At 62.9% G+C, this 57671-nt stretch carries 51 protein-coding genes; 20 read left to right on the top strand and 31 right to left on the bottom strand.

Annotated features, from left to right (window positions below; all coding sequences use genetic code 11):
- Positions 1-87: 87 nt before the first annotated feature.
- The 7 genes from ACSBQT_RS11395 to ACSBQT_RS11365 all read right to left on the bottom strand — a co-directional run bounded on the left by ACSBQT_RS11395 (position 88) and on the right by ACSBQT_RS11365 (position 9346).
- Entirely contained in the window at positions 88-1470 is a 1383-nt protein-coding gene (locus ACSBQT_RS11395) for an MFS transporter (RefSeq protein WP_410710410.1), read from the bottom strand.
- A gap of 302 nt (positions 1471-1772) precedes the next feature.
- Positions 1773-2618: a transporter substrate-binding domain-containing protein gene (locus ACSBQT_RS11390; protein WP_410710409.1), complete on the bottom strand. Its 846-nt coding sequence runs from the start codon at positions 2616-2618 to the stop codon at positions 1773-1775.
- A gap of 352 nt (positions 2619-2970) precedes the next feature.
- Positions 2971-4428 (bottom strand): amino acid permease, encoded by a 1458-nt coding sequence (locus ACSBQT_RS11385; RefSeq protein ID WP_410710408.1) that lies wholly within the window; start codon positions 4426-4428, stop codon positions 2971-2973.
- A 162-nt stretch (positions 4429-4590) separates the two neighbouring features.
- The gene (locus tag ACSBQT_RS11380) at positions 4591-5316 is read right to left on the bottom strand and encodes a DeoR/GlpR family DNA-binding transcription regulator (RefSeq protein ID WP_410710407.1); all 726 of its coding nucleotides are present in this window, start codon (positions 5314-5316) and stop codon (positions 4591-4593) included.
- 66 nt (positions 5317-5382) lie between these two features.
- Positions 5383-6429 carry a 4-hydroxythreonine-4-phosphate dehydrogenase PdxA gene (gene pdxA / locus ACSBQT_RS11375; RefSeq protein WP_410710406.1) on the bottom strand — a complete coding sequence of 349 codons (1047 nt, stop codon included), beginning with the start codon at positions 6427-6429 and terminating at the stop codon, positions 5383-5385.
- A 65-nt stretch (positions 6430-6494) separates the two neighbouring features.
- A complete protein-coding gene (locus ACSBQT_RS11370; protein ID WP_410710405.1) occupies positions 6495-7904 on the bottom strand; it encodes a four-carbon acid sugar kinase family protein in 1410 nt (469 codons plus the stop codon).
- On the bottom strand, positions 7901-9346 hold the full coding sequence (locus ACSBQT_RS11365; RefSeq protein WP_410710404.1) for a GntP family permease: 1446 nt from the start codon (positions 9344-9346) through the stop codon (positions 7901-7903). The genes ACSBQT_RS11370 and ACSBQT_RS11365 overlap by 4 nt, the downstream gene beginning before the upstream one ends.
- Positions 9347-9679: 333 nt before the next feature.
- Between ACSBQT_RS11365 and ACSBQT_RS11360 the strand changes: the two genes are divergently transcribed.
- Together ACSBQT_RS11360 and ACSBQT_RS11355 are read left to right on the top strand one after the other, a co-directional pair.
- A complete protein-coding gene (locus ACSBQT_RS11360; protein ID WP_410710403.1) occupies positions 9680-10474 on the top strand; it encodes a MerR family transcriptional regulator in 795 nt (264 codons plus the stop codon).
- A gap of 77 nt (positions 10475-10551) precedes the next feature.
- Positions 10552-11265, top strand: a complete 714-nt coding sequence (locus ACSBQT_RS11355; protein WP_410710402.1) for a CPBP family intramembrane glutamic endopeptidase — start codon at positions 10552-10554, stop codon at positions 11263-11265.
- 30 nt (positions 11266-11295) lie between these two features.
- Here the strand turns inward: ACSBQT_RS11355 and ACSBQT_RS11350 are convergent, their stop codons facing one another.
- Positions 11296-12357, bottom strand: a complete 1062-nt coding sequence (locus tag ACSBQT_RS11350) for a 2,3-butanediol dehydrogenase (protein WP_410710401.1) — start codon at positions 12355-12357, stop codon at positions 11296-11298.
- 214 nt (positions 12358-12571) lie between these two features.
- Between ACSBQT_RS11350 and ACSBQT_RS11345 the strand changes: the two genes are divergently transcribed.
- Positions 12572-14716: a heavy metal translocating P-type ATPase gene (locus ACSBQT_RS11345; RefSeq protein ID WP_410710400.1), complete on the top strand. Its 2145-nt coding sequence runs from the start codon at positions 12572-12574 to the stop codon at positions 14714-14716.
- Positions 14717-14808: 92 nt separating this feature from the next.
- Here ACSBQT_RS11345 and ACSBQT_RS11340 read toward each other — a convergent pair whose 3' ends face one another.
- Positions 14809-15768 carry a VOC family protein gene (locus ACSBQT_RS11340; RefSeq protein ID WP_410710399.1) on the bottom strand — a complete coding sequence of 320 codons (960 nt, stop codon included), beginning with the start codon at positions 15766-15768 and terminating at the stop codon, positions 14809-14811.
- A 184-nt stretch (positions 15769-15952) separates the two neighbouring features.
- On the opposite strand from ACSBQT_RS11340, the gene ACSBQT_RS11335 reads away from it, so the two are divergent.
- Entirely contained in the window at positions 15953-16468 is a 516-nt protein-coding gene (locus tag ACSBQT_RS11335) for a hypothetical protein (RefSeq protein ID WP_410710398.1), read from the top strand.
- Here ACSBQT_RS11335 and rraA read toward each other — a convergent pair.
- The 5 genes from rraA to ACSBQT_RS11310 form a co-directional block, all read right to left on the bottom strand.
- Entirely contained in the window at positions 16459-16947 is a 489-nt protein-coding gene (gene rraA, locus ACSBQT_RS11330; RefSeq protein WP_410710397.1) for a ribonuclease E activity regulator RraA, read from the bottom strand. The genes ACSBQT_RS11335 and rraA overlap by 10 nt on opposite strands.
- A 38-nt stretch (positions 16948-16985) precedes the next feature.
- On the bottom strand, positions 16986-18008 hold the full coding sequence (locus tag ACSBQT_RS11325) for a D-cysteine desulfhydrase (RefSeq protein ID WP_410710396.1): 1023 nt from the start codon (positions 18006-18008) through the stop codon (positions 16986-16988).
- Between the two features lie 83 nt (positions 18009-18091).
- Positions 18092-18532, bottom strand: a complete 441-nt coding sequence (locus ACSBQT_RS11320) for a hypothetical protein (RefSeq protein ID WP_410710395.1) — start codon at positions 18530-18532, stop codon at positions 18092-18094.
- Positions 18533-18743: 211 nt separating this feature from the next.
- Positions 18744-20051, bottom strand: coding sequence for a dicarboxylate/amino acid:cation symporter (locus ACSBQT_RS11315; protein WP_410710394.1), 1308 nt, complete (start codon positions 20049-20051; stop codon positions 18744-18746).
- A gap of 168 nt (positions 20052-20219) precedes the next feature.
- Positions 20220-20447, bottom strand: a complete 228-nt coding sequence (locus tag ACSBQT_RS11310; protein ID WP_096641259.1) for a hypothetical protein — start codon at positions 20445-20447, stop codon at positions 20220-20222.
- Positions 20448-20651: 204 nt separating this feature from the next.
- On the opposite strand from ACSBQT_RS11310, the gene ACSBQT_RS11305 reads away from it, so the two are divergent.
- Complete coding sequence (locus tag ACSBQT_RS11305; protein WP_410710393.1) at positions 20652-22478, top strand: acyl-CoA dehydrogenase; 1827 nt, start codon at positions 20652-20654, stop codon at positions 22476-22478.
- Positions 22479-22484: 6 nt separating this feature from the next.
- Here ACSBQT_RS11305 and ACSBQT_RS11300 read toward each other — a convergent pair whose 3' ends face one another.
- A complete protein-coding gene (locus ACSBQT_RS11300; protein WP_410710392.1) occupies positions 22485-23219 on the bottom strand; it encodes a phosphatase PAP2 family protein in 735 nt (244 codons plus the stop codon).
- Between the two features lie 592 nt (positions 23220-23811).
- Here ACSBQT_RS11300 and ACSBQT_RS11295 point away from each other — a divergent pair.
- On the top strand, positions 23812-24888 hold the full coding sequence (locus ACSBQT_RS11295; protein ID WP_435001787.1) for an acyl-CoA dehydrogenase family protein: 1077 nt from the start codon (positions 23812-23814) through the stop codon (positions 24886-24888).
- Positions 24889-25087: 199 nt separating this feature from the next.
- On the opposite strand, the gene ACSBQT_RS11290 is transcribed toward ACSBQT_RS11295, so the two are convergent.
- Positions 25088-26404, bottom strand: a complete 1317-nt coding sequence (locus ACSBQT_RS11290) for an MFS transporter (protein ID WP_370036210.1) — start codon at positions 26402-26404, stop codon at positions 25088-25090.
- A gap of 310 nt (positions 26405-26714) precedes the next feature.
- Between ACSBQT_RS11290 and ACSBQT_RS11285 the strand changes: the two genes are divergently transcribed.
- From ACSBQT_RS11285 to ACSBQT_RS11270, 4 genes are all read left to right on the top strand, one after another.
- Positions 26715-27566, top strand: coding sequence for a methylenetetrahydrofolate reductase (locus ACSBQT_RS11285; RefSeq protein WP_098730744.1), 852 nt, complete (start codon positions 26715-26717; stop codon positions 27564-27566).
- Positions 27567-27578: 12 nt separating this feature from the next.
- Entirely contained in the window at positions 27579-28454 is an 876-nt protein-coding gene (purU, locus tag ACSBQT_RS11280) for a formyltetrahydrofolate deformylase (protein ID WP_098730745.1), read from the top strand.
- Between the two features lie 124 nt (positions 28455-28578).
- A complete protein-coding gene (ligM, locus tag ACSBQT_RS11275; protein ID WP_039207262.1) occupies positions 28579-29982 on the top strand; it encodes a vanillate/3-O-methylgallate O-demethylase in 1404 nt (467 codons plus the stop codon).
- Between the two features lie 78 nt (positions 29983-30060).
- The gene (locus ACSBQT_RS11270) at positions 30061-30642 is read left to right on the top strand and encodes a PadR family transcriptional regulator (RefSeq protein WP_098730746.1); all 582 of its coding nucleotides are present in this window, start codon (positions 30061-30063) and stop codon (positions 30640-30642) included.
- Positions 30643-30702: 60 nt separating this feature from the next.
- Here ACSBQT_RS11270 and ACSBQT_RS11265 read toward each other — a convergent pair whose 3' ends face one another.
- Genes ACSBQT_RS11265 through ACSBQT_RS11240 form a run of 6 tightly spaced genes read right to left on the bottom strand, consistent with a single transcriptional unit; the run spans position 30703 to position 38432 of the window.
- On the bottom strand, positions 30703-31587 hold the full coding sequence (locus ACSBQT_RS11265; protein ID WP_410710389.1) for an amidohydrolase family protein: 885 nt from the start codon (positions 31585-31587) through the stop codon (positions 30703-30705).
- A 42-nt stretch (positions 31588-31629) separates the two neighbouring features.
- Positions 31630-32589 (bottom strand): 3-hydroxyacyl-CoA dehydrogenase NAD-binding domain-containing protein, encoded by a 960-nt coding sequence (locus ACSBQT_RS11260; RefSeq protein ID WP_410710388.1) that lies wholly within the window; start codon positions 32587-32589, stop codon positions 31630-31632.
- A gap of 5 nt (positions 32590-32594) precedes the next feature.
- On the bottom strand, positions 32595-34661 hold the full coding sequence (locus tag ACSBQT_RS11255; RefSeq protein ID WP_435001786.1) for an acetoacetate--CoA ligase: 2067 nt from the start codon (positions 34659-34661) through the stop codon (positions 32595-32597).
- Between the two features lie 2 nt (positions 34662-34663).
- Positions 34664-35488 carry a crotonase/enoyl-CoA hydratase family protein gene (locus tag ACSBQT_RS11250; RefSeq protein ID WP_410710386.1) on the bottom strand — a complete coding sequence of 275 codons (825 nt, stop codon included), beginning with the start codon at positions 35486-35488 and terminating at the stop codon, positions 34664-34666.
- Positions 35485-37062, bottom strand: coding sequence for an acyl-CoA synthetase (locus tag ACSBQT_RS11245; protein WP_410710385.1), 1578 nt, complete (start codon positions 37060-37062; stop codon positions 35485-35487). Before ACSBQT_RS11245 ends, ACSBQT_RS11250 begins: the two co-directional genes overlap by 4 nt.
- Positions 37059-38432 carry an MFS transporter gene (locus ACSBQT_RS11240; RefSeq protein ID WP_410710384.1) on the bottom strand — a complete coding sequence of 458 codons (1374 nt, stop codon included), beginning with the start codon at positions 38430-38432 and terminating at the stop codon, positions 37059-37061. The genes ACSBQT_RS11245 and ACSBQT_RS11240 overlap by 4 nt, the downstream gene beginning before the upstream one ends.
- Before the next feature lie 149 nt (positions 38433-38581).
- Here ACSBQT_RS11240 and ACSBQT_RS11235 point away from each other — a divergent pair, with 149 nt between their 5' ends.
- A complete protein-coding gene (locus ACSBQT_RS11235) occupies positions 38582-39379 on the top strand; it encodes a PaaX family transcriptional regulator (protein WP_410710383.1) in 798 nt (265 codons plus the stop codon).
- A gap of 221 nt (positions 39380-39600) precedes the next feature.
- Here the strand turns inward: ACSBQT_RS11235 and ACSBQT_RS11230 are convergent, their stop codons facing one another.
- A complete protein-coding gene (locus ACSBQT_RS11230; RefSeq protein ID WP_410710382.1) occupies positions 39601-40266 on the bottom strand; it encodes a response regulator in 666 nt (221 codons plus the stop codon).
- 68 nt (positions 40267-40334) lie between these two features.
- Entirely contained in the window at positions 40335-41756 is a 1422-nt protein-coding gene (locus ACSBQT_RS11225; RefSeq protein ID WP_410710381.1) for a sensor histidine kinase, read from the bottom strand.
- Positions 41757-41915: 159 nt separating this feature from the next.
- On the opposite strand from ACSBQT_RS11225, the gene ACSBQT_RS11220 reads away from it, so the two are divergent.
- Positions 41916-42731: a DUF4352 domain-containing protein gene (locus ACSBQT_RS11220; RefSeq protein WP_410710380.1), complete on the top strand. Its 816-nt coding sequence runs from the start codon at positions 41916-41918 to the stop codon at positions 42729-42731.
- 2 nt (positions 42732-42733) lie between these two features.
- Here ACSBQT_RS11220 and ACSBQT_RS11215 read toward each other — a convergent pair whose 3' ends face one another.
- From ACSBQT_RS11215 to ACSBQT_RS11205, 3 genes are read right to left on the bottom strand one after another with little or no spacing between them, the layout of a single operon-like run.
- The gene (locus ACSBQT_RS11215) at positions 42734-42880 is read right to left on the bottom strand and encodes a hypothetical protein (RefSeq protein ID WP_435001785.1); all 147 of its coding nucleotides are present in this window, start codon (positions 42878-42880) and stop codon (positions 42734-42736) included.
- A 15-nt stretch (positions 42881-42895) separates the two neighbouring features.
- Positions 42896-43522 (bottom strand): fructosamine kinase family protein, encoded by a 627-nt coding sequence (locus tag ACSBQT_RS11210; protein WP_435001784.1) that lies wholly within the window; start codon positions 43520-43522, stop codon positions 42896-42898.
- A 44-nt stretch (positions 43523-43566) separates the two neighbouring features.
- Positions 43567-44310 carry a 3-keto-5-aminohexanoate cleavage protein gene (locus tag ACSBQT_RS11205; protein ID WP_410710378.1) on the bottom strand — a complete coding sequence of 248 codons (744 nt, stop codon included), beginning with the start codon at positions 44308-44310 and terminating at the stop codon, positions 43567-43569.
- A gap of 181 nt (positions 44311-44491) precedes the next feature.
- Here ACSBQT_RS11205 and ACSBQT_RS11200 point away from each other — a divergent pair, with 181 nt between their 5' ends.
- Both ACSBQT_RS11200 and ACSBQT_RS11195 read left to right on the top strand, forming a co-directional pair.
- On the top strand, positions 44492-45526 hold the full coding sequence (locus tag ACSBQT_RS11200; RefSeq protein ID WP_410710377.1) for a formylglycine-generating enzyme family protein: 1035 nt from the start codon (positions 44492-44494) through the stop codon (positions 45524-45526).
- A gap of 78 nt (positions 45527-45604) precedes the next feature.
- Entirely contained in the window at positions 45605-47110 is a 1506-nt protein-coding gene (locus tag ACSBQT_RS11195; protein WP_410710376.1) for an acetyl-CoA hydrolase/transferase family protein, read from the top strand.
- A gap of 30 nt (positions 47111-47140) precedes the next feature.
- On the opposite strand, the gene ACSBQT_RS11190 is transcribed toward ACSBQT_RS11195, so the two are convergent.
- Entirely contained in the window at positions 47141-48406 is a 1266-nt protein-coding gene (locus ACSBQT_RS11190) for an SLC13 family permease (protein ID WP_410710375.1), read from the bottom strand.
- Positions 48407-48717: 311 nt separating this feature from the next.
- Between ACSBQT_RS11190 and ACSBQT_RS11185 the strand changes: the two genes are divergently transcribed.
- The 5 genes from ACSBQT_RS11185 to ACSBQT_RS11165 all read left to right on the top strand — a co-directional run bounded on the left by ACSBQT_RS11185 (position 48718) and on the right by ACSBQT_RS11165 (position 53919).
- Positions 48718-49197, top strand: a complete 480-nt coding sequence (locus ACSBQT_RS11185; protein WP_410710374.1) for a YybH family protein — start codon at positions 48718-48720, stop codon at positions 49195-49197.
- Positions 49194-50567 (top strand): purine-cytosine permease family protein, encoded by a 1374-nt coding sequence (locus tag ACSBQT_RS11180; protein WP_435001783.1) that lies wholly within the window; start codon positions 49194-49196, stop codon positions 50565-50567. Before ACSBQT_RS11185 ends, ACSBQT_RS11180 begins: the two co-directional genes overlap by 4 nt.
- Before the next feature lie 144 nt (positions 50568-50711).
- Complete coding sequence (locus ACSBQT_RS11175; protein WP_410710372.1) at positions 50712-51992, top strand: sensor histidine kinase; 1281 nt, start codon at positions 50712-50714, stop codon at positions 51990-51992.
- Positions 51989-52639 carry a response regulator transcription factor gene (locus ACSBQT_RS11170; RefSeq protein WP_410710371.1) on the top strand — a complete coding sequence of 217 codons (651 nt, stop codon included), beginning with the start codon at positions 51989-51991 and terminating at the stop codon, positions 52637-52639. Before ACSBQT_RS11175 ends, ACSBQT_RS11170 begins: the two co-directional genes overlap by 4 nt.
- Positions 52640-52761: 122 nt before the next feature.
- Complete coding sequence (locus ACSBQT_RS11165; RefSeq protein ID WP_410710370.1) at positions 52762-53919, top strand: fatty acid desaturase family protein; 1158 nt, start codon at positions 52762-52764, stop codon at positions 53917-53919.
- An 84-nt stretch (positions 53920-54003) separates the two neighbouring features.
- On the opposite strand, the gene ACSBQT_RS11160 is transcribed toward ACSBQT_RS11165, so the two are convergent.
- Both ACSBQT_RS11160 and ACSBQT_RS11155 read right to left on the bottom strand, forming a co-directional pair.
- Entirely contained in the window at positions 54004-54831 is an 828-nt protein-coding gene (locus tag ACSBQT_RS11160; protein WP_410710369.1) for a hydrolase, read from the bottom strand.
- A 105-nt stretch (positions 54832-54936) separates the two neighbouring features.
- A complete protein-coding gene (locus tag ACSBQT_RS11155) occupies positions 54937-56121 on the bottom strand; it encodes an ABC transporter permease (protein ID WP_410710368.1) in 1185 nt (394 codons plus the stop codon).
- Positions 56122-56213: 92 nt separating this feature from the next.
- Between ACSBQT_RS11155 and ACSBQT_RS11150 the strand changes: the two genes are divergently transcribed.
- Positions 56214-56816 carry a TetR/AcrR family transcriptional regulator gene (locus tag ACSBQT_RS11150; protein WP_410710367.1) on the top strand — a complete coding sequence of 201 codons (603 nt, stop codon included), beginning with the start codon at positions 56214-56216 and terminating at the stop codon, positions 56814-56816.
- A gap of 31 nt (positions 56817-56847) precedes the next feature.
- Here ACSBQT_RS11150 and ACSBQT_RS11145 read toward each other — a convergent pair whose 3' ends face one another.
- Positions 56848-57594 (bottom strand): MgtC/SapB family protein, encoded by a 747-nt coding sequence (locus ACSBQT_RS11145; RefSeq protein ID WP_410710366.1) that lies wholly within the window; start codon positions 57592-57594, stop codon positions 56848-56850.
- Between the last annotated feature and the right edge of the window lie 77 nt (positions 57595-57671).

Raw genomic sequence — 57671 nt, 5'->3', positions numbered from 1 at the left:
TGCAACGGAAGTTCCGCTGTAGTGCCGCCGGTCTGCTCTGCCGTAGGTGACGCGTCACTCAGATGCGGTCACGAGGGGTCCGGACGGTCATTTCGCGTCGTCGACGAGCTCCGATTCGTCGAGGATGACGTCCGCGCCGGTCTCGGGGAGGCCGCAGCCGCGCAGCGAGGCACCGTTCGTCTCCTTCATGAAGATCGTGGCAATCAAACCGATCGCGCATGCAGCCATGACGAGGTAGGCGGGAATGATGGTGTTTCCCGTCGCGCCGATGAGTCCATCGCTGATCGAGGGGGCGGTGCCACCGAACAGTGCAGTGGAGACGTTGTAAGAGATAGCGAAGCCTGCGAAGCGCACAGGTCCGGGGAACATCGCCGGGAACGTCGCCGAGATGGTCGAGATCTGCGGGATGTAGAGGACACCGAGGACGGCCAGTCCGACGAGTGCCCACACGAAGCCATTGGCCATGAGCATGAACATCGGAATCGCCGCGACGAAGAGGCTGATGAGCGAGAAGTACCAGACGGGCTTGCGCCCGACCTTGTCCGAAAGCATTCCGCCGAACGGGATGAGGATCATCATGAATGCCTGGGCGAGGAACATCACGGTCAGTGAGGCGTTCGCGCTCATGCCGACTGGGTTCTGCAGGTAGGTGGGCATGTAGGACAGCAGCGTGTAGTTGACCACGTTGACCGCGACGACCATGCCGCCGAGGACGAGGAGCTGCTTCTTGTAGTTCGCGAACAGGGTCGCGAAGACCTCCTTGACGGACTTGCCTTGATCGCTGTTGTCCAGCTCTTCATAGACAGGGGATTCGTCGAGCTGTGAGCGCAGGTACAGGCCGACGACGCCGAGCACACCGGCGAAGACGAACGGAATCCGCCATGCCCAGTCCGTCATCGTCTGTTCGCCGAGTCCGAGCTGCAGAAGGAGGACGAAGAGCGAACCGGCGGCCATTCCGGCCAGAGTGCCGAATTCGAGGAAGCTGCCGAAGAATCCGCGCCGGTTGTCCGGGGCGTATTCGGCCATGAAGGTGGCGGCACCACCATACTCACCGCCTGAGGAGAAGCCTTGGATGACGCGGAGCAGAACGAGGATGATGGGTGCGGCGACGCCGATCGTGGCGTAGGACGGCAGCAGCGCGATGCAGAATGTGGAACCGGCCATGAGCAGAATCGTCAGCGCCAATACGCGTTTGCGGCCGAGGCGATCGCCCATCGGGCCCCAGATGATCCCGCCGAGTGGGCGGAAGATGAAGGACACGGCGAACGTCAGCAGCGCCATCAGCTGAGCATGCTCGCCGGGGAAGAAGTGCTGAGCGAGATAGGTCACTGAAACGGCGTAGAGACCGTAGTCGAACCACTCCGTCGCATTGCCCAGGGCGGAGGCGGCGACGGCCTTGCGGACCGTCTTGAGATCAGGTTCGGGCGGGGAAGCAGGTGATGCGGATCCTGAGGTATAGGGAATACTCATGAATTCCTCCAGTCATGTGGACCACAGTCGAAGTGATCCTTCATTCGAACCGAAGCCACGTTACGAGCCAGTGCTCAGCTTCTCAATCGAAGAATCCTGTCAAATCATCGGCGTGTCATTAGGAGAATATTCGGTTTTGGCGTATCTGACCTGGAAGGACGCTCTGCGTCGTCAATATCGGAGCGGCAAATCTTCTTCACAGGGAACAGTGAAGTTATCGTTATGGCAATCGGGTTGACAGAAAACTTAATCAATGACCGAATTTGTCTGTGCAAGCGAAAAGAGTAGTCTTCTCTTTCGAGCTATCCGAACCATTTCTTTTCGGCCCCGGCATAGGTGCCGTCATGCTGGGTGATACGCAGCCAAGTGTTGAGGTATTCAAGCATCTGGTCGTCGCCTGAACGTATTGCATAGCCCTGTTCGTTGAAGTTCAAGGGTTTGTCCGGGTTGACGGCGCAGAGTTCCGGTTCTTCATGGGCTACCCACTTGGTCTCTGGTGCGTCGGTCACCATGACATCGGCCTCGCCTTTGATGATCTGGTCGAAGATCGTATTGTTGTCGTCCCATTTGATGACCTTGGCCTCGGGAAAGTGCTCCGCGGCGAACTCTTCGTTGGTGCCACCTTTTGGCGTGATGACTTCAACATCGTCATCGTTGATCTTGTCAATCGAGTCGTACTTGTCCACCTTCCCACACTGGGTGATGGGAGTCTTACCGTCCTGCGCGGTCGGATCCGACATATACAGTTGTGCGGCCCGCTCTGTGGTGATAGAGAGCCCTCCCATGCCTATGTCGCACGCGCCTTTTCGAATCTTAGATGGGAATTCGTCCCAGCCGATTTTGACGAATTCTGGTTTCGCGTCGAGGTCGTCGGCGAAAGTGCGACCCATGTCGACGTCAATGCCCGACCATTCCTTCGCCTTCGGGTCGAAATAGGTGAAAGGACGGTAGTCCCCGGTAGTACAGATCTTCACGACTCCCGACGATTCGATTCGGTTCAATGTCGGAAAAGACCCCTGCGACTCTGCCGGCGTCGAATCTTCGGCTGCGTTCTGATCGGATGCGCCAGTTGATGTACACCCGGCAAGAGCAAGTGCGACCGCACAGAATCCAGCGATGGTGGGAGCGAACTTACTTGTGAAATGCATGACTTCGATGTCCTAGATGTGGCTGGCATGCCGGTTCGGCGGTTCATGTCTGAGTAAAGTCTAGCCCGATGCATCGGGGAGACGGGTTAGTCTATCTGCGGTCAGGAAGGCGACCGATCTCATCCGCATGGCAGTTCCCACCTCCGCCGATGCCGGTGCCCATAGCCGACGGCCGACGGCACCTGCGCCGGCTCATCCGGTGGACGATACCCTCATTTTTGCGCCGAGCGCCGTAGATCGGATCGAAAACGTCGAGATCAGATGAATGAGTGGAGGGAACGCGCATATGCACGGTCCCTTCACTCAATCGACTCAGGCCGAATGGCTCAGATGTCCGAACTGCGGTGCTGGATCAGGAGGCCGCAGATTCCTCTACCGCGGCTGCTGCACGCTGATCCATCGCCGGAGACGTATCGATCCCGCGAGCGTTGAGGCGACGCTTGACGAGCGGCCACACGGCGAAGAGCACCGCAGTGGCGACTAGGCTCGTCCACACCTGTGCCCGGCCGTCCTCGCTGAGGAGCATGATGATGACGACGCCGATGACGACGATGATGAGGAAGATGTTGAGGATCGGCGTCAGCCACGATTTCAAGGTCAGAGCTTCTCGCTCGGCCGGGCTGAGTTTGAGTCGCATGCGCCACTGGGCGAGGGCAATGAAGACATAGACGAAGAGGGCTACGAGACCGCCGGAGTTCATGATGAAGTCGAAGATCCCCGACGCCGGGACGGTGAAGTTGGCGACAACGGCCGCCAGCGCACCGAGGCTCGAAGCGATGAGAGCTGCCACCGGGACGTTCGTCTTCGAGCGCTTGCGGATGAGCGCCGGCGCATACCCTTTGTCGGCCAGGGAGGCGAACATGCGGGAGGCCGAATAGAGGCCGGAGTTGAGCACCGAGATGACAGCGGTGAACAGGACGATTGTCATGATCGCCGAGGCACCTGGCAGACCGAAGAGACCGTAGACATGAGCGAACGGAGCGATCGTATCGGGATCGGGCAGCTCATCCCAGGGAACCGCGGTGACGATGATGAGCACGCCGCCGACGAAGAACAGCATGATCCGCCAGATGACGGTCCGGGTGGCCTGGTTGATGCCGCGAGCCGGATCGACTGACTCGGCCGATGCCATGACGGCGATCTCGGTGCCGAAGTAGCTGAAGATGACGGTGGCCACGCCGATCATCACGGCGCTGAAGCCCATGGGCATGAAACCGCCGTGGTCCCACAGGTTGGATACGGAGTTCGTCGCGTTGGGCCAGGCGCCGAGCACGAAGAGTGCACCGACGATGAGGAAGACGACGATCGTGATGACCTTGATGCTCGCGAGCCAGAACTCGACCTCACCGAAGACGCGGACCGAGAGGACGTTCGTGCCGATGAAGACGATGACGAGGAGGAGGGACCAGAGCCAGGTGGGAATCGCGGGGAACCAGCCTGACATGATTCCGCCGCCGACGACCGCTTCGTAAGCGATGACGCCGACCCAGAAGTACCAATACAGCCAGCCGACGAGGTAGGCGGCCCATCCGCCCAAGGACTCGTTCGCGTACTCCATGAAGGAGCCGACGGCAGGTCGTCGTGCCGACATCTCACCGAGCATCCGCATGGCGAGGAAGACGAGAAGTCCGCCGATGAGATAGGAGAGGATGGCAGCCGGTCCCGTCGAGCGGATGACGTTTCCGGATCCGACGAAGAGGCTTGCACCGATGATGCCGCCGAGCGTGATCATGGTGATGTGCCGGTTGCGCAGCTTGCCGCCCCCAGCGGCGTTGTCAGTGTCAGCACCCGAGTTGTGGGGTTCGCTCATAGAGCTTTCTCCTTGTGAGACCAGGGCTCGGATTTCGCACGAATGCCGAGCCTCCAGGCAGTCACTGTTGAAACTGCCTCCGGGATTCTACACAGAAGTCGCGAGAATCAGATGTCGTCGATCACACGGTGGTCGGCGAATGGAGTCGTCAGCGCAGTATTGTCAATCGTGCCGGTGGGACGCGTGCTCGTCGATCCACGTCCAGCCGGGCGGCATCGGTGCCCAGGCGGCGACATCGCGACCGGATTTCGAACTGTCGGCGAGGACGACGACTGCTCCGGCACGCTCGGCGATGAGCTCTTTCGTCCGCGCTTCGTCGAGACTCGGTTCGCCGAGGCCCCGTGCCGGATCCACGGCATCGGCGCCGAGGAATGCGATGTCGACATGGATGCGCGACAGCGCATGATCGGACAGCGCGCCGGTGGTGCCGTGCGACAGTGTCGAGACTTCGCCGCCGACCATGATCACTGTGGGGCCGGCGGGGTGAGCCAGAGCCAGCGCGATCTCGAGTCCGCGAGTGAACACGGTGAGCTCTTTGCGGTCCCTGATCCGCTCGGCCAAACGCACGGTCGTCGAACCGGCGTCGAGGAAGACGGTGCGCACTCGGGCGTCGTCGAGTCGTTCGAGCGCTCGTGCGGCGATCATGTCCTTCGCCTCCGCCTGCTGCTCCATCCGCTCGCCCAAAGGCGGTTCGACATAGCCGGCGGCTGTGGCTCCGCCGATGGTGCGGATGATCTCGCCGTCGGCGGCCAACTCACGCAGGTCGCGGCGGATCGTCGATTCCGAGGTCTCGAGTTCCTCGGCCAGGCGAGGGATGCTCCACGAACCAGTTTTGAGCAGGCCGAGAATGGCTTCGCGGCGGCGCTGGGTCCCCGAGCGGATCGCCATCTGTTCTCCCTCTCCTTCGGCAGTGATCCGGCCGCAGCGACGCCGCGGCCGGAGATACGACTCAGCCTACTGCGGCAGGTACTCCGCGCGGATGCCGTCGACGAACGGAGCGTAGCCGATGGCCGCGCGGTAGGCCGAGCGCATGGTGCCCGCATCGGCGATTCCCTGACCGGCGATGTCGAAGGCGGTTCCGTGATCGACGGACGTGCGCAGGATCGGCAGTCCGACGGTGACCGAGATGGTGCCGTCGAAGTCGAAGGTCTTCGATGCGATGTGCCCCTGATCGTGGTACTGCGAGAGGATTCCGTCATAGCGGCCGGTCAGCCCTTGGTGGAAGACAGAATCCGCCGGGATCGGTCCGGCGACTTCGAAGGCGCCACCCGCATTGACCTTCTCCACGGCCGGGCGGAGGATCTCGATCTCCTCGTCGCCGAAGGCACCGTTCTCGCCACCGTGGGGGTTGAGCGCGGCGACGGCCAGTCTCGGCGAGGCGACGCCGTAGAGCTGGAGGGCACGGTGGGCGCGTTCGATGGAGTCGATCTGTGTGTCCACGGTCAGGGCGTCGAGAGCCTTGCGCAGGGACATGTGGCGGGTGGCGAAGAAGATCTGGAGTTTGTGGTCGGGGACCTTCGTGTTCTCCACGACGAACATCGTGTCCTGCTTCGTCACTCCGGTCAGCTCACCGAGCATTTCGGTGTGCCCGAGGTGCTGCGAACCGGACTTCCATACGGCTTCCTTGTTGATGGGGCCGGTGACGATGCCGGCGATCTGCTGATCCATGGCCGCCTTGGTGGCGAGCTCGATCGCGGCCACCGAAGCCTTGCCGGCGCGGGCATCGACGACTCCCCAGTCGGGAAGGTCATCCCCGAGAACGCCGATATCGAAGACGTCGATGACGCCTTCACCCGCCGACGGGGTCGACCAGTCGGAGATGGAGCGCAGTTCGACGTCGAGTCCGAGGACGTCGACGGCCCGTTTCATCACGGCCAGATCCGCCACAGCGATTCCGTGCTGGTCGTCTCTGCCGGCGAACTCCGCAAGCACCGTGGCGGTGATCTCCGGTCCGATTCCGACCGGGTCACCCACGGTCACGGCGAGTGCTGGTGCTGTCATTTCTGTCTCCTCAGATGGTTAGGATGGATGTCGGTGGGTGGGGTGGTGGGGTCGTCGTGCACGATTCAGTCTCGCCTGACGCGAGTAGTCGTCGACAGGAATTCGAGGCAGTCGACGGCGGTGCCGGTGTCGCCGATGAGCCCGCCTTTCGTGACGATCGGCAGTCCGTCAGCGCTTCCGCCGACGAGGCGACCGCCCACGGCCAGAGGCACGATCTCCTTGTCGATCTCCATCCCCATCGCACCGAGCTCGCGCATCACCGTGGCGGTGACGTCCCCGCCGGTGGTGTAGAGGCCGGAGACCGGGATGGCGGACATGATCGCCGAGGCGATCACTGCCAGGCGCCGTGTCGTCTCTTCGGATTCAGCATCGGTGAGGTCGCGCAGGTCGCTGGTCTCGAGGACGGTGGCGATGATGATCGCCCGCGCCGAGGCGGTCCGATCGATGAGGCCGAGTGTGGCCTCGACATCGGGCAGTCCCGCATCGTCCAAAGGTGCGCGCAGGACCGTGATCGTGGGGTCTTCGGCCACTGCTGCGAGCTGTGCACGGGTGACCTCAGTGGCCGATCCCGAAATGCCGAGCAGAATGCCGTCGGCGCGAGTCGGCAGCCGAGACCGAGCCAGGGCGAGGCTGCCCGGTCCGGGGTCGATGGTCACCCAGTCCAACCGCTCTCCGTCGGCCAGACCTGCCCGGTCACGGATGTCGGGGGAAGCCGCCTCGGCGAGTTCGTTGCTGATCTCGGCGATGACGGACCCGACGAGGTCGATGTGGTCGGTGGTCAGGGCATCGGCGATGAGCACGTCGGTCCCTTCTCCGATGGCGTCGAGTACGGCGGTGCGGATGGCGTCACGGCCGGCCAGCACCGTGGCGATATCGATGAGGCGGCTGGTGAGTTCCGTGCCGGCGGCGAGGATGTCCTCGATGACGGAGGTGCGCATGGGGGAGCGGACGTCATGGGCGAGCTCGGTGTGTTCGAGCAGTCGGCCGCCCAGCAGCTGTCGCCCCTGTACGGTGGTTCTGCCGGCGGCAGGGAACGCCGGCACGCACAGGCCGAGTACGCGATGCTGGGGACCGTCGGTCGCGGCGAGAGACCGTCTGCGCGCCGAAATGGCGGCGGCCGCTGCCGGTCCGACATTGCCGCGCAGGGTGGTGTCGATTCGGCATGCCACGAGGTCGACGGTCCCGGCGGATTCGATGAGTGCGGTGTAGAGCTCACTTGCCTGCTGTGCGGGCAGGTGCCGGGAGTCGGTGTTGACCACGACCGCGTCGAAGTCATCGAGCAAGCCGCTGAGGTCGACGCCGCCAGCCGGGCTGGTATCGGTGACGGTGATCGGCCGCAGCCCCGCCTCGGCGAACAGAGCTCCGCACGCATTTCCGCCGGTGAGGTCGTCGGCGACGATGAGGATGCGCGGGCTCGCCGGCGTCGAGGCGGCGGCTGCGGTCGTTTCGGAACCGGACATGTGGGAGGCGCTCATACGACCAAGTCGAGCACGAACAGCAGCGGAAGGGAACAGATCCACACGGCGGTGGTGATTCCCGACCAGCCCTTGATGGCGTTGATTCCGTCGAGGCCGGTGAACCGGGTGACGACCCAGAAGTAGGAGTCGTTGAAGTAGGAGAAGACCATCGAACCGGCGGTGCAGGCCATCACGGCCACGAGCGGGTCGAGCCCCAGCGGGGCGATGAGCGGAGCCGTCACCGAGGCAGCGGTGATCATCGCGACCGTGCCCGATCCCTGAGCCAGACGCACGAGCGAGGCGATGAGGAACGGGACGAGGAGGGCCGGCAGGCTGATCGAGGCGATCGCCTCGGCGAGGGCGTCACCGACGCCCGATTCGCGCAGCACCAGACCGAAGCTGCCGCCGGCGCCGGTGATGAGCAGGATGAGTCCTGCCGAGGCGGCGCCGTCGGCCAGCCAGCTCTGAACCTGATTGCGTGGGGTCACGCGGGGCAGAAGCGTGTAGACGGCGAGGACGAGGCCGATGATCAGAGCGACGACGGGGTTGCCGAGGAAGGCCAGAGGCGCGACCCAAGCGGAGGGCTCGTAGGCATCTCCGGCAAGTTCTCCCTGAGCGTTCTTGTCGATCGCCGTGCTCACGGTGTTGGCGACGATGAGCAGCAGCGGGACGATGAGGGGCAGGAAACCGAGGAAGGCGCCGGGCTTCTTACCGGTGCTCGGGGTGGAATCGGTGCCGGCGGAGTCTCCGCCTTCGGCGGTGAGGACGCTGCCGCCAGCGGATCCGGATGCTGTGTCGACGACCGCCTCGGTGTAGACATCATGCTTGACCTGGGCATTGAGGACAGGTTCGAGTTTCGGCCCGATCCAGCGGGCGTAGATGACGACCACGGGCAGAAGGATGACGGTGAAGACGATACCGGCGAGGATGACGGCGCCGATATCGGCACCGAGGATGCCGGTGGCCGCAAGTGGGCCGGGCGTCGGCGGCACCATGTGGTGCGTCAGCGTCATTCCGCAGCCGAGAGCCAGGGCGAGGGTGACATAGCCGCCCTTCTTCACGCGGGCGATCGAGCGGGCCAGCGGGTTCATGATGACGTATCCGGAGTCGCAGAAGACCGGGATGGAGACGAGGGAGCCGACGGTGCCCATCGCCCAGGGCTCCCGGCCCTTGCCGAAAGCGCGCAGGAAGGCTCGAGCCAATGAGTCGGCGGCGCCGGAGACTTCAAGGATCTTGCCGATGCCGACACCGAGACCGATGACGATGCCGATGCTGGCCAGGGTGTCACCGAAGCCCGTGGTGATGGAGTCGATGATGGAGAGCAGGTCCTGACCGGCGACGATGCCGGTGACGACGGCTGCCAGGAGCAGAGCGATGAAGGCGTCGAGCCGGGTCGCGAGCACGATGACGACGATCGTCGCGATTCCGGCGATCAGCGCCAGGATGAGTTGCAGGTCCATATGGTCCTCCGCAGTGAGGCCGGCTCAGGGAGCCAGGGTGTGTGGTTCTCAATGGCTTCGAGCTGACGTGCGATGCCCGCAAGGCAGTCGGCGATCAGCATCGAAGTTGAACAGTATGAGCAAGTATGTGTCATAGATGCGCATACATGCAATGTTGAGTGTGTGGGCGTGTTCCTCCTGGCTCGGTGAATGCACTGAGGAGCACGGTCCGGATAGGCTTCGTCACGAAGGCGCGAAGACTTCGTCGCGCGGCTCTGGCAGCGAACCGCTCGAACTCCGCGCAGTCGGATAGCCGGGAGGAGGCCGTCGCAGTTGGCATGGAGTACTCGTGAATTGGCGGATCTGGCCGGTACGACGGTCAAGACGGTGAGGCATTACCACGGTCGCGGACTGCTGGCCGAGCCGGAACGCGCGGCGAACGGCTACAAGCAGTACCGTGCCGAGCACCTTGTGCGGCTGCTGCAGATCAGGCGGCTGAGCGAACTCGGCTTCTCGCTCAACCAGATCCGTGACTTCGATCCGGCGTTGGACATCGATGGCTCCGGACCGACGGAGCGGGCCGGCGAGCAGGGCGCGGCCGTGGAACCGATGCATTCGACCCTGGTGGCGCTAGACGAGGAGTTGGCCGCAGACATCGCTCGCCGACAGCAGATGCGCGACGATATCGCCGCCATACTCGAGCACGGCATCGCCGTGGACCTTCCGAGCGGATTCGGTGCCGTCAGAGGCGCTCTCACCGAGGCGGATCGGGGGCTGCTGCTCGTCTACTCCCAAGTCCTCGACGAGAAATCGATCGCCTCGCTGAGAGCGATGCTCGCCGAAGTGAATTCGACCGAGGCATCTCGAGAATTTCAGCTCCTCCCCGCGGATGCGGACGAACAAGCGCGCAGGGAGCTGGCTCTGCGCTATGCTCCGCAGGTCAAGGCCATCGGCGAGAAGTACGGATGGGCGGATCTCCTCGACGACGTTCCGCGTCGGAAGCGCAGGCGGATGCAGCAGACGATCGGTGAGGCCATGGTCCGGCTCTGCAATCCCGCTCAGATCGACGTGCTGGTGCAGGTTGAGGAGATCAATGGGACGGCGGGCGAGGTTCGAGCACCGGCCGAGTCCGAAGAAAGTTCTGACTGAACCCTTGACCCTGCCCTTAGGGCACAGTTTCTGCTGGGGGTGTCAAGCAGTTCGGAGCACTACGGAAGGACCGAGTCATGCAACTCCAGATCGACACCTCAGTTCAATCGCCCAACCGGGCCAACCGCCCCGGCTGGTCCGAGATGATCGTCGGACTCATCGCCTATGTGTTCGCATTCGGTGTGGTCTTCCTCATCCTCAAGATGATCCCCGATGATCTCTCCGAGCTGGGCGGCGTCATTCAGCTTGCGCTGTCCGGGATCATGGGACTGGCCGCATTCGCCGCCGCCTTTGCGATCAAGCGCCGCGGACTCGCCGCCTTCGGGCTGCAGAAAGCGTCCTGGAAGTCGCTTCTCCTCGGAGCCGGACTCGGCGTGGTCTGCTGGATCCTCGGCGCGATCGTCTCGCTGATCACCTACTCGATCAACGGGGGAATCGAGAACGTGCAGGGCGACTATCAGGCTGCCGCCGCCGGTGGAGTGCTCGCGGTCATCGGCACGGTGATCATGGGGTCAATACTTACCCCACTCGGCGAAGAGCTCTTCTTCCGCGGTGTGCTCACATCGGGGCTGCTGCGGTTCGGGCCGTGGATCGGCATCGTCGTCAGCGCAGCGATCTTCGCTCTCGCTCACGGAATCAACCCCGTCCTTCCCGTTGCGTTCATCGTCGGAGTCATCAACGGAATTCTGTTCCACAGGACCGGATCGGTCTGGCCGGGAGTCGTCTCCCATGCCTTCAACAATGCCTGCGCGGCATTCGTCCCCGTGGTTCTTGCCGTTTCCCTGGGCTGACGGAGGGCTGGAGTGCTTCTCGTCGTGTGCTCAGCCACGCGGGTCGACGATGATCTTCACGTGCTGCTCGTTGTTGTTGATGAGTTCGTCGAAGCCGCCAGAGATGAGCTCATCAAGGCCGATGCGTGCGGTGATGAATGCCGAAAGATCGATGGTTCCGCTGGAGGCGAGTCTGATCGTCTCGGGATGGTCACCGGAGTAGCCGATCGTCCCCCTGAGGTCGATCTCTTTGAGGACAAGCTTCGGCATGTCGACTTCGGGCTTATGTCCCCAGATGGAGACGTTGACGATGACGCCGCCGGGTCGGACGGCGTCGATAAGCATGTCAAGCACTACGGGGACGGAGGAGCATTCGAATCCCACGTCGGCTCCTCGCCCACCCGTGCGCTCGCGGACGGTACTTGCGACGTCGGATTCACGCGGGTCGAAAACCTCGTCGGCAACTCCTGTCGACAGGGCCATTTCCTTCCGCGCCTCAGAGACTTCGGAAATGTAGACGGTCAGCCCCTTGGCTTTGAGGACGGCTGCAGTGAGGAGGCCGATCGGACCTGCGCCGCCGACAACGGCGATCTGGCCGGCTCCAGCTTCAGATCGCACAACTGCATGGTGCGCGACTGACAGCGGTTCGATCAGTGCAGCTTGATCGAGCGGAATGTCGCCGATGGGGTGCACCCAGCGACGCTGGACGACGATCTTCTCCGCCAGCCCGCCACCGCGGCCGCCGAGGCCGATGAAATTCATATCCTTTGACAGCTGATAGCTCTGGCCGGGGCCGGTGTCGACGTCGTCGGCAATGATGTAGGGCTCGACGACGACGTTCTGGCCGACCTCCAGATCGCTGACTCCGTCACCGAGTTCGGTGATCGTGCCGGAGAACTCATGTCCCATAGTCACCGGCGCGGATTCGCCGGAGATCGGGTGAGGGTGGCCCGACGGTGGGACGAAGATCGGCCCTTCGAGGTATTCGTGGAGGTCGGTTCCGCAGATCCCGCACCATGCCACGTCGATGGCGACCGTGCCCGGCAGCAGTTCGGGCTCTGGAATATCGTCGATCCGGATGTCTTTGCGTGCGTGGAACCGTGCTGCTCTCATGCTGAGTCCTTTCATGAGGCCTATATGAGCCGTTCGGCGTTCTTCGAGGCTAGAGCCCTTGCGCCATGAGAGCCAGGGTTGCATGGGATTGCACGTGAAGGGAATCACCGTTGATTTATACCCCAAGGGGGTATATGTTCGAGTTATGGACAACCAGCAGAATCATCAGCATATGCGGCCCGATGAAGCGGGGCATTCCGGGCATGTTGAGGCCATGGACCATACCGATCACGTTCAGCATGACCACGACGGACATGGCGAGCACTCCGGTCACGGGGGCCACCCGGGGCAGGGCGGCCACGGTGGCCACGAAGGCCACGAAGGCCACGGCGGGCACGAAGGGCATGCGGGTCATGGCGATCACGTCGCGCAGTTCCGCCGCCTGTTCTGGATCATGCTCGTCATCGCTGTGCCCGTCGTCGCATTCAGCCCGATGTTCGGCCACCTCGTCGGCTATGAGATTCCAGAAACCGGCATCCTCGGTGCACTCCGATGGCTCGCGCCGATCCTCGGCACCGTCATGTACGTCTGGGGCGGCAAACCCTTCCTGACCGGCGGCCTCGACGAGATCAAGGGGCGCAGCCCAGGAATGATGCTGCTCATCGCCTTGGCTATCACGGTCGCCTTCATCTCCTCCTGGGGCTCGTCGTTGGGTCTGCTCGATCCGCAGCTCGACTTCTGGTGGGAGCTGGCTCTGCTGGTCGTGATCATGCTCGCCGGTCACTGGATGGAGATGCGCTCTCTGGCACAGACCACCTCGGCGCTGGACAGCCTCGCCGCACTGCTGCCCGATGAAGCGGAGAAGATCGTCGATGGGGAGACGGTGAGCATCGCGCCGGGCGAGCTTGTCGTCGGTGACATCGTCCTCGTCCGTCCCGGCTCCTCGGTTCCCGCCGACGGTCGGATCATCGACGGTTCGGCCCATATGGACGAATCCATGGTCACCGGAGAGTCCGCCACGGTCCGACGAGGCGAAGGCGAACCCGTCGTGGCAGGCACCGTCGCCACGGATTCCGGACTCCGGGTCGAGATCACCGCGATCGGTGATGACACCACGCTGGCGGGAATCCAGAAGCTGGTCTCCGACGCTCAGAACTCTTCGTCGCGTGCTCAGCGCATCGCCGACAAGGCTTCGGCTTGGCTGTTCTGGTTCGCTCTCGGCGCTGCCGTGATCACCGCGGTCGTCTGGTCGCTCATCGGTATGCCGGACTCGGCGGTCGTGCGCACGATCACCGTGCTCGTCATCGCCTGTCCCCACGCCCTGGGCCTGGCCATTCCTCTGGTCGTGTCCATCGCCACCGAGCGCGCGGCCCGTGCCGGTGTCCTCGTCAAGGACCGGCTCGCACTCGAGACGATGCGCACGGTCGATTCCGTGCTCTTCGACAAGACCGGCACCCTGACGAAAGGTGAGCCGACGGTCACCGGCATCGAGGCTGTACCGAGCGCTGGGACCGCGCGGACCGAGGATGAATTGCTCGGTCTGGCCGCCGCGGCCGAAGCCGACAGCGAACACCCATTGGCCACCGCCATCGTCAAGGCAGCCGCTGCGCGAAGGATCGACGTGCCGACAGCGTCCGACTTCTCCTCATCACCCGCGGTCGGTGTCAGAGCCGTCATCGCTGGCGAAACGGTCGAGGTCGGTGGGCCCAGGCTCCTCGAAGCGCACAATGCCCCCGAGGCGAAGGCCGCGGGGGCCTGGAGAGCCGAAGGCGCCATCATCCTCCATGTGCTCGTCGACGGAGCCGTTGTGGGTGCACTGCGGTTGGCCGACGAAATTCGGCCGGAATCGCGCGATGCCGTCGATGCCCTCCACGCCATCGGCGCGCAGGTCGTGATGATCACCGGAGACGCCGAGGCGGTCGCGCAGTCGGTTGCCTCCGAGCTCGGCATCGACCGTGTCTACGCAGGTGTCCATCCCGCTGACAAGGCGGCGAAGGTCTCCGAGCTGCAGGGGGAGGGTCGCCGTGTGGCGATGGTCGGTGATGGCGTCAACGATGCGCCTGCTTTGGCGCAGGCCGATGTCGGCATCGCCATCGGGGCCGGAACCGATGTGGCCATCGGCTCTGCCGGAGTCATCCTCGCCTCCGACGATCCGCGTTCAGTACTCTCCATCGTCGAGCTTTCTCGCGCGACTTACCGGAAGATGAAGCAGAACCTGTGGTGGGCGGCCGGATACAACCTGCTGTCGGTGCCGTTGGCGGCAGGAATCCTCGCTCCCATCGGGTTCGTCCTGCCGATGAGCGTGGGCGCGATCCTGATGTCGATCTCGACGATCGTCGTCGCCCTCAACGCTCAGCTGCTGCGCCGACTCGACCTGCATCCGCAGGCGGCTGTCGAGCGAGTGCATTCCAAGAGCTGATCTCAGCGGAGGCAACTGAGGCGGGTGATGCCGATGAGCATCACCCGCCTCAGCGTGTTCTGACCGGTGGAGCTAATCGCACCGGCGGAGTGTCAGCGCGCCAGCGTCTCGTCGATGGAGCTGGTCCCGGTGGCCAGAGTGACCTGCGTGCCCCACGGGTCGACGACTCGCACCGAACGTCCGTCATCGGCGAAATCGAGGCTGTGCGCACGCAGACGCGCGACCAGGGCATCGAGATCCTCGCGGCCGGGAACGGTGATCGCCACGTCCCCGAGACCGAGGCTGGCCGCCCGCGGACCGGCACCGCGGCTGTTCCAGGTGTTCATGGCCACGTGGTGGTGGTATCCGCCGGCCGCAGCGAAGAGGACACCGGGCATCGACGACAGCGACGGCTCGAAGCCGAGGGCATCGACGTAGAATTCACGGGCCTGCGGAATGTTGCCGACCTGCAGGTGGACGTGGCCGACGATTCCGGGCTCGGTGGCGGTGTTCGCGAGGACGTCCTGGTTGAGGTGGCGTTCGAGGAAGCGGTTCGGATCGAGGTAGAGCGTGTCCATCTGGACCTCACCGTCGAGTGAGTGAGTCCATTCCGAACGGGCTCGGTCAATGTAGAGCTCGATGCCGTTGCCTTCGGGATCGGTGAAGTAGAAGGCCTGGCTGACCAGGTGATCGCTGGAGCCGACGAAGGTGCTGTTGGTGTTCTGCGCGGCGTGGGCGACCGTGGCTGCCAGAGCTTCCTTGGTGTCGAACAGGAACGCGGTATGGAAGAGCCCGGCCTGCTTGGGGTCGACGCCGGGCAGGTTCGGGGCAGCCACGAGTTTGACCAGGGGGGTGGTGCCGCGACCGAGCACGCGGTGGACCTCGCCGTCGCGAGAGGTCTCCTCGAGGGGCTTCATGGCGAGGGCGTTCGAGTAGTAGTTCGACATCTTCTCGAGATCGCCGACGCGCAGGGTCACGGCGTCCATTCCGGTTGCCGCGCTCAGTCGCCTCTCATCGACGGCGGGAGTCTGCAGGTCGGTGGAGGTCGGTGCCTGGGTGGGTGTGGTGGTCATGCTGTTCTCCTGAACGGATCGGCTGTTGTCTCGAGTGTAGATCAATTTAGTTTAAGATTCAACTAACAGAACGAGGAATCTGTTCCCGATCGGCGCCGAGGCGACTCGGATCCCTCTTGAGCACCGCGATCTATGCAATCGAGGCGATGCGGTACCAGCACGCGCCCGCCGATAGGCTGGTGCCATGAGGTTCGAATCGAAGTCCGCCCCTGCTCTCACCATCGCTGGGCTCCTGACCGCAGCACTCATCAGTCTCAGCGGCTGTGGCTCCGATTCCGGCTCAACATCGGATCCCGAAATGACGCCGACGGCGACACTGGATGTCGTAGAGCAGGGTTTCGATTCCCTCGACGAGCTCTCGGATTATGTGGGGCAGTCCTTGGACGGGGTCGAGGTGAGTCTCGAATCTGAGACGAACCCCGACTTCAACCAGGAGACCGAACCCGAACGCCTCCATGTCCACTTCGCCTCGACCGAGGACAAAGTCAAGGACTTGGAAGCCACGGCGTTCATCGTCCAGGCGACGTCACGGGCGGGCTTCGACTATGACATCCTCGTGGTCACCGGGGTCGTGTCGGCAGGGGAGTGGGCGTACCTCTACGACCGGTCGACTGTCGAGCAGCTCACCGCTGATGGTCAGATCGATGTTGCCGACATCTGGGACTCCGCCGAACAGAGCTTCGACACCATTCACCGCTGAGTCTCTGCCGCCTGCTTCTCGACGGCGACACCGTCGGCATCGGCGAAGATCATCGCTCCCGGGCGGATCGGCGCGCCGCCGATCTCCACGGTCACGTCGATCTCACCGGCACCGTCCTTCGCGCTCTTGCGCGGGTTGCTGGCCAGAGCCTTGATCCCGAACTCCATCTCGGCCAGTGCCTCACGGTCGCGGACGGCACCGTTGATGACGACACCGTTCCAGCCGTTTCGGACTCCCGCCTCGGCGATCATGTCACCCATGAGGGCGGTGGCGATCGATCCGTCACCGTCGATGACGAGCACGGCGCCGTCGCCGGGCTGGTTGAGTGTCTGCTTGACCAGTCCGTTGTCCTGGAAGCAGCGGATGGTGCGGGCCGGTCCGGAGAACGACGTTTTGGCACCGAAATCGCCGAAGTTCAGGGCGATCGAATAGAGCTCGTCGCCGCGTTCGTCCCACAGGTCTGCTGTCGAAACTGTCATCTGTGTGCCTTCCGTTGGTGGTGGGAGCTGAGTGGTGCTCAGGCGAACGCCTGGGCGCGGGCGTAGAGTCCGGGGACTCCGCCGGAGTGGATGAAGACGACCTTGTCCTCGGAAGAGAAACGGCCGGATCTGATGAGGTCGATGAGGCCAGCGGCTGCTTTGCCGGTATAGACCGGGTCGAGGACGATGCCCTCGGTGCGGGCGAAGAGACGCACAGCCTCGACCATCCCGCGGGTCGGCAGAGCGTATCCCGTCCCGACATAGTCGCCGAGTCCCACTGTGGCGTCGCGAGGGACTGGGGTCAGATCGAGGAAGTGCGCCGTGGAATCGACGAGGTCGACGATCTTCGGTTCCTGCTCCGCCTGTGTCCGGCTGACGTTGATGCCGATGACCGGGTCGTCGCTTCCTGCGCTGTGGAGGCCGACGATGAGTCCGGCCTGCATTCCGGCCGAACCGCTGGGCGTGACGATCGTGGGCGAATCCAGCCCCGCCTCGGCGAATTGGTCGAGGATCTCAACAGCACAGTCGACGTAGCCGAGCGCACCGATCGGATTCGACCCGCCCACCGGGATGACGTAAGGCTTCCTGCCCTCGCCGCGCAGCTTCTCGGCCAGATTCTCAGCCTCTCCGAGGAGGTCGGCCCCGTGGCCGAGCACCGTGACCGAATCCGCGCCGAGGAGGTCGAAGAGCAGGAAATTTCCCGTGTACTCCGGCGGGTTCGACCCTGCTGGGCCGAGGGTGCTGCCGTCAGGTCCGAGGTCCTCTTCGACGATGAGGTGACAGTCGAGACCTTCGACGCGTGCAGCCGACAAGGTCAGCCGACAGTGATTGGACTGCACTCCGCCGACGGTGATGAGCGTGTCCGCGCCCTGATTCAGGGCATCGGCGATGAGGAACTCGAGCTTGCGCGTCTTGTTGCCGCCCTGGGTCAGCCCCAGCTGGTCATCGCGTTTGATCCAGATCTGCGGTCCGCCGACCTCGGCGGACAGGCGCTGCAGATGTTGGAGGGGCGTCTGACCCTCGGTGTAGCTGCGGCGTGGGACTTCGTTCAGTGCGACCATGATTCCCGAGTCTACCGAGCTGGTCAGCCTTGCTGACAAGACGCCGACCAGAATTCGGGCAACGGGACGGCACCAGGTCGCCCTCAGCCGACGAACTCGACCTCTCGGACAGCGTCGCCGTCCTTGCCCGCGGCGGCCGCGTTTCTCACCGTAAGGTTCATGACGTCATATGTGTCCAGGTTCGTGTAGGACACCCAGGTGTATCCCTTGCCGGAATCGGCTGACGTGCGATGCCAGCGTTTGGCGTGACCGTCGTTGTGCTCGGCGAGGGCCGCGACGACGTTCTTCGTGGCGAGCTGATCCACGACCACGGCATCACCGATGCCGTAGGCGGTGATCAGTCTGTCCGCGTAGTTGACAGCACTCTTCGGGTGTCCCGAACTCTGGGGTGCCTGAGCGGCACTGGATTCGGGTGGGGAATCGGCGGAGGCCGATGCCGGACCGACTGCGAGACCGAGGGACACGAGGCCGGCAAATGCGGCGACGCCCCACTTTGCGGCGCGAGTGCTGATGAAGGCGGGCATGGTGACTTCTCCTCTTCCAGATCAGGAACATTGCTGGAATCGAGTATCGTCAGCCCAGGTGAGAGCCACTTGCTCGAATCTGAACAGAAGCTGAGATGCCGAGTCGCAAATGCGGAAGTTCTATTGCGTTCCTATGACATCTCCGAGACATTCGGCCAGAAGGAGCCTTGTCTGAATCTACGAGCTCGGGAGTGTGACAGATTCACTGAGCTTACGGAACCGAATCGTGATCCCTGTCGGTCTTGTCCATCCAGTCCTTGCCGTCGAGGATGCGGGCGACCATCATCGAACTCGCCTGATCGCCGACAGCATTGACCGTGGTGGCCGGAGGATCGATGACGGTTCCGATGATCTGGATGATCGGCAGCGCCGCGGCCGGGAAACCGTAGAGGGTGATGATCATGAGCTCGCCGATGAAGCCGCCGGAGGGGATTCCGGCCATGACCATTCCGGCCAGCAGCGCCACGGCGATGCCGATGAGGATGTTCTCCAGAGTGAAGAAGTCGCGCTGGAACACGGCAAAGAGGAACGCGATCTTGAGGATCGCCGACAGGCTCGATCCTTCCATGTGGATCGTGGCACCGATCGGCACGATCGTCTCCCGGATATCCCGTGGAACTCCGATCTTCTCTCCGGCGCGCAGGTTCGCCGGGATCGCCGCCACCGAGGAGGACGTGCCCAAGGAGATCGCCGTGGGTTCGAGGATATTGCCCCAGAACCGAGCGACGCCTCGGCGGCCGCCGGCGAGGAAGGAGTAGAACGTGAACGCCAGGATGAAGTAGGCGATCGCCACCGGGTAGTAGACAAGGAAAGCGCGAACATAGTCCCCGACGAGCTGGGAGCCGAGGTCGCCGATGAGAGCGGCGAAGTAGGCACCGAGGCCGATCGGGGCGTAGTACATGACGATCGAGGTGAACTTGAGGAACACCTCGGTGCCGGAGTTGAGGAACTGGGCGAACGGCTTGCCCGCGTCGCCGATCCTGCTGGTGGCGAAGCCGACGATGACGGCGAACACGATGAGTGCGAGCACGTGCTCGGCGGAGAGGATCTTCGAGAAGTCGTCGACGACAACGGTCTGGACGAGCTGGTCGCCGATGGACCCGACGTCCTCGACGTTCTTCGGCTCCTGCATCTCCACCTGGACGCCGTCCGTGGCGTTGAAGATGCGCAGTGCGGCGACCATGACGATGGAGGCGATGATGCCGGTGACGGCGAAGACTCCGAGCATGCTGCCCATGATCTTGCCCAGTCGTGCGGCCGAGGACATTCCCGCGACCGCAGAGGCGATGGAGAAGAACACGAGCGGCACGACGAGAGTGAACATCATGTTGATGAACAGCGTGCCGAACGGTTTGATGACTGTGGCACGTTCCCCGAAGACGAGGCCGATGATCGCTCCGATGACCACTCCGGTGAGGATGAAGAGCGGGAAGCGGTAATTGCGGAGGATCCGCAGGAAACCCGACGACTGCGGCTTCGAATCGGTCGCCTGGGTGGGAGAGGCAGCAGAGGAGGGCATAGGCTCTGCCTTTCATTTCAGCATCGTTGTTCCGCCGACTGGTCGGCGTGGCATCATGGCCCTGGCGATCCTACCTGGGACACAGAGAAACTCGGCACGCGGATAGCCGTGTACCGGGCTGTTGATGTTCGGTCGAGCAGACGAATCAGCTCTCAGGCTGATCGATGATCAGTCGTCGTAGCTCGAGTGGGATTCGTCGACAGCGAGATGAGAACCGTCGGGATTGCGGTAGAGCTTCACTCCCTCGTGTTCAGCCGTGGCTTGCAGCCGTTCTTCGGAGCTGTCTTCTCGGTAGCCGACCTTCTGCCCCTGGCCGATGTTGGCGCTCTTGAACGCCTTCGAGAACTTTTCGATCGTCTCGGCCAACTTCGACGATCGATGCGTTTCTGCGGTCATGATCTTTCGCCCCATTTCCACGCAGATTGTAGAGAGAATTATAGCTCTCGCGGGGGCCGCAACCCAGGGATGAGGAGCGTTTGGCGGACCTCACAAGTGGTCAATAGCCAAACCCTTGCACTGTGAGAAGGTGAATCGCTTTACTTAACGAACGTTTAGCTTTAGTTTGGTCTTGTGACTGAACAGAGCAAAGGCAATGGCGTCTTGACGACTGCGACAGAATCCATCCTCTCCGCCAAGGACATCGAGTTCCAACTCTACGACTGGCTCAAGGTCGACGAACTCTGCGAACGGCCTCGCTTCTCCGACCATTCGCGTGAGGTCTTCGACTCCGTGCTCGACGCCAGCGAGGAGCTTGCCAAGGAGCGGTTCGCGACCCATGCACGCAAGTCCGACCTCAACGAACCGACCTTCGACGGAACTGCGGTGACGCTGATTCCAGAGATCAAGTCTGCGCTTGACCAGTTCGCCGGCATCGGCCTGCTGTCGGCGACGATGGATGAGAGCGTCGGCGGAATTCAGCTGCCGCAGACGGTCGCGAAGGCCTGTTTCGCCTGGTTCCAGGCGGCCAATATCGCGACAGCCAGCTACCCGATGTTGACCATGGCCAACGCCAATCTGCTGCTCGAGTACGGTACCGAGGAGCTGATTGAGAAGTACGTTGTGCCCGAGCTCGACGGCCGCTTCTTCGGCACCATGTGCCTGTCCGAACCCGATGTCGGCTCCTCGCTGGGAGATGTCACGACGAAGGCCGTTCCGGATCCTGCCGGTGGGGGCAACGCCTTCCGCGTCCACGGCACGAAGATGTGGATCTCCGGCGGCGATCACGAACTCTCGGAGAACATCGTCCACCTCGTCCTGGCCCGTGCCGAGGGTGACCAGCCAGGGGTCAAAGGTCTGAGTCTGTTCCTCGTCCCGAAGTACCTCGTCACCGACGATGGCAGCCTCGGTGAACGCAATGATGTCGTTCTGTCCGGGCTCAATCACAAGATGGGGTGGCGCGGAACGACGAACACTCTGCTCAACTTCGGTGAGGGCACGCATACGCCGGCCGGTTCCGCTGGTGCTGTGGGCTACCTCGTGGGGGAGCGGGGCAAGGGTCTGGCCTGTATGTTCCACATGATGAACGAGGCTCGCATCGGTGTCGGAGCCGGTGCGGTTGGACTGGGGTACCACGGGTACCTCGATGCCCTCCGCTATGCCCGCGATCGCCGCCAGGGTCGTCCCGACGGTGCGAAGGGATCCGATGGTGAGCCGATCCCGATTGCGGAGCACTCCGATGTCCGGCGCATGCTGCTGTCGTCGAAGAGCTACGTCGAGGGCGGGCTCGGGCTCATCCTCTATGCCGCACGTCTGCTCGACGAATCCGAAACTGCTGATTCCGAGGCCGAGCGTGATCGTGCGGCACTGCTGCTCGATGTGCTCACCCCGATCGTCAAGACCTGGCCGAGCGTGTGGTGCCTGAAGGCCAACGACCACGCCATTCAGGTGCTCGGCGGAGCCGGATACACTCGCGATCATGACGTCGAACAGCTCTACCGCGACAATCGACTCAATCCGATCCACGAGGGCACGCACGGCATTCAGGCCAAGGATCTCCTCGGCCGCAAGGCCATTATGCAAGGCGGGGCCGGTCTGCAGGTGCTGCTGGAGCAGATGCGGGAGACCCTCGCCGAGGCGGCCGACCGCTCCGATTGGTCCGCTGAGACCGCGGCGCTGACATCAGCCGTCGAGCGTATCGAATCCGTGACCGCCGCAGTGTGGTCGAGCGGGGATCCAACGGTGGCACTCGACAATGCGTGGACCTATTTGGAAGCAGTGGGCCACACGGTCATGGCGTGGCTGTGGCTTCAGCAGGGAATGGCTGCCGAGGTGACCATCGATGAACGTGGCGACTCTGCTTTCCTCAAGGGAAAGATCGCCGCGGCGCGGTATTTCTTCACCCACGAACTGCCGCAGACCGGCCCATGGTTCGATCTCGTGGAGAGCAGGGCGACGACATTCACGGACCTCGACGACTCCTGGCTGTGAGAGCCGTCAGGTTCTGGGGTCAGGTATTCGCTTGTCGGCGATGATGAGCAGTCGTAAGAAGAATCCGCCGATCAGCAGACCTCCGATGAGGTCGGTGGCCCAGTGCCAGCCGAGGGCGAAGGACACGACCACGGAGTTCACGCTGACCGCTGCGACGCCCCAGCACAGCAGGCGCACGGTTCTGGTAGTGACGTTGCTGTAGGTCGCGATGAGGTAGGCGACCGCTCCGTAGATGAGTACGGCTTCGGCCGCGTGCCCTGACGGGTAGCTGATTCCGCGGCCGCCGATCTCGATGAGACCGCCTTGGAAGAACCGCGGGTCATGCAGTGTGGTCGCCGGTCGGGCGAGGAGGACCTTGAGTGAGCCGATGCCGAGGTAGAAGGCTGCTTCGACGGCGATCGCGAAGACGATCGGTCGCCAGGACCGACGTTTGCGCGACAGCACGATCGCGGCGATCGCCAAGACGGGAAGACAGACCGCCTGGCCTGCAATGGGGTCGAGGATGTGCTGAACGAACCAGACGAGATCGGGTTCGAAGAGGTAGAGCCACCGTCGATTGAGCTTGTAGTCCCAGACTCGCAGCGGACCGGCTGCGGCGAATGTGACAACGATGAAAGCGGCGCCCAAGACCCAGAATGAGGTTGCCCAGGACAGCAACCCCTGTGCTCGTTCTGTCCACTGACTGCGATCTGAGGGGTTGCTGATCAGCTTCTCGGATTCCACATAGGGTTCAGCAACCATCAGAGTCGATTTTAGACGGAGTCGACAATCACTTCTGCGGTGAGGGATAAAGAAACGGTGAATTTTGTTCTCTATCCGGTGGTTGCCTTCGACTGCAGCACCTGATGCTGCTCCGCCGCGAACTCAGGTTGCTCGGGAGCGAATCCACTCCTGCGCCAGCGTGTCGTAGCCCGGGTTTCGTCCTGCAAGAGTTCCGAACACTTCATGGTGGGAGGTGCGGTACTAGGACGCAGGCGGCAATTCTGCTCAAATTTCGTCGAGAGCGCGAACTGACCTGCCGGAGATGACTCATTGAGGTTGGCGGTCTGGGCGAGCAAGGTGAGCCGATGCCCGCTGGGATTTGGAACTCGTCAGGTGTACATGTTCGCATTTCCGGTTTATTTCTCAGAATTATTCTGCTTTTGGTTTCATGTGAACCCACTCACACTGGACACAGACCTAAGGAAGGAAGTACTGCAGAATGCCGATCATCGACTCGGAGACGACTATCGGACTTGATCCGTACGGGTTTGCCTCGATGCATCTGAGCCAGGCCGCAAGAGACACACTCGATAATCTACGTGCGGTACTCGCAGAGGAGGTAGCTCCGCTGATGCCTCGGGCCTGGGAATCGGCGTCGATGCCGCCCTCTGTACGCGAGACCCTGGCGTCACTTGACCTCATGCGGCCCGAAGGCGTCGAGGAAGTCGAAGCCGATTCGAGTATGTTCTCCGGCTTCCGTAACTATGTCCTCGCACGCACCGACGTGTCTGTGGCGACGATGTACAACGGCCAGTCTGGACTCTTCCGGGCCACTGTCCGCCACGGCGGCGCGCCCGAGCAGGTCGTAGACCTCGACCCGAAGGTGCGTTCCTTCGCGCTCTCAGGAGCCTTTGCTCTGACCGAGCCCGATCACGGGTCCGACATCGCCGGAGGTCTTGCCACCACGGCGCGATTCGACGAGGAAGCAGGCAACGGCGAAGGCCGGTGGATCATCGACGGCGCGAAGCGATGGATCGGAGGCGCGGCGACGGCGGACCTGATCGCGGTCTTCGCCCGCGACGTCGCGGACTCCCAGGTCAAAGTCTTCCTGGTACCGCGTGCCAGCTGGGGTTTGAGTATAGACACCATGGTCGGCAAGGTCGCTCTGCGTCCAATGGAGAACTCTACGATCAGGTTTGCAGGTGTAGAGGTCCCCGAATCGGCCCGACTGCGTCAGGTGAATTCCTGGCGCGACGTCAACCGAATTCTGCGTGTAATGAGATCGGATGTGGCGTGGATCGCCACCGGTCTGCAGGCGGGAGCCCTTGACGCCGCCCTGGCGTATGTGAAGAAGCGTGAACAGTTCGGCCGTCCGGTCAGCGGCTACCAGCTGGTCCAGGAGAAGCTCGCTCGGATCCTGGGCAATCTCACTGCATCCTTGGGTATGGTCGTCCAGCTTTCGGCACAGCAGGACGCCGGCAACTACGTCGATGTGAATTCTGCCTTGGCGAAGATGCAGACTGCTCGCATGGCGCGTGAATCCGTGGCGCTGGCTCGAGAGGTCCTCGGGGGCAACGGGATCCTGCTCGAGAACGACGCGGCGCGATTCTTCGCCGATGCTGAGGCCGTCTATTCCTATGAGGGTACCCACGAAGTCACTGCGCTCATCGTCGGACGGGCGCTGACGGGGGAATCTGCATTCGTCTGAGCTGCAGACGTGTTCGCCTCGCAATTCCCGGGGCGGCGATGCGATTCCCTTGGTGGGCTCCACTCTCCGGCGAGGACTATGGAAGTGGTGGTCAAGTCATGCCCGGTCCATCCGCACACAAGAGTTGGCAGGGGCCGACAACCTCGATGTCGGCCCCTGCGCCTGCGTTTGATTCGAACTTCTGAGGAGGAGAAACTCCCTAGGGGGCAGAGCTGGTCACGGGCTCCGGCTTTCGATTCGCCTCGACATCGATGCCGCGCATGCCGAGCAGCGCGAGCGCAGCCAGTAGCAGGATGGCGCCGACGAGCACGTAGATTGCCTGCGGGCTCCAGCCTCCGTCGAGCAGAGCGCCGGTGGCTGTCGGAGCGATGATGGCACCGAAGCGTCCGATGCCGATTCCCCAGCCTGACCCCGTCGACCGCATCGACGCTGAGTAGGACTGTGGTGTGAGGACATAGAGACCGGCGATGCAGCCGTTGGTAAACATTCCCACCAGCACACCGAAGATGATGACGATCGCCAGCCACTGTGCAGTGAAGACGAAGACCGCCATGAATATCGCGGCCAGGACAGAGAAGCTCATCAGGACGGTCCGGGTCGACCAGCGTGAGGTGAAGAGTCCGAAGACCACCGAACCGATGGCCCCGCCTACAGTCAGCCCCACAGTGACAACCATCGACAGTGACTCGCTGAGCCCTGTCTCATTCATCAGCCGTGGAGTCCACGAGTTGACGAAGTAGAACCCGAACATGACGATGAAGAAAGTAGCCCAGACGACGAGGGTAACTCGACGATTGCGGCGGTTGAGCAGTGAGCCCACACCTTTGCCGGTGCCTGCACCGGATTCCATATCCGATTCTGTTGCAGAGAGGTCGACCGGTTCATTGTGTCCGAGTTTCGCGGCGATGGTGTCCAGCCGCTTCTGCGCGTTGACCGGCCTCTTGTTGTAAAGGTACGACGCGGACTCTGGCACCAGCCAAATGACGAAGACCAACGACACAATCGTCAAACTGCCGCCGAAGACGAAGACTGACCGCCATCCGAATGCTCCGATGAGGCTGATCATTATGCTGCCGCCGACGGCAGCGCCGATCCCGTAGCCGGCGGCGTAGATGCTGATCGCCAGACCGCGACGGCGACGCGATGCGTATTCGGCCGAGATGACGTTGGTACTGACCAGGATGCCGCCGATGCCCAATCCTGTGATGACGCGCCAGAGCCCGAGCTCAGCAGCCGACGATGAGGTGGCGGTGAAGAACAGCCCGACGGCGTTGACGCCGAGCGCGATCATCATCATGTTCTTGCGTCCGATCCGATCGGCGACCGGACCGAGTACCAGTGCGCCGACCGCCATGCCGAGGAGTGCCGCGCTCATGACAAGTCCCAATGTGGTCCCTGACAGGGCGAATTCGTCGCTGACTTCGTTCGACGTGAATGAGATGGCCAGGACGTCGTACCCGTCGAGTGCATTGAGGAAGGTGCAGATTCCGACGATCAGCCATTGATAGGCCGACATGTGAGAGTTGTTGATTCGTTCTCGTAGATCCACGCATTTCTCCGATTCAGATATATCGGCTGGAGCCGCCTCGCTGCGACATACCTATACCGATAGGCAAATGGTGATGTGGTGCACACTATCAGCGTCCTTTTGCGTCGGCAATGCCCGACTGTCGTCTGTTTGCCTCTGCGGGTGGTGTCGACGACTCCTCTCCATGCGGGTCAAGCAGGAATCGATTGCCTGACGATTTACCTATGGACATAGGTAAGTGCCTATGCATATAGTGATCTGGAGAACACGAAGCAGTGTTGACGAAAGGACTTTCACCGTGGTGTCACTTACTGCAACGGGCCTACTGGACGACTTCTCGCTTGAGATGACTGGGAAGGACATTCCCAATCTCAGAGAGGCAGCCCATGCGATCCCGCAGCGGACTCGGATCAATGTCACCTTCCTCGGCAATGAAGATCTCCCGATGCGAGTCGAGGCGTCGAAGGCCGTCGCTGATATGGGATTCGTTCCGGTTCCGCACATCTCCGCCCGTCGGCTCAAGTCCGAACGGGAGCTCAGAGATTTCCTCGATGCGCTGCAGCAAGTCAATGCGACGAATCATGTATTCGTCGTCGGGGGCGATCCCGCTACGCCGGAAGGTCCCTACGAGGACTCGCTGTCGGTTATTCGTACCGGAATCCTGCAGGATTATGGCGTTGCCGAGGTCGGCGTCGGCGGCTATCCCGAGGGGCATCCCGATATCAGCGACGACGATCTCTGGTATCACTTGGACGCAAAGACGTCTGCGTTGGCTGAACAGAATCTGGACCAGGTTGTGCTCACCCAGTTCGCATTCGACGCGCAGCGCGTCAGCGAATGGGTCAGAGATGTTCGCAATCATGGCATCGAGTCGGTCATCCGGATCGGCACACCTGGTCCGGCGGGTATCAAGAGACTCCTCGGCTACGCCCGACGATTCGGTGTGGGAACGAGTGCCGGAATCGTCAAGAAGTACGGATTCTCACTGACGAATCTCGTCGGCACCGCCGGTCCAGACAAGTTCGTTCGAGACTTGTCTGACCGGGCTGAGGGGCTGGAATCACCGGAGACCCTGAAGACGCACTTCTATACCTTCGGCGGACTGCTGGCCACCGCCGAGTGGGCGCACAAGTTCGCCGATGAATCGTGAGGTGGTGATCAAATGACCGACCTCGCCGAAAAACGCAAAGACTACGCAACCCTGATCGTCACCGGCCCCGATCAATCGGGACTGGTATCAACCGTCACTTCGCTCATTGCCCGAAACAACGGCAACATAGTCTCCCTCGACCAGTACACGACCGATCCGGAAGGCGGGGACTTCTTTCAGCGCGTCGTCTTCCACAAGGAGGGGCTCTCTGCCGCGGTTCCTGAAATTCAGACGGACCTTGCGTCCACTCTCAATCCCCTCGGAGTGCAATTCCGCCTTGTGGAGCAGAAGGCTCTCAAACGCATGGCTGTGCTCGCCTCGAAGAGCGATCACTGTCTGCTCGAACTGCTGTGGAGGCATCAGCGCGGTGAGCTGCCGGTCTCGATTCCCCTGGTGATCTCGAACCACACCGACGTCGCCGAGGCAGTGCGAAGCTTCGGTGTCCCGTTCTTCCACGTACCTTCGCAGGGGCCGGACAAATCCGCAGCAGAAGCACGCATCATGGAGCTGCTGGCCGGCAACGTCGATCTCGTCGTCCTTGCCAGGTACATGCAGATCCTGTCCGAGTCGTTTCTCGATGATGTCGAAGTTCCTGTGATCAACATCCACCATTCGTTTCTGCCCGCGTTCATCGGAGCAGGGCCATACCGGAAAGCCAAGGAACGTGGTGTGAAGCTCATCGGTGCGACCAGCCACTACGTGACGAAGGATCTCGACGAGGGTCCGATCATCGAACAGGATGTCACCCGAGTCGACCACACGATGACTTCCGGAGACATGCAGGCGAGAGGCGCCTACGTGGAACGGGCGGTGCTCTCGAAGGCAGTACGACTGCACGCCGATGACCGCGTTATTCGGCATGGCAATCAGACCATCGTGTTCGACTGATCTGAGGTCTGTGGCCATGTAGGTCGAAGTCGGCCACATCAACGCATCAATTCCCGACCAACACCAAAGAAGAACGGATGTTTCAGAACGGAGCATCCTTGACAACAAGAGAGGTTCATCGACGATGACTGACAATCTCCAGCAGATTCTCGACAAGAACAATCCTGTCGAACTGCTCCGCAACTCGCAGATCGGATCCTATATCTATCCTGTCGTTCCTGCGGACTTCTCGAACTGGATCAAGGAACAGCGTGCTTGGCGAGAAACGGCTGTCCTCTACGACCAGTCGCACCACATGGACAATGTCTTCTTGCGCGGTTCGGACGCCATCAAGCTGATTTCCGACACCGCAATCAACTCGGTTGCGAAGTTCGCTGTCAACAAGGCCAAGCAATACGTGCCGACTACAGCGTCGGGACACGTCATCGGCGACGGAATCCTCTTCCACGAAGCAGAGAACGAGTACGTCTACGTCGGTCGTGCGCCGGCGTCGAACTGGCTGATGTTCCACGCGGAGACGGGCGACTATAAGGATCTCGACATCGAGGTCGACCGTCGATCGCCGTCGCGTCCCTACGGTGATCCCGTCAGCCGTCGCTACTACCGCTACCAGATCCAAGGCCCCAAAGCGTGGGACATCATCGAGAAGCTCAACGGCGGACCGTTGGAGAAGATCGGCTTCTTCAATATGGCTTCGATGACCATCGCCGGTAAGCAGGTGCGCACACTGCGTCACGGAATGGCAGGCGCTCCCGGCTTGGAGCTGTGGGGACCATATGATGACCACAAGGTCATTCGCGACGCTATCGTCGAGGCCGGCAGTCAGTTCGGCATGCTCCAGGTCGGTTCGCGCGCCTACCCATCGAATACCCTCGAATCGGGATGGATCCCCTCCCCGCTGCCCGCGATCTACACCGGCGAGGAAGAACGGACATTCCGCGAATGGCTCGGTGCCGACAGCTACGAAGCGACCGGAACTCTTGCTGGTTCGTTCGTCTCCGAGAACATCGAAGACTACTATCTGACGCCTTGGGAACTCGGCTACGGATCGTTCGTCAAGTTCGACCACGAGTTCATCGGCCGCAGCGCCCTGGAGAAGATGGATCCTGCCGCGCAGCGCAGGAAGGTCACCCTCGCGTGGGACGCTGACGATCTCGGCAAAGTGCTCTCTTCGCCGCTGAACGTTGATGGTCCGAACTACAAGTACTTCGACCTTCCGCTGGCGAACTACGGTTCAGCCAATTACGACAAGGTCATCGACGCCGACGGCAACACGGTCGGCTTCTCGATGTTCACCGGCTACTCGGCGAACGAGCGTCGGGGGCTTTCCCTGGCAGTCGTTGATCCTGACGTTCCCGAAGGCGCCGAGCTCAAGGTCGTCTGGGGCGAACCGGACGGCGGGACCACCAAGGCTTCCGTCGAGCCACACGAGCAGACTGAGGTTCGCGCGGTAGTCAGCCCCGTGCCGTACTCGACTGTTGCGCGTCAGACCTATCAGGGAGGATGGCGTACCGGCTACAAAGCCTGAGAACGGTAATGTGAGAGGGTCCGGGCTGAACAGCCCGGACCCTCTTCGTCTTCGGATAAACAGAACAGGACCAACGAGATGAGTCTACGAAGTGCCATCCTTGCGCTTCTCCGGATCGAACCGATGTCGGGCTACGATCTGGCCAAGCAGTTCTCACAATCGGTGGGCCACGTCTGGCATGCACCTGACTCGCAGATCTATCCGGAACTGCGCAAGATGGCCGAAGAAGGGCTCATTCTTCCCGAAGAGCAGACGCGTGGAACCGCTGGGATGCGTCGGATGTATCACGTCACCGAGGCAGGAGAGGAATCGTTCCTCGAGTGGATGAATTCTCCTCTGAAGTATCAGCGCACACGCGATGCTTCTCATCTGAAAGCCGCCTACCTCGAGTCCGCGAACCACGAAGCGCGGATTTCCTTCCTTCGCAATCACATCGAAGTATGGACGGGTGAACTCGAGTACATCGAAGACGAGATCGCCAATATCGATGCGCTCGAATCCCCGATGCTCAACCGTCGACTTGCGGTCACAGCCGACAAGGACCGTGAGATGACGATCGGCTACAAACGGTTCGCCTACGAAGGACTGGCTGATCGAGCCCGCAGCGAGATTGAGTGGGCTCAGCGAGGGCTGAAGTTGACCGAGCACCTCGATGGGTGAAGGTGAGCTTCTCGACCGATAATTGTGTCGATCGGGTCCGACAGCAGCCTGGTTCGACTCTCACAGGCTCAGTACGCGCAGAGCATTCTCCTTCATGATCAGCGGCACTGCGTCTTCCTTGACACCCAGCTTCTCGAAGTCGTTGATCCACCTCTCGGGAGTGATGAGTGGGAAGTCGGAGCCGAAGAGAGCCTTTTCCTTGAGCATCGATCCGATAGCCCGGGTCAGCTGTGGCGGGAAGTACTTCGGCGACCATCCGGAGAGGTCGATGAAGACGTTGGCCTTGTGGGTGGCGATCGAGATCGATGCGTCTGCCCAGGGCACAGATGGGTGAGCGAGGATCATAGTCAGATCTGGAAAGTCTGCGGCGACGTCGTCGAGGAGCATCGGGTCCGAATACCTCAGCTTGATCCCGCGGCCTCCGGGCAGCCCGGCGCCGATTCCGGTCTGGCCGGTGTGGAAGAGCGCGACGAGTTCGTGCTCGGCACATGCCTCGTAGATCGGGTAGTAGGCGGAGGCGCTCGGATCGAATCCCTGCAGACTGGGATGGAATTTCATGCCTCTGACTCCGTAGTTCGTCGCGAGGTCATGGATGCGGCCGACCGCGTCGGCAGGCTTTCGAGGATCGACAGATCCGAAGGGGATGAGGACGTCGTTGTGTTCCGCGGCCTGCTCGGCGATCATCTCGGATGAAACCGGCGGATGCCCGCCGAGCGCTGTTGTGGCGTCGACTGTGAAGATCACTGCCGCCATCTTCCGTTCGCGGTAGTAGTCGGCAAGATCAGCAACAGTCGGGGTGCGTGGAACCGATGCCCGAAAATAACCCGCAGAAGCGTCGAGGAGCTCTTGGTCGAGCGAGGTGTGTTGGTGGGCGTCGGCTTCGACGTGGGTGTGGACGTCGATGGCAGTGATCGCCTCGGTGTCGATGGCTGGTTGGTAGATCATTGGTGTCTTTCCTCGTGACGGTGTGAACAAGGGCTGTGCGATTCAGGGAAGCTCCTCATAGCGATGCTTGAGCTCGAGCAGGCGGATGAGCATCTCATCGCGTTGGCGAGCGATGGCGGCGGAGTCTCTGCCCACGAGTTCGTCGTCGACTCCGGCAATGAGTTTCTCCTTGAGGCCTTCGTCGAGATGCACCTGCTTGAGGTCGTGCATCCAGACCTCTTGCGGTGGTCCGAGATGGTCGAGGACGTGACGCATCCCGCCGATGCCGCCGGACAGCGCCTGCTGAGCCAACGGCCCGAGGATCGCCCATCGCAGCCCGGGGCCGTATGAGATCGCGGTGTCGATGTCTGACACAGAGACCACGCCCTCATTGACCAATGAATAGGCTTCCTGCCACAACGCAGCCTGCAGACGGTTGACTACGTGGCCGGGGAGCTCGGCTCGAACGAGGATGGGTTTCTTCCCTATGGTCCGGTAGATCGTCAGAGCCCGGTCGACGAGCGCGGGGGAGGCTCCGGGCGTGGGGACAACTTCTACCAAGGGGATGAGGTGGGCCGGGTTGAAGGGGTGCCCGACGATGATGCGGCTAGGAGCTTTTGTCGCTTCTGCTGAGATCTCGCTCGGGGCGAACCCCGAAGTCGACGAGGCGATGATTGTCGCCTCGGGTGCCGCTGTGTCGATCTCGGCAAGCATCGCCTGCTTGACCTCGAGGCGCTCCGGACCGTTCTCCTGGACGAAGTCGACTGAGCCGACCGCCTCGGCGATGGTGGGGGCAAAGGTCAGACGGTCCAGTTGCGAGTCTCTGACTCCGGTAGTCACCTCGAGGTTGCTCTTCACCTGCTCAAGCAGTCGTTCCTCGGCTCCTTCAGCAGGGTCGAAGGCGGTGACGCTGTGCCCTGCGGCGAGGAAGCCCGAGACCCAAGCGGCCCCTATTACTCCGGTGCCGACGACGGCGATAGCGAATTCTTCACGAGTGTCATTCGACGACTCTGTGTTCTCCACAGCGTTCATGCTGAATCCCTTTCCCTCCGTACTTCGGCGAAAGCGACGTACTCGTCGAGCGAGTTCGGATCCTGTAGAGCGCCGGGGCTTGCGACCTCGTCGAGTGCGGCACCCTGGACGATGCGTTTGACTGGGACTTCGAGCTTTTTGCCCGTGCGCCCGAGCGGCACCTTCGTCACCGGAACGATCTCGTCAGGAATGTGCCGTGGGGAGAGTCGGGTCTTGAGTTCCCTGCGGACGCGCATTGACAGCTCACCTGTTAAAGGCACGCCGGATTCGGTCTGGACGAAGACCACGAGTTCTCCCATTCCGCCGTCGGGATCCTCCAGATGGATCACCAGGGAATCGGCCACTTCGTCGAGCGTGTCGAGGACGGAATAGAAGTCCGCAGTGCCGAGCCGCACCCCGCCGCGGTTAAGGGTAGCGTCGGATCGGCCGGTGACGACGACTCCGCCGTCAGAGGAGAAGCGCACCCAGTCGCCGTGCTGCCAGACGCCGGGAAACTTCTCGAAGTATGCTTTCTCGAATCGGTCGTCGCCGTCCGCTCCCCAGAAGGTCACGGGCATGGAGGGAACCGGCTCGGTGATGACGAGCTCTCCGAGTTCGTCGAGGACCTCCTGGCCGTTGGAGTCGTAGGCTTTGGCGGCAAATCCGAGCGAGGGCGCCGTCATCTCACCGGAGTACACCGGGGCCAGTGGTGAGCCCTGGAGGATTCCGGTGCACACATCGGTGCCGCCGCAGCCAACATTGACCAACACATCCTGCCCGAACTGCTCCACAAGCCATTCGAAACCCTCGGCCGGAAGCGGCGAACCGGCCGCGCCGAACTGTTCGACGGTGGCCAGATCGAAGTCCTCCCTGGGGCAAATGCCTTCCTTGCGTGCGCTCATGATCGCTCCGGGAGCCATACCCATGAGCGTAGTGCGAGCTTTCGCCGCAATGCGCCAGAGCTCCTTCGAATCGGGGTAGTTCGGGTTGCCGTCGATCATGACTATCCCCGAGCCGACGACGAGCCCGCCGACCAGAGCGTTCCACATCATCCACGCGGTCGTCGAGAACCAGCAGAACTGGCTGCCCGGGCCGAGGTCGAAGTGAAGACCGTGGTTCTTCAGCGTCTCGAGCAGGATGCCGCCGTGGCTGTGCACTATGGCTTTCGGCTTCCCCGTTGTTCCGGATGAGAAGAGGATGAAGAGGGGGTGATCGAACGGGACCGGCTCGAATTCGAGTCCGGTGAGTGCTGTGTCCGGTGAACTTTCGTCCGTATTCAACACATCGACTCCCGCAGAAAGGGCCCCTAGCTCCGCGTAGTCGACGACGGCGATCGGATGGTCGAGTCCGGTTCCTGTGATGAAAGCGTCGCGAAATCCTGAATCGAGACTGAACAGTCCGTAGTCGACGTGTACGAGGTGAGTAAGGGTCGGTAAGGCGGCGACCACCTCGGCGAGTTCGTCGGAGCGTTCAACGTCCTTGGCCCCGTATCTGTAGCCGGAGATCGCCAGCAGCACAGTGGGCTCGACCTGGGAAAAGCGGTCGATGACCGACTGGGTGCCGAACTCGGGGGCGCAGCTGGCCCAGATCGCGCCGAGACTCGCAGCGGCAAGGAACGCCACGAGTGCCTCGGGCTGGTTGGGCAGGTAGCCCACGACACGATCTCCTTTGGTCACACCGAGTGAGATGAGACCGGAACGGACCCGAGCGACCTCGGCGCGCAGTTCGTCGAAGGTCAAGGTGAAGTCGTCGCGTGTCTGGGAGACCGCGGTGACCGCGAGGTCGGCCGCCTGCTCGGGGGCGCCGAGAGAGTGCTCGGCATAGTTGAGCGTGGCACCGGTGAACCATTTCGCATGGGGCATGACACGTTCCTCGAGCACCGATTCATACGGTGTGTGGCTGGAAACGTCGAAATAGATCCACACGGACGCCCAGAAATCCTCGATGTCGGTGACCGACCAGGTGTAGAGCTCACTCCAGTTGGTGAGAGACATTCCGTGCTTTTCGTTCACCCAGGACAGGAAATCGCCGATCCTGCTGTTTCCGATTGCGTTCGAGGGGACTTCTCGAATGATTGACGACATGTTCACTTCCTCACCTTGGGGCCGGTGCCATCGAGAAAGGCACGCATGAGCTCCTTCGCCTCGGTACTTGACTGGGCGACGGAGGCCATGAGCGCCTCCAGCATGTAGCCTTCGTCGCGGCCGGTTTCTGCGATGCGCGGCAGCGCTTGGGTGATTGCATAATTCGTGACCGGGGAGTTCGACGCGATCGACGCCGCAAGTTCTCTGGCCTTGGCCGGTCCTTCACCGCCGGGGACGCAGTAGTTGACGAGCCCTATGCTCTCGGCCTCGGCAGCGTCGAACCGGCGTCCGGTGAGCATCATGTCCTGGACTCGGCTGAGTCCGATGAGACGGGGCACCCGAACCGAGGCGCCTCCGCCGACGAAGAGTCCGCGTTTGCCCTCCGGCAGGGCGAAGTATGCGGACTCCTCGGCCACCCGCAGGTGCGCTGCGGTTGCGAGTTCGAGGCCGCCGCCGATGACTCCGCCCTGGAGTACGGCGATGACGGGGATCTCGGATTCGGTGATCGCATTCATCGTCGCGTGCCAGGAACGTGAGTGGTGGAGTCCTCCCACAGCGTCTCGCTCGGCCATCTCGGAGAGATCGAGGCCCGCACAGAAATGCTCGCCGACGGAAGTCAGCACGATGGCTGAAACGTCGGGTGGGGTGCGGAAGAATTCGCCGAGCGCGGCGACCGTCGCATCGTCGAGGGCGTTGCGTTTGGCAGGCCGATCGAGGGTGAGGACTCCGATGGCGCCCTCGGCGGTGAACCGGAGGGACTCGGAGCTGTCGGTCGACTTCGGCTGTTCGGAGACGTCGGCGAGGTGGGATGAGGGGAAGTGTGTCATTTGTGGTCCTTCGGTGGTGCGGATGATGCTGGATTCTTTGCGGTTCTGGCCGTCGGTGCGGGACTCGAGTGTGCGCCGAGCGCATCTCCGCTGCGCAGGGAGACCTTGTGTATCTTGCCCGAGCCGGTGCGTGGGAGTTCGTCGACGAGGCTGAAGTACTTCGGCACCTTGTATTTGGCAAGGCGGGCGAGCAGGAAGTCGCTCAGTTCATCCGGCGTCGGCCGGGTCTCCGACTCAGCTGCGACGATGAAGGCATGGCCGACCTCGCCCCACCGCTCGTCGGCTGCGGCGACGACCGCAGCTTCGCTGACACCTGGATGCTCGAAGAGAGCAGACTCCACCTCGGCAGGATAGACATTCTCTCCACCGGAGATGAACATGTCCTTGAGCCGGTCGACGATGAAGAGGAATCCGTCGTCGTCGAGGTAGCCGATGTCGCCGGTATGGAACCACCGGCCTGGGGAGAACGCCTGATCGGTGGCATTCGGGTTGTTCCAGTAGCCATGGGTGACATTGGGGCCACGAGCGACGATTTCGCCCTTGACTCCGGGGGAGCAGGAATTTCCGGAGACGTCGCGGACTTCGACTTCGGTGAATGGCACGGCACGTCCGGCCGATCCTGCCTTGTCGAGGGCGTGCTCAGCAGGCAGGAAGGTGCATCCGGGGGAGGTCTCGGTGAGTCCGTAGCCTTGGCAGAACATGATGCCCCTCGCCTGGTAGCTCTTGATCAGGGAGACAGGGATCGGGGCACCGCCGGAATTGACGAATCTCAGCGACGACAGGTCAGCACTCGCCCATCTTGGTGATTGCAGCATGTCCGCGAACATTGTTGTGACCCCTGCCATCCAGGTCAGCCCCTCGTGTTCGACGGCGTCGAAGGCGCGGTCGACGTCCCACCGAGGTTCGATGAGCATGTGTGACCCACGCAGGTAGCTGGTCATCACCTGCTGGTTGAGGCTGATGACGTGAAAGAGCGGCGCAGTGACAAGGGTGACGTCGTCGGTGGTGAGATCCGTGTTGAGAAGGAGATTGAATGAATTCCACATCAGGTTGGCGTGGGAGAGGACCGCGCCTTTGGGTCGCCCGGTTGTCCCCGATGTGAAGAGCAGGAACGCCGGGTGGTTGCCGTCGACGTCGGCTGACGGCAAGAGCGAACCCGTCGACGAGGCGGGCGTATCTTGCCACTGCACCTCTTCCTGGACCACATTGGTTTGCAGCCCGGCTGCCGTCTTGGCCGATTCGGGCGCTACGTACAACAGAGACACTTCTGTGAGAGTGAGCTGGTAGTCGAGCTCGGGCGGCGCTAGTCGCCAATTGAGTGGGATGAAGATCGCGCCGAGGCGGAGGCAGGCGAGCAGGACGATGATTAGGGCGGGGTGGTTGGGGCCGAGGTAGGCAACGCGGTCACCTCGACGGACTCCCTGAGCGTGCAGCTCTGCCGCGCAGGTCAAGGTGCGTTCGTGCATTTCGGCGTAGGTGTATTGGACACCGGCGAAGGTGATCGCTGGCTTGCTGCCGTGGTCGATGGCCTGGATTTCAGAGAGCCGGGTCAGAGTGGGGTGGGAGAAGGTCACAGGGATTCTCCTTCCGTTGCTGCCGGCGGAGTGCCGGTTTCGGTGCTGGGTTGCGTCTCGCCGGGGCTCTGTTCTGACAGGTTCCGGGATGTCGTCTCGCCGAGCCTCCAGATGCAGAGGATGCTGATGGCGGCGACGACCGCGATGACGATCGATAAGGGGATCGTGGAGGGAGAATCGGTCGAGCTCATGATTGCGGCGAACAGGACAGGCGAAATGCCTGCGCCGATTCCGGCGATCTGGTAGCCGAGGGATGCCCCGGTGTAGCGGTGCTCGGTGTCGAAGAGTTCGGAGTAGAGACCGGCCAAAGGTCCATAGATCATCGGGTGGATGACGCCCTGGCCGATGATCATGCCGATGGTGATGATGAGGCCGTCCTTCGTCTCGATCATCGGGAAGAGAACGAAGCTCCACACGGCAATGAGTACGGCACCGGCGACGACCAGTGGTCGACGGCCGATCGTATCGGACAGTCGGGACCAGCCGATGATGCCGAAGATCGCGAAGAACGAGGAGAATGACAATGCGTTGAGTATCGTCTGCTGTTCGATGCCGATCTGCACGCCGTAGGCCACGGAATAGGTAGTCAGCAGGCCCTGGAACATGAACGCGGACAGGCCGACTCCGACGGCGAACAGCAGGGTCACAGGCTGCCCGCGCAGAGCCGCGATGATCGGAATGCGACGGGTGGGCGTGCGTGCCTTCGCCGCGAGGAACTCAGGAGATTCGGCGACAGCGGAGCGGACGATGATGCCGACGACGAGCAGAAGGATCGAGGCGAGGAACGGCAGTCGCCAGCCCCAGGCGATAAAGGCTTCGGGGCCCATGATCGCCAACACTGCGGCGATGACCAGTGCAGAGACAAGTTGCCCGGTGGGCGCGCCCGCACTGGTGAAGCTGGCCCAGAAGCCGCGGTTCTTCGTCGAGTGCTCAGCGGACATGAGCATGGCTCCGCCCCATTCGCCGCCGATTGCCACGCCCTGGACGACGCGGATGAGGATGAGGAGAACTGGACCGATGAGGCCCGCCTGCTCGTAGGTCGGCAGCAAGCCGATCGCCGTTGAGGCGATTCCGATGGTGAACATGCTCAGCACGAGCATGCGTTTTCGGCCGAGTTTGTCCCCGAAGTGCCCGAAGACGACGCCTCCGAGGGGACGGGCCAGGTAGCCGGTGGCGAATGTGGCCAGACTGGCGAGAGTGCCGACCGCAGGGGAGAGGTTGGAGAAGAACACGTCCTTGAATACGAGGGCGGCGCAGACCGAGTAGACGAAGAAATCGTAGTATTCGATGACGCTGCCAAGGTACGCCGAGGCGGCAGCTCGCTTGAGCATCGGTGTTGATTTGCTTGAGGTGGAGTTCGCGGAAGCCATGTAATCCTCGCTGACTGAACGGCTCTTTTGGCTGAAGGTTTGATCGGCGGTGATCGAACCGGTTCGATACTATGCAATGTGCAGACGGAGCGTCAATAGATTGCGGTATATATGCGCTTTCGAGTGGAGGGTGCACATAGAATCGGGGTATGGACTTTCGCCCGCAGTCGCTTTTCTTCGCCCTCGTCGGTGAACACCTGCTTGGATCGACTCGTCCCCTCAGTGGAGCTTCGATCGTCTTCGTTATGAATAGGCTCGGCGTCGGTGAGACCGCAGCGAGGTCGGTGCTGCAGCGAATGACTGCCAAGGGATTTGTATCCCGTCACAAGGAGGGTAGGAAGACGTTCTACGCGTTGACCGAGACCGGGTCTCAGATCCTCGGTGAAGGTGGCCGCAAAATGTTCACGGGATGGCGGTCACAGGACTGGGATGGCGCTTGGACGATGGTCAGGATTCAGGTGCCTGAGTCGCGGAGATCACTACGGCAGAAGATCTGGTCCCAGCTGTCGTGGGCGGGTTTCGGTCAGGTCGACGGCGGCACTTGGGTGGCCCCGGGGGAGCGGGAGCTGATGTCTGTGCTGGACGCCGAGCAGCTCGAAGTCTCCCCAATCGTCATCTGCGGCCGACCTCAACCTCCTACGACTGACGACGACCTTGTGGGGGCCTTCGATCTTGATGCTCTCTCCGCTGAATACGCTGCTTTCGGCGACCGGTGGCAGGTTTTCGACTCCGACGCTATGGCGCCAGTGGAGGCTTTGGTGGCGCGAGTGAAGCTGCAATGTGAATGGCTGGGCCTGACCCGGTTGGACCCGCAGCTGCCTGCCGTCCTCCTGCCGCAGGATTGGCCCGGAACGATGCAGGCTCAGTTGTTCGGCGAGCTCGACCAGCGCCTTGGCAAAAGAGAAGCGCCTGTCCTCGACGACTTCTTCGCCGGCACGCTCGAGTAGACGCGCCCTGATGAAGGTTCTGCCGATGTAGTCCTATCGTCTCCGGTCAGATCCACTCCTGCGCCAGCGCGAATTCGATGAGTGCCTGCACCCTAGGCGCGATCGTGGAATGCGCAGGCCAGGTGGCGAACGAAAATGAGCAGAGTGCCGGGACGTGGCGGATCGCGCAACGCTGAATCGGCCGAGCCGAACCTGCTGGGGCCGGGCAGGCCGGGGGAGCGTCAGTTCCTCTGAGCTCTGACGACCATCGTGGCGATGCGCACGCGATTGTTCGTGTCCAGTTTGACGTTGATCCGGTTGAGGTGAGTCTTGACCGTTGCCAGACTCATGAACGTCTCCTCGGCGATCTCCTGATTCGACAGGCCGTCGGCCACGAGTTCGGCGATCTGCCGCTCGCGGTCGGTGAGCCCTGCTAACAGCTCCACAGCCTCCCGCTGCAGGCGATGATCGGAGTTCGACCTGACCTTGGCGATGACCTGTCGCATCGACTGCGGAGCAAGAATGGGCTCACCGGCGTGGACCTTGCGTACCGCAGCGGCGAGATCCACAGGGCCGATGTCCTTGAGGAGGTATCCGGCGGCACCTGCCTCGAGAGCCCTGAAGAGGTAGTCGTCGCTGCTCATGCTCGTCAGGGACACCACTTTCGGCGGCCGGACGCTGTTGAGCAGACGCTGGGTGGCTTCGATCCCGCCGATTCCCGGCATCCGTATGTCCATGAGCACGACATCGGGATAGTGCAGAGACGCCTTCTCGATGGACTCTTCCCCGCTCAGCGCCGAGACGACGACGTCGATACCGTCGGCGGCCTGGAGGATTCCCCGGATCCCGGTGATGACCATGGGATCGTCATCGACGACCATGACTCGGATCGGGGCGGCTTGGTTCATGATCGTCACAATACCCGAGGCCCATGACACGGACCGGCGCGGCGCGGAAGTCCCTGTTCCGCATCGCCTCAGGTCTGGGGTGAGAGGGATCGAAAGCACACCTGGACACGGAACTCATTGCCGAACACCCCGATCGACGCTTCGCCGCCGAACATCTCGGTGCGCTCGCGGATGCCGACCAGACCGGATCCCGATCCGGTCGATCCCAACTGAGCGTCCTGCGGACCCGGGCGGTGACCGGCCGGTCCCGGTCCGTGATCGGGCGCGCCGGCACCGGCCCCTCGCGCCGGTCCCGGCGCATATCGTGGGCGCGGCGGAACATCGACTGGGCCTGGAGCGCTGGGGAGCGGATTGCTCACCGAGATCCGGATGCCGCGGGCCGCCGAGACTGCGATGTCCACCGTCACCGGCAGATTCGGCGCATGTTTCATCGCGTTCGTCAGTGCCTCCTGGACGATTCGATAGGCCGCACGGTCGAGCGCGGGCGGGCACGAGTCCACGTCCTGGATGACGATGAGTGGACGGATGACCGTGCCGGTGGACGCCACGGAGGAGATGAGTTCGGGAATCGCAGCCATCGTTGCGCGGCTCGGAGGGGACGAGTTCTCATGGCCCGGCCGCGGATCAGCCAGATCGCCGTTCCTCACGCCACCCACCAGATGACGCAGATCCTCCAGTGACGCGCGGGCCTCCTCCCGCAGAGCTGACGCCGTCGAAGCGACCTCGGGGTCGGTCTGTGCTCCGACCTCAAGGGCGCCGGTGTGCAGCGAGATCACCGATAGGCGGTGGGAGAGCGTGTCGTGAAGTTCGCGTGCCAAGAGCTCTCGTTCGGACTGCCGCGCGATCTCGGCCGTGAGCGACTCATTGCGCTGTGCTTGCCGTTCGGCGATCGACTCGACCGCTCTCATCCTCCGCGTCCGACGCAGAAGTGCGCCGACCCCCAGCGCCGTACACAATCCGATGACGCCGGCTGCGATCGTGATGATTCTGATCGCCAGGTGCGAATCCTCCGGAGGGATGGTCGCCTCGAGTCCCGTGACCTGTGCCGGGTCGGGCAGGAAGAAGATGCTGAACGGATTGTGCTCCGGCGGTGCCAGACACATCCTCACCGTGGAGAACGCCATCAGTCCGGTACTCACCGCCGAGGCGATGATCGCCTGCCGCCGGGGTGTTCGGATGACGAGGTGGAAGACCGCAATGAGGAGCATCAGCGCATCGCCCCACCCCGCTGTGAGCAGTGCTCCGGCGACGAAGGGCACCCAGGGCCATCTGTGTCGGAGGAAGACGAGTCCCCACACGAGGAACAGCAGCAGGACGGCCACGAGCCCCGTGTCATTGAGTTCCCCGTCGGAGAAAGCCCAGGCGTTCGCGGTCAGCGCCATCGACGAGGTGAAGAACCCGAAGAGATAGGCGATGACACCGATGAGGATGCTGCCGGCGATGCGCACACCGCGCGGGATCCTGCGGCGAGGGACGGTTTGTTCTGACACAAGAGAATCGTAACCGCGGGGGCTGACACGCGTAGTCCGCCTTCAGGCTGGAGGAGGTCAACCGATCGGCTGGCAGGATCCAGCCCGAGTGTGGACGCGCTGAAGCGCGGACGGGACGAAGCTGGAGCAGTCAGCCAGATCCAGCTTCGAAGGAGCGTCATGTCCCATCCCCAGAATCCCCAGAACACCCCGCAGCAGCCGCAGTCTCCACAGCCCCAGCATCAGTGGTCCCCGCAGCACCAGCCCCCTCACAACGCCCAACACCAGACCTCGCCGCAGAACTTTGGCCCCCAGCAGTGGGGACCGGCACAGAACGCACCGGCCTACGGGACCGGCGGCTACCCGCAGCAGCCCTACGGTCAGAAGCCGCCGAAACAGAAGAAACCGCTGCTCAAACGCTGGTGGTTCTGGCTGCTCGTCGTCATCGTCGTCATCGCCATTGCCAGCGCGCTCGGCGGCGGGGGAGAGGACACCGGCACATCGGAGAGCGGCTCGTCCGACGCCCAGCAGTCGGGGGAGTCCGCGGAGAAGAAGCCAGCGGAGAAGGAGGCTGCGGACAAGGCCGCGGAGGAAGCATCTTATGGAATCGGAGACACTGTGGCTGCCGATGACTGGGAGGTCACCGTCGCCAAGGTCGAAGACGGAGTCTCACAGGTCGGCGACGAATTCCTCAACGCGCAGGCTCAGGGACAGTTCGTCCAGATCGAACTGTCGGTGAAGAACACCGGATCGGAACCGAATTTCTTCTTCGAAGACGACATCAAACTCGGTGATGATGCCGGCAACACCTACTCTGCCGACTCAGAAGCCGGTATCTATGCGGCCGAGAACAACATCCTCTTCCTCGAAGAGATCAATCCCGGAAACACCGCCGACGGCGTCCTCGTCTTCGACGTTCCCGAAGACGTCGATCCGAGCAAGCTGACCTTCGCCGGCGGACTGTTCTCCGACCCGGTGGAGATCTCCTTGAAGTGACCTCACCGGTCCAGCTGTTCCGCCCGGGCGATGATCGACCGGGCGGCACGGACCGTCTGTCCGAGGAATCCGCGTCCGAACAGTCGGATATGAGCGAGCAGAGCGAAGAAGCTGTGCGCCGGCAGGTCATCCCGCCACCCGTCCGGCATCGGATGGGTCTGTTCTTAGCCGGAATAGATCTCGTCGAGATGTGCGGTTCCGAAGAGGCCGAGCAGGGCGAGGTCTTCCAGCCGGTGACCGCCGTGCGCGGCCGGATCGATGAGCGTCACCCCGGTCGGTGTCCACATGAGGTTTCCCGCCCACAGGTCCCCATGGATGCGCGCAGGTGCCTCCTTGCCTTCACCGCAGATGCCGGCGAAGGCGCCAGACGCGATGGCATCGATCGCCGAGGCGACCGTCGCCCGGTCCTCACCTCTGAGATCCCCGGCAACCGCAGTGACCAAAGGACGCAGACGCTGCTCGACCCAATAGTCGGTGAAGTCGTCGACGGACTCGGCAGGCACCTCGAAGGGACTGTCGAGGGGGCCGAAGAATGACTGTGGGGTCGGTGACCAACCGAAACCGGGAGCACCCGCATCGTGGAGCCGGGCGAGGGCACGACCGAAGGCGGCGGCCGCCTCGGCGTCGGGACCGGTCTCTCGGAGGCGGCGCAGCCGCAGAAAATCCGGCCCGTGCTCGAGCACTTCGACGACCGAGGCCACGCCTGGTTCGGCCAGCCACCACAGCCCGGCGGCCTCGGCAGCGAAGAAGCCGTCCGGGGCGGACTTCCGCAGTTTGAGGAAATCAGTCATGGCCACAGGTTAGTCGGGGGAGCCGTTGTCCGTGTGTCCTCGGGTCAGGTTCCGAGCTCGGCGAGGAGACCGGCGGCAACTGCAACGAGCTCTCCGTTGCCGGCTGCCTGAGTGCCGTCGATGAGGACCGGAGTGTCCTCCAAGCCAGTGCGGATACCGTGGCCGCGCCTGATGGCTCGGGCATTGACGACCCAGGAGGCGATGCCCTCCCCATGGTGGACCTGCGGCAGTTCGATGCCCGCATCGGCAAGGACCCGTTCGATCGCGGCGGCCTCAGCCAAGGCGCGATCCGGATCGGTGTCCGTGGGTTCGACGAGCACGCGTTCGCAACGGGCCGCCACGCCCGAACCGACGAATGACGCTGCATTGTCGACGCTGAGCAGACCTGCCTCGATTCGGACACCCCGCTCGATGAGCAGCTCGCAGACTTCGCGAATTCCCGACTCACCTTGATTGGCACTGACCAAGTCAGGCAGCTCCGTCCATTCGCCGATGAGCGTCAGACGGACCTGCGGATCGGGTTCGATCTCGGCTGCGGTGCTCAAAGAGATCGGAATCCCCGGGCACGCGGCACGCACCTCACGAATCGTGGCCGAGACCGGTTCAGCATGAAAGGTCTGCCGGCCGGTCGCATCGAAGGGATGGAGGTGGATGACCTGAGCACCTGCTGCCACGGCGGCGGCCGCCTCGGCGGCGATGGACTGCGGTGTCCGCGGAGTCGCCGGGTGGTCGCGATCACCGTTGAGGGCGGCATGCAACAGCGGTTCGTGCGAAGCTGATCCGTTCATCTGGCCACTGTCTCGCATTCGTGACGTCGAGTACAGGTTCTCGCGGCAGGACCGTGAGAAGTCAGCCTCTTCACCTGACCGGCAGGTTCCGAACTGTCCCCAGCCCCGGCCGAGGTCATAGGGTGATCCCAGAGCCCGCCCAGCATCGAGGCGGACCTGGAGAGAAAAGGGGCGCCCACACGTGACGAAGAACGGAGATCACGCCGCCGCCGAAGCGCAGAACGGCCACTCATGCTGCGCTCCAGCGACCAACCGCGCCGAGGCGGGGGACAGCCAACCAATGGATCTTGCGGTTGGTCGTGCCGTGAGTTCCGAGTCGAACCTTGAGTTCAGCTTCGATTTCGTCGCCGTCGGCGGCACCTTCGATATGGGAGATCCTTTCGGCGACGGGCATCCCACCGACGGTGAGGGACCACGTCACCGCGTGGACCTCACCGAATTCGAGATCGCGACGACGAGCGTGACGAATGACGACTTCGCCCGGTTCGTCGCCGACACCGGGTTCGTCACCACCGCGGAGCGTTTGGGCACCTCGGCGGTCTTCGCCATGCTCTTGGAGACCAATCCGGGAGCAGAGGCTCACATCCTCGGTCAGGCTCCGGGCGTGCCCTGGTGGGTCGAAGTCTCCGGGGCGAGCTGGGCCGCGCCCGAAGGTCCAGGGTCGACCATCGACAACCGAAGAGACCATCCTGTCGTGCACATCAGCTGGGACGACGCCCAGGCCTATTGCGCCTGGTCCCGGACACGGCTGCCGAGCGAAGCCGAATGGGAGCTCGCTGCTCGCGGGGGCCTCAAGGGACGCCGCTATCCGTGGGGCAATCGGCTGCTGCTCGACGGGGAATGGAACTGCAATATCTGGCAGGGCGAGTTCCCGCGTACGAACACCCTCGACGACGGCTTCATCGGCACCGCACCGGCCCGACACTTCGCGCCCAATGGGCTGGGCCTGTTCAACACCGTCGGCAATGTCTGGGAATGGTGCGCCGACTGGTTCGCCCGCGACTACTACCAGCATTCCCCGCAATCCGATCCCCAGGGTCCGGACATCGGAGACAAGCGGATCATGCGCGGAGGATCGTTCCTGTGCCACGACTCCTACTGCAATCGCTACCGGGTGGCCGCCCGCTCCTCGAACACTCCGGACTCATCGGCGTCGAACATCGGATTCCGAGTTGTCCGAAACCTCGGCCGGGACACTGCCTCGAGCAGGGAATGAGGCGGAGCCGACCCCGCAGTCCTCGGGCGGTGGGGCCACCTCGTTGAGTGAGGTTCCTTGCCCGATAGACTGCGAGTCATGTCGAGAATCAACTGCCCCGAACTGAGCACGAAGACCGTCACTGCTGAGGCAGCAGCCCGCCATATCGACAATGGCCAACGCGTGGCGATGAGCGGTTTCACCGGTTCCGGGTACCCGAAGGCAGTGCCGGGGGCGGTAGCCGCACGCGCTCGGGCCGCCCACGATCGGGGTGAGGACTTCCGCATCGAACTGTGGACGGGAGCATCGACGGCGCCGGAACTCGACGGGGTACTCGCCGAAGCGAACGCGGTGAGCAAACGGCTGCCGTTCCAATCCGATCCGGCGATGCGGGCCTCGATCAATTCGGGTGACACCGCGTATGTCGACACTCACCTCAGCCATTCGGCTCAGCAGGCGTGGTTCGGGTTCTACGGCAACCTCGACGTCGCCGTCGTCGAAGTCGCGGCGATCCTGCCCAACGGTCTGCTGGTTCCCGGCAGCTCGGTCGGGAACTCGAAGACCTGGCTCGACCTGGCCGATAAGGTCATCCTCGAAGTCAATGACTGGCATCCGCGCGGGTACGAAGGCTTCCACGATGTCTACTACGGAACCCGGCGTCCGCCAGAGCGGCTGCCGATCCAACTGCTCGAGCCGATGCAGCGCATCGGTGACCCCTATCTGCGCGTCGACCCGGCGAAGGTCGTCGCCGTGGTGGAGACGAACGCTCCGGACCGGAACCTGCCGTTCAAACCTGCCGACGAGGACTCGAAGGAGATCGCCGGCCACCTCGTTGATTTCCTCCGTCATGAGATCGCCGCAGATCGGCTGCCGCCGGAACTGCTGCCGCTGCAGTCAGGCGTCGGCAATGTCGCCAATGCGGTGATGGGAAATCTCGCCGACAGCGAGTTCGAGGGACTGACCGCCTATACGGAAGTCATCCAGGACGGAATGCTCGACCTCATCGACAGCGGAAAGCTCACCTCGGTGTCGGCGACGGCGTTCTCGCTCTCGGCCGAGCGGGCAGAGGATTTCAATGACCGGATCGAGTCGTACAAGGGCAGGATCCTGCTGCGCACTCAGGAGATGTCGAACCACCCGGAAGCCATTCGCCGCCTCGGCATCATCGCCATCAACGGAATGGTCGAGGCCGATATCTACGGCAACGTCAACTCCACGCATGTGACCGGTTCGTCGATCATCAACGGCATCGGCGGCTCCGGTGACTTCGCCCGCAACGCCTACCTCAACTTCTTCGTGTCGAACTCGCAGGCCAAAGCGGGAGCGATCTCTGCGATCGTGCCGTTCGCCAGCCATATCGACCACACCGAACACGACACTCAGATCATCGTCACCGAACAGGGCCTGGCCGATCTGCGCGGACTGCCTCCGGTGGCCAGGGCACGGAAGATCATCGACAACTGCGCCCACCCGGACTACCGAGATCGCCTCACCGACTACCTCGAGCGTGCGATCACGGCGAACCCGACCGGTCGGCATACCCCGCACATCCTGGCCGAGGCTCTGTCCTGGCATGAGACGTTCCTGTCGACCGGGCATATGTGAGAGAGCGCGGGTTCCCACGACCCCGACTGCTCAGCCGCTGATCACGGTCGGCGCTGCGGCGACCACCCAGGCAAGTCCCGGTCCGATGAGGCACATGAGGCCGGCGTAGCCGATCATCTGTCTGTAGTAGCGGTCGCGGATGCTCGGATGGACATTGGCCAGGAGCATCGCGCCGTTGGTCGAGAACGGACTGATATCGACGATGGTTGCGGCGATCGCCAGCGCCGCGACGAACCCTCCGACATGCACGTCGCCCGACTCGAGGAACGGCACTGCCAGGGCGATGACGACGCCGATGATCGCCAAGGACGACGCCAGCGCAGAGATCAGACCGGACATGTAGAACAGCAGCAGAGCCGCCAGCAGAGGGACGCCGATCGCTGAGATGCCCGCCGAGACCCATTCGACGGTTCCGGCCTCCTGCAGCACGGCGATGTAGGTGAGCACTCCGCAGATGAGGATGACAATCGACCATGAGACCTTCGACATGGCGGCCTTGCCGGCGGCAGGGTCGATGACGGCGAGCACAACCGAGATCGTGATGGTCACCAGGCCCACATCCCAGCTGAAGATGATCACAGACAGTGCCATCGCGATGAGTCCGATCAGGGTCGGGAGCTGAGAGCGTGTGAGACGGATGGTCGTCCCGCGCTCGGACGCGGCCTCATGTTCCGCGAGACCGTCGTCGGCGGCGGTGCGCAATCCCGGCCGGCGACGGAGGACGAACCAGACGACGACCGCGAACACGGTGTTGAACACCAACGGGGCGAGGAACAGTGTCAGAGGGGTCGGGATGAGATCGTTCTTCGTCAGATAGTCATTGATGAAGATGCCGTAGACACTGATCGGAGAGAAGGCCCCGGCCAGTGCTCCATGCACGACCAGCAGACCGACCATGAACTGATTGATCCGATGCCGGCGTGCGAACGACAGCGCCAGTGGAGCGATGATGGCCACAGCGAAGAGCGCCCCCAGCGAGATGAGTATCGCCGTGAGTGCGAAGAAGATCCAGGGCATGAGCCCGATCCGCCCGCCGACGAGCTTCACACACCAGCGGACGATCACTTCGATCGCGCCGTTGTTCTGGGCGAAGCCGAAGAGGTAGGTCAGACCGACGAGCGTGAGGAAGAGGTCGACGGGAAAGCCTGCCAGGAACTCTTCGGGTGCCTGGTGCAGGACGAGGCCGCCGACGCCGGCGGCTGCGATGAAGCCGAGCAGGCCCATATTGATGTCCCGCCAGGTTCCGATGACGAACATCAGTCCGAGGACGATAACGCAGATCAGTTCTGCACTCATGGGTTTAGCTTCTCCTTCGAACGTCAGCCGGCGAATGTCCGGCGGCACAAGGGCACGCGACACAAATTAATGCATGTCACCTGGTGCGATCAGGTCCATTCGGCATATGAACTCACAGCGACACTCAGCGGAAGGACTCCGCCGCCGATTCGCCGTCTCGTATAAAGGAGAGCAGAATTCGTCCATCGCGGATAGTGCGGACGATCACAGACTCGTTAGTGTGTCATTCAGCTTCATCGGGCCGCACGCGAATCACTTGGACTCAACGCGGCCTCCTCCGTTTCTCAGTCTGCGAAAGGTCGCCGTCGATCATGAACGAATCCACACCGGAGCCCAGCGAATCAGATGTGCTCACGGCCGCCTCGGCGATCGTCGATGCCTTCGCCGCCACGGACACTCAGTCGTACTTCTCCCGATTCGCCGAGGACGCCTCCTTCGTCTTCCACCCCGAAGCGCGACGCCTGAACACTCGTGCGGAATATGAAAGGGAGTGGGCTTCGTGGTTGGCCGACGGCTGGTCAGTGGCCGCCTGCGCCTCATCGGACCAGCTCGTCCAGACTTTCCCCGGCGGAGCCGTGTTCTCCCACACCGTCGATACGACCGTGAACACCGCAGACGGGCGGGAATCATACCGGGAACGCGAATCGATCGTCTTCCGCCGCCTCGGTGACGGTGAACTCATCGCCATCCACGAACACCTCTCCACGGTCCCGGACCCTGCCGACGGCTCGTCACCGACTGAGGCCGGTGCCGCCGAGAGCGCACCCGACACCGAGGAGGTCGCGCAGTGAACTGGTACCGCCGTTTGGAACAGCGATTGGAATCCGGCCACGATTCCGGAGTCATCCGCGGCTCCCTGAGCGGGGGACGGATGTTCATGATCTGGCTGGCCGCGAACCTCGTGGTCACGACCCTGTTGACCGGAACCCTGTTCGTCCCCGGCGTCGACTTCACCACAGCGGTCATCGTCATCATCGTCGGCACGATCATCGGCACCATCGTGCTCACGCTCATCGGCAACATCGGCACCCGCACGGGCCTGGCGACCATGGCCATCACCCGCGGTGCCTTCGGCGCCAAGGGCAGCTTCCTGCCGGTCGCCGCCAACGTCATCATCCTCATGGGGTGGAGCTGGGTGCAGGCTATGCTGGCGGGAATCAGCGTCAACTACGTCGTCGCCCAGACGACGGGATTCTCCAACCCGATCCTCTTCTCCGTGCTCTGCCAGGCGCTCGTTGTCGGACTGGCGATCCTCGGCCACGAAGGGATCGAGAAGGCCGAACCCTGGTTCGCTCTTCTCATCCTGCTGGTCATGGCCTACGTCTTCGTCATCGCCTTCACTGGACACTCACCCGACGAATACGCAGGAATCGAGAGCCTGCCGGAACTTGAGTTCACTCCGGTCCTCGCACTCGATATCGTCATCTCCACAGCCATCTCCTGGACCGTGCTCTCCGGCGACCTCAACCGATTGGCCGGGACTCAGAAGGCCGGAATCGTCGGATCGGGTCTGGGCTATCTGACCTCAACCGTGCTGGCCATGCTGCTGGGTCTCACCGCGTTCAGCTTCATCCTGCTCGACGGGGGAGACCCGGCCGAATTCGACCCGACGGTCCTGGCCGCGGAATTCGGGTGGGCACTGGCCATCGTCATCTTCCTCTCGGTCATGGCCACGAACACGATGGTCGTCTACGGAATGGTCAACTCCGTCGTCGGCGCACAGAGCAGGACGAAGCTGAAGTTCCTGCCGACGGCCCTCATCCTCGGCGCGATCTCGATCATCGGTTCGACCTGGCTGGCCTTGCTCGACCAGTACACCGACTTCCTCACGATGATCGGGGCGTTCTTCGTCCCCGTCTTCGCCATCCTCATCGTCGACTACTACATCATCAAACGCGGTGCCTACTCACCCGACATCCTCAATGACTCCGGCGGCCTCTACTCCTACACCCGCGGAGTCAATTGGGCGGCCGTCGGTGTGTGGGGCCTCGGGGCACTGGCGTCCTATGTGCTCACCTACGCCTATCCGAGCCCGATCGGAGCGACGATTCCGTCCTTCGCCATCTCATTCGTGGCCTACCTCGCGCTGTCCTGGGGCAGCCGTGCGAAGTTCGCAGGAACTCGACATGCGCACCTGTCCGACGGGATCCGCGGAAGCTGAACGCGGCCTGTCTGTTTACGGTCGTAGCCTGACCACCATGTGCCGTTCCCAGGTGATGAAGCAGTCCACACGCTATGATCGCACCGGTCGGCCGGAATCACAGAAGGGAACCCGGTGTCTGTGATGGTAATCTTCGACAGGTTCATGCCACCGAACCGTCGACTCAATCCCGAGGCGCTGGCCTGGGTTGCGGTGATCGTTCTCGCCATCGTCATGCTCGCGGTGGAATCGTCGATCGCCGTCTCGGTCAACGAGGCCCCCGTCGCACTGGCCTTCGTCGTCACCATCGTCCATGTCGGGTCCATGCCACTGTCCATGCTGCGACCGCTGTTCGGCACTATCATGTCGATCGGCGCCTGCACGGTGCTGCCGCTGTTGGGGCCTCACGTGTCCGGTGTGCCGTGGCCGTGGATGGTTCCGATGATGATCACGCAGATCGTCATCATCCTCATCATCGGACTCCGGGCCCACTGGGGAGTGGCCTTGGCCGCACTGCTCGGCAGCATCGGGGGCTCGGCAGCCGCGGTGCTCATCACTCATCTGCTGGTGGCAGACACCCGTACCGACGGCGCAATCGTCAACATCCTCATCTACTCCTGCATCGCCGGCGGCGTGTATCTCGCCGCAGTCATCGTCCAGCAATGGCAGCTCATCCGCTCCCAACTGGTCCAGGAGAAGGAGAACACCGCGGAGGAGCACTCCAAACGCGTGACCATCGAGGAGAAGGCGCGCATCGCCCGGGAACTCCACGACATCGTCGCCCACAGCATGTCGATCATCAACATCCAGGCCTCCAGCGCGCCGTTCCGCCATGCCGGAATCGACGCGGAGGTGGCCAAAGAGTTCGAAGACATCTCCACTTCCGCCCGCACCGCGCTGACAGAGATGCGCGGACTGCTCAGCGTCCTGCGCAACGATGAGGGCGGAGGCGAACTGGCACCGCAGCCGAAGTTCTCCGAGATCGATGCTCTCATCGAGAAGGCCCGACAGGCCGGAGTGCAGGTCAGCGTTGAACGCAGCGGCGAACCGATCGACCACCTCATGCGCGACAGCACCGGACTCGCCGGCTACCGCATCATCCAAGAGGCCCTGAGCAACGCGATACGCCACGCCCGCAACTCCGCCATCGCCATCCGCATTCGTGGGGCCAGCTCAGCCGTCTGGATCAGCGTCACCAACGACCACGGCGACGGTCCCAGCGAAGCGGCGAAGCACGACAAGCACGACCGGCAGGGACTGATCGGCATGCGCGAACGCGCAGCCTCCGTCGGTGGCGAGATCCGCAGCGGAGCCACCCCCGAGGGAGGCTTCGAAGTCGAAGCAGTGCTGCCGCTTTCGCCCCGCGGACGCCCGACCGACGACAGCGAACCGAGCGCCGACACACCGGTCACGGACACTTCGGTCACGGACAAGGAGACCCCATGATCAGGATCGTCATCGCCGATGACCAAGCGATGGTGCGAGCCGGCTTCGCCGCGCTGCTGAGCGCTCATGCAGATATCGAGGTCGTCGGACAGGCCGAAGACGGTGCACAAAGCGTCGATCTCGTCGCCGACCTTGCCCCCGACATCGTCCTCATGGACGTCCGGATGCCGCTCATGGACGGAATCGAAGCGACTCGCACGATCGTCGCCGCGAATGCCGCGACCCGGATCATCATGCTCACCACCTTCGACATCGACGACTATGTCTTCGACGCCATCCGTGCCGGGGCCAGCGGATTCCTCCTCAAGGATGCTCCGCCCGCTGAACTCGCCGAGGCGGTCCGCATCGTCGCGGGAGGCGAAGCGCTGCTGGCCCCGAGCGTGACCAAGCGAGTCATCGAGCACTTCGCTACCGGTGGGAAGACGGCCAACCGCACAGCGCTGCCCGAACTCACGGACCGGGAACGCGAGATCCTCATCCAAGTCGCACGCGGAGCTTCGAACACAGAGATCGCGTCGAGCCTGCACATCGCGGTGCAGACCGTGAAGACCCACGTCTCCCGGATCCTGTACAAACTCGATGCCCGCGACCGCGCCCAAGCAGTCATCGCCGCCTACGAATCCGGTCTCGTCATTCCCAACAGCTGAGTCCGAGCGCTCGTCTTCGTCTCGCACCCCCTACCCGAGTAGGGGGTGAAGAACGGCTCCCTGGGGTGACGAAAAACCGGGCGGATCTCCATACGGTGGGAACCATGAACCCGTCTGACCTCATGACAACTGAACCGACTTCCCCAGCTGCGACGCCGTTGTCGACTCCGGCACCGGATCGCGCGTCCCGGGCCGAGGTGCTCGAACGCAGGCGAGCGAAGAGGGGAACCGCCGAACAGGAATTCACCAGCGACTTCAGCGCGCTGATGGCTCAGGTCAAGGAAGCGGGACTGCTGGCCAGGCGGCCGGGTTGGAACACGCTGCGCTTCGTCCTCCTCGGGCTCGGCTACGTCGCATCTTTCGCCATGCTCTTCCTCATCGGTGAGAGCTGGTGGCAGATGGCGACCGCAGTCGTCTTCGGCGCGCTGTTCACCCAGACTGCCTACGTCGCCCATGACGCAGCACACCGACAGATCTTCACCAGCGGGAAAGTGGGGGAGTGGGTGTCGACGATCATCGGCAACCTCTTCATCGGACTGAGCTACGGATGGTGGCTGAAGAAGCACAATGCGCTTCACCACGCCAATCCGAACAAGGCCGGAGTCGACGGAGACATTGCTCCCGGCGCACTGGTCTTCACTCCTGAGGATGCACGTGAACGCACAGGCCTGGCCAAATGGTTCGCAGCACGTCAAGGCTGGTTCTTCCTGCCGCTGCTGACCCTGGCCGGCCTCCAGCTGCACGTCGAATCCGTCAAGGCCATCGTCCGGGGACAGTCGTCGATCAAACGTCGTTGGATCGAAGGCGTCTTCATCGGCATCCGCCTCATCGGTTTCCCCGCGCTCGCCATCTGGGCGGCAGGTCCCCTCATCGGCAGCGTCTTCTTCCTCGTCCAGCTCGCCGTCTTCGGCGTGCATATGGGCGGATCCTTCGCTCCCAACCACAAGGGTCAGCCGATCGTTCCCAAAGACGTGAAGATCGACTTCCTGCGCCGTCAGACGCTGATGTCACGCAATATCTCCGGCGGTCGCTTCATGGGATTCCTCATGGGCGGTCTGAACTATCAGATCGAACACCACCTGTTCCCCAGCATGCCGAGCGTCAACCTGCACCGGGTGCAGCCGATGGTCCGCGAATACTGCCGCCAGAAGGACATCACCTACACCGAGACGACTCTGCTCGAGTCCTACAAGATCATCATCGCCTACCTCAACCGGGTGGGCCTCGGCGAAGCAGACCCCTTCGACTGCCCCGTCACCGCGCAGTTCCGGTCTCGCTGACTGGCGGGGCACATTCAGTTGCGGTCCCGCAGGCTGAAGGCCTCACAGTCACCTCCAGCGCTGCGGGCCGGACGAGAAAGAAGCTCAGGTGAGCCGATCGTGTTCACCGGAGACCCATTCGGCATAGCGCTCGGCCGACGTCTGCACCGCTGAGTGAGCTTCGGAGGCGATCGACTGGCCGAAGTTGCCGTACATGCGGTCGAAGTCGAGATCGTTCACCGAGGCTGCGATGCGCCGAACGACTGCCGCCGACAGCGGCAGGTAGTTCGGGAAGCTGCGCATGAATGTCACCCATCCCGACCGCGCCACCGGACCGATGGAATCTCCGCTGAGCATGACCCCGGTGCCGTCGGCGCCCGTCCATACCGCTACAGCGCTGCCCGGGAAATGACCGCCGGTGCGTCGGAGCCTCACTCCGGGGACCGGTTCCGCCTCGTGGAAATAGGGGCAGATGGCCCGCCCGGTCCGCTGCACCCAGTCGAGATCGGCTCGGCACACGAAGACGGGGGCATCGTCGAAAGCGGCACTCCACTCCAACTGGGTGCCGAACATATGCGGGTGGCTGGCGGCGATGCCGGCGACTCCGCCGAGGTCACGGACCGCTGTAACCGCCTCGGCGTCGATATAGGCGGGCACGTCGAAGAGCATATTGCCGGCATCGGTGCGGGCGAGATAACAGGTCTGGCCGATTCCGAGCTTCGGTTCGACGCGGATGGCGAAGAGGCCGGGTTCGCGTTCGGAAATGGTGAGGCGGTGGCCCTCGGACTCGAGTTCCGTCCGCGTCGTCCACTGCTGGCCGGAGGCAGGGACCCACTGCCGGTCATCCTCGCAGATCGGGCACAAGTCGGGCAGAGGGGGCGTCGTCTCCACCCCGCAGGTGCGGCAGATCGTCACATCGGATAATGCCACCATGTCATCCTCTCGGTCCCACACGTGAAACCACAGACTCCCACCGAGCCTAGTCCTCACATGAAGTGAAGACCAGGATCGGTGGGAGTCCCACCGCTGCGCGGCCCGTCAGTGTGCGGCGGCGTGCGCCTTCCTGTGGGCGATGACATGGCCGACGAGGATGAGCGCGATGCCGCCGGCGAGCCAGGCGCTGAGCACCCACCACTGGAGCGACATGGACGCGTCCGGGAAGTAGGAGAAATTGCGCAGGAGCGTGCCGGCCGCGCCCGGGACGAAGAACTGGCCGATGTCACCCCAGGAACCGGCGAGGAACTCCTTCGGCTGGTTGAGCGAGGCGATCGGGTTGCCGATCAGCATCGTCAGCACCGCACCGATGGCGATGCCGGCAGGACCGATGAGCGAAACGAAGCCGTTGATCAGCCCGACCGTCGCCGCGATCGAGAGCCCGATCGCCAGTGCGTTGAGGCCGAAGTTCCCCTGCAGGATCCCGAACCAGGTCTGCATGATCAGCGCCAGGGCCAGTCCGCCGACGATTCCGTAGACGACGGTGCCGACCAGGCGCATCCGCCGCGAGCGGATGCCCATGCTGGTGAGCACACCTCCGACGATTCCGCCGAGGGTCAGGGGCAGTCCCGCGATGGCCAGTCCCGCGCCGGAGGGATCGTCATCGGAGAGCGGAACGACGTCGGTGATCTTCACCTGCGGAATCTCCATCGCCGAGGCGCCCGGATCGGCGCCTTCTCCCGCCGGGTTGCCCTGGGGTGGGGCCTGGCCGGCGGCCGCGGCTTCGAGGGCCTTCTGCATCTGCTCCTGCATCTTCTTCGTGCCTTCCTGAAGGCCCGAGATCGCCTGCTGGTCGATGTTGTGCTGCATCTGGGTGCCGATTCCGCTGAGCTGCTGCGCGACTGCTGGGGAGGCGGCCTTGGCGATGAGGATCTCCGGTTCGTCCTCGAGGACGAAGGCTCCGTAGACCTCACGCTCCTTGATGAGCTGCACCGCCTCGGCGCGGGAATCGACGCGCTTGAGATCGAGCATGCCGTCGGGGGCGTTGCCGGAGATCCGGTCGATCTGCTCTTCATCACCGACGGCGGCGATCGGCAGATCCTTGGGACCCGAGGTCACGGTCGGCCAGCTGAAGGCGAGCAGTACGAGGCTGACGACGGCTGCGGCAAGGACGGCGACGAGGACGGCCCGTCCGAACTGCGGGGGAGCATCCTGGGCTGTCGTCGCCGGTGTCGTGCTCGCGGCCGAACGGTCGGCCGCGTCTTCTCGGCTGAGTATCTGGGTCGGCATGTCTGTCCAATCATCGAAAACGAATACTCGTTCATTATGAAACCATCGGCTAGGATATATCAAGAATGGCCATTCGTTTTTAGGGGGGAGAAGTGCCGAAGGTCACCGAGGAGCACAAGGCCGCGATGCGTACCAGGATCCAGGATGCGGCTCTGACATGCTTTGCCCGCAAAGGATTCGCCGGTGCGTCGATGGCCGATATCGTCAAGGAGGCGGGGCTGTCGGCCGGAGCCGTCTATGTCTACTATGCGTCGAAGGCCGACCTGATGATCGACGTCGCCCGCCGGGTGATGGGGCCGCGCATGGCGGTGCTCGATGCAGCCAAATCCGGTGGTGAGGTGACGGCTCCTGCGGAGGTGTTCGTCGAGATCATCGATTCACTGCTCATCGACAACCCGTTCTCACCGGTGATGGTTCAGGTGTGGGGTGAGTCCTCCTACGACATGGAGTTCGCGAATTTCGCCAGGGGTACCTTCGAAACGCTCATCGCAGAGTTCACCGACTACCTCGCTCTCTACCTGCAGGACCAACGGGGAGTGGATGCAGAGACCGCGCGGGCTCGGGCCGCGGTTCTGGTGCCCGGCCTGCTGGCCATGATCCAGGGCGCAGTCGTCCAGTCGACCGTCTTCGGCGAACCCTCCAGAGTGCGAGTCCGTGCCGGAATCGAAGCCGTGCTCTCCAGCATCGAGTTCTGAGTCAGCGTCGACTTCTTCGTTCCTCCGCTGCTCAGACGGAGTCGCCGTCGTCATCGACCGAATGGACGCGGTCTTCGCGCATGCTCACCGTTTCGACTCCGTTCAGCTCCATGAGCGGGGCCACAAGCAGGTGCAGGGGTCGCTTTCCGTCGAATCTCACGTCGACCTGGACCATCCGCGTCCCGTCGGCGGACTCGAACCGCCGCGAATCGACGATGGTGTTCTTGAATCCCATTTGGCCGGCGAGGGCGAGGATCTCGCGGAGGACTCCCGCTCCGTCGCGGTAGGACACCCGCAGCAGTTTGCGGTGGTCGCTGTTGGGGATCTTGCGGATCAGGGGAGCGATGACGAAGAGCGTGAACAGGTGGAGGGCAGTGAGCATCGTCGCCAAGAGCAGCATCCCGGCGCCGCAGGCCATACCGACGGCGGCCGTGACCCAGATCGTCGCGGCAGTGGTGAGCCCGCGGACCATGTTGCGTCCCTTGAAGATCACTCCGGCGCCGAGGAAGCCGATGCCGGAGACGATCTGCGCGGAGATCCGTGAAGGATCGAGGCGGACGTCGTTGTCGAGCACGCCTTCGAACCCATAGGCGGAGATCAGCGTGAAGGCGCAGGTGCCGATGCCGACGAGCACGTGGGTGCGGTAGCCGGCAGCCTTCTGCCTGAACTGTCGTTCGAAGCCGATGAATGAGCACAGGACGAAGCTGGCCAGCAGCAGACCGGCCTGGAGCAGTCCTGCGCTGCCCAGGATGTTCTCAAACGACGAGGAGTTGACCATAGTTACTTCACCATAGCCCCACCCAACCCCCTAGTTACTACCTGACGGCGGCCCAGCAACCTCGCGCGAGTTTGCTG

This window comes from Brevibacterium sp. H602, from assembly GCF_051172395.1.
Lineage (GTDB): Bacteria > Actinomycetota > Actinomycetes > Actinomycetales > Brevibacteriaceae > Brevibacterium.
This window is presented reverse-complemented; position numbering and strand designations above follow the sequence as displayed.

Bases quoted from the DNA above. Each gene is read 5' to 3' on its own strand.
- ACSBQT_RS11395 (WP_410710410.1), bottom strand. From the start codon at position 1,470: ATGAGTATTCCCTATACCTCAGGATCCGCATCACCTGCTTCCCCGCCC.
- ACSBQT_RS11390 (WP_410710409.1), bottom strand. From the start codon at position 2,618: ATGCATTTCACAAGTAAGTTCGCTCCCACCATCGCTGGATTCTGTGCG.
- ACSBQT_RS11385 (WP_410710408.1), bottom strand. From the start codon at position 4,428: ATGAGCGAACCCCACAACTCGGGTGCTGACACTGACAACGCCGCTGGG.
- ACSBQT_RS11380 (WP_410710407.1), bottom strand. From the start codon at position 5,316: ATGGCGATCCGCTCGGGGACCCAGCGCCGCCGCGAAGCCATTCTCGGC.
- pdxA (WP_410710406.1), bottom strand. From the start codon at position 6,429: ATGACAGCACCAGCACTCGCCGTGACCGTGGGTGACCCGGTCGGAATC.
- ACSBQT_RS11370 (WP_410710405.1), bottom strand. From the start codon at position 7,904: ATGAGCGCCTCCCACATGTCCGGTTCCGAAACGACCGCAGCCGCCGCC.
- ACSBQT_RS11365 (WP_410710404.1), bottom strand. From the start codon at position 9,346: ATGGACCTGCAACTCATCCTGGCGCTGATCGCCGGAATCGCGACGATC.
- ACSBQT_RS11355 (WP_410710402.1), top strand. From the start codon at position 10,552: ATGCAACTCCAGATCGACACCTCAGTTCAATCGCCCAACCGGGCCAAC.
- ACSBQT_RS11350 (WP_410710401.1), bottom strand. From the start codon at position 12,357: ATGAGAGCAGCACGGTTCCACGCACGCAAAGACATCCGGATCGACGAT.
- ACSBQT_RS11345 (WP_410710400.1), top strand. From the start codon at position 12,572: ATGGACCATACCGATCACGTTCAGCATGACCACGACGGACATGGCGAG.
- ACSBQT_RS11340 (WP_410710399.1), bottom strand. From the start codon at position 15,768: ATGACCACCACACCCACCCAGGCACCGACCTCCACCGACCTGCAGACT.
- ACSBQT_RS11335 (WP_410710398.1), top strand. From the start codon at position 15,953: ATGAGGTTCGAATCGAAGTCCGCCCCTGCTCTCACCATCGCTGGGCTC.
- rraA (WP_410710397.1), bottom strand. From the start codon at position 16,947: ATGACAGTTTCGACAGCAGACCTGTGGGACGAACGCGGCGACGAGCTC.
- ACSBQT_RS11325 (WP_410710396.1), bottom strand. From the start codon at position 18,008: ATGGTCGCACTGAACGAAGTCCCACGCCGCAGCTACACCGAGGGTCAG.
- ACSBQT_RS11320 (WP_410710395.1), bottom strand. From the start codon at position 18,532: ATGCCCGCCTTCATCAGCACTCGCGCCGCAAAGTGGGGCGTCGCCGCA.
- ACSBQT_RS11315 (WP_410710394.1), bottom strand. From the start codon at position 20,051: ATGCCCTCCTCTGCTGCCTCTCCCACCCAGGCGACCGATTCGAAGCCG.
- ACSBQT_RS11310 (WP_096641259.1), bottom strand. From the start codon at position 20,447: ATGACCGCAGAAACGCATCGATCGTCGAAGTTGGCCGAGACGATCGAA.
- ACSBQT_RS11300 (WP_410710392.1), bottom strand. From the start codon at position 23,219: ATGGTTGCTGAACCCTATGTGGAATCCGAGAAGCTGATCAGCAACCCC.
- ACSBQT_RS11295 (WP_435001787.1), top strand. From the start codon at position 23,812: ATGCCTCGGGCCTGGGAATCGGCGTCGATGCCGCCCTCTGTACGCGAG.
- ACSBQT_RS11290 (WP_370036210.1), bottom strand. From the start codon at position 26,404: ATGTCGGCCTATCAATGGCTGATCGTCGGAATCTGCACCTTCCTCAAT.
- purU (WP_098730745.1), top strand. From the start codon at position 27,579: ATGACCGACCTCGCCGAAAAACGCAAAGACTACGCAACCCTGATCGTC.
- ligM (WP_039207262.1), top strand. From the start codon at position 28,579: ATGACTGACAATCTCCAGCAGATTCTCGACAAGAACAATCCTGTCGAA.
- ACSBQT_RS11270 (WP_098730746.1), top strand. From the start codon at position 30,061: ATGAGTCTACGAAGTGCCATCCTTGCGCTTCTCCGGATCGAACCGATG.
- ACSBQT_RS11265 (WP_410710389.1), bottom strand. From the start codon at position 31,587: ATGATCTACCAACCAGCCATCGACACCGAGGCGATCACTGCCATCGAC.
- ACSBQT_RS11255 (WP_435001786.1), bottom strand. From the start codon at position 34,661: ATGTCGTCAATCATTCGAGAAGTCCCCTCGAACGCAATCGGAAACAGC.
- ACSBQT_RS11250 (WP_410710386.1), bottom strand. From the start codon at position 35,488: ATGACACACTTCCCCTCATCCCACCTCGCCGACGTCTCCGAACAGCCG.
- ACSBQT_RS11240 (WP_410710384.1), bottom strand. From the start codon at position 38,432: ATGGCTTCCGCGAACTCCACCTCAAGCAAATCAACACCGATGCTCAAG.
- ACSBQT_RS11235 (WP_410710383.1), top strand. From the start codon at position 38,582: ATGGACTTTCGCCCGCAGTCGCTTTTCTTCGCCCTCGTCGGTGAACAC.
- ACSBQT_RS11230 (WP_410710382.1), bottom strand. From the start codon at position 40,266: ATGAACCAAGCCGCCCCGATCCGAGTCATGGTCGTCGATGACGATCCC.
- ACSBQT_RS11220 (WP_410710380.1), top strand. From the start codon at position 41,916: ATGTCCCATCCCCAGAATCCCCAGAACACCCCGCAGCAGCCGCAGTCT.
- ACSBQT_RS11215 (WP_435001785.1), bottom strand. From the start codon at position 42,880: ATGCCGGACGGGTGGCGGGATGACCTGCCGGCGCACAGCTTCTTCGCT.
- ACSBQT_RS11210 (WP_435001784.1), bottom strand. From the start codon at position 43,522: ATGACTGATTTCCTCAAACTGCGGAAGTCCGCCCCGGACGGCTTCTTC.
- ACSBQT_RS11205 (WP_410710378.1), bottom strand. From the start codon at position 44,310: ATGAACGGATCAGCTTCGCACGAACCGCTGTTGCATGCCGCCCTCAAC.
- ACSBQT_RS11195 (WP_410710376.1), top strand. From the start codon at position 45,605: ATGTCGAGAATCAACTGCCCCGAACTGAGCACGAAGACCGTCACTGCT.
- ACSBQT_RS11190 (WP_410710375.1), bottom strand. From the start codon at position 48,406: ATGAGTGCAGAACTGATCTGCGTTATCGTCCTCGGACTGATGTTCGTC.
- ACSBQT_RS11185 (WP_410710374.1), top strand. From the start codon at position 48,718: ATGAACGAATCCACACCGGAGCCCAGCGAATCAGATGTGCTCACGGCC.
- ACSBQT_RS11175 (WP_410710372.1), top strand. From the start codon at position 50,712: ATGCCACCGAACCGTCGACTCAATCCCGAGGCGCTGGCCTGGGTTGCG.
- ACSBQT_RS11170 (WP_410710371.1), top strand. From the start codon at position 51,989: ATGATCAGGATCGTCATCGCCGATGACCAAGCGATGGTGCGAGCCGGC.
- ACSBQT_RS11165 (WP_410710370.1), top strand. From the start codon at position 52,762: ATGACAACTGAACCGACTTCCCCAGCTGCGACGCCGTTGTCGACTCCG.
- ACSBQT_RS11160 (WP_410710369.1), bottom strand. From the start codon at position 54,831: ATGGTGGCATTATCCGATGTGACGATCTGCCGCACCTGCGGGGTGGAG.
- ACSBQT_RS11155 (WP_410710368.1), bottom strand. From the start codon at position 56,121: ATGCCGACCCAGATACTCAGCCGAGAAGACGCGGCCGACCGTTCGGCC.
- ACSBQT_RS11145 (WP_410710366.1), bottom strand. From the start codon at position 57,594: ATGGTCAACTCCTCGTCGTTTGAGAACATCCTGGGCAGCGCAGGACTG.